This window comes from Methanosarcina sp. UBA411 (assembly GCF_002495725.1).
Lineage (GTDB): Archaea > Halobacteriota > Methanosarcinia > Methanosarcinales > Methanosarcinaceae > Methanosarcina.
The window spans coordinates 113,633-159,660 of the sequence record NZ_DAGK01000002.1 but is presented as its reverse complement, the minus strand read 5'-3'; the positions used below and the strand labels follow the sequence as shown (position 1 = coordinate 159,660).

The window sequence follows — 46,028 nt, the reverse complement described above, 5'->3', positions numbered from 1 at the left end:
TTCTGGCCAGAATTCCGAAAAATTGACCTTCTTCGTTCTATAAGGGTATATCAAGCTAGGAAAGCCGAGAAAAAGCAGGAGCAGTCATATAGGGCTTTAAAGGTTGTAAATTTCTTAGGAGTAAGAAATTATGAAGAAAAAACCGAAGAAATCGGACAGCTCCAGTCAATAAAGAAGCAAGGAATCTCCTGATATATTCTGCAAATCAATAGTTATATGGAATATCGAATGAAAGTGCCGTGTCAGTAAAATTATTTTCTTCTGAACTAAAGTATTGAAACCCAAAATGAAACAAATATTTATATTTAATAAGTTCTCTGACTACATTTTTCTAAAACAGCCTGTCTAACTTGTTAATATATTAGAAAAATAATCTCCTAGAATACCGATAATCTCTTAGAATACCGATATATTGATATTCAGGGGATGAATATTTAAAGTGGGGAAATTTGGCTATACCTAATTTTTCAATTTGCAAGCTTTACAGAAAGCTTGAGTAGGTTATCATTATATTGGGGATAAACTAGTTCACTCCAGAATTGGTCATTGATTTATAATGAAATCTATAGATATCGGTTTAAATCAGGGGAGTTAGAATGGATACTATTAACAAGTTAAATCTGCGTTCCTGCAGAACTTATTTTCGGAGAGCCGGGGAATCAAAATATTTCATACTTGCAAATTTGGTGCAAGGTTATTTCCAGTATTGTTTAAAATCACTGGAAATTGTGAGTGTAAGAGATAGAATAATTGTTGTTGCATTTTCCTCAGGCGCGGAGGCAATAGTGACTGTCACTTCCTTACCAAGGGAATGTATAGGAAAAGCCAAAGTGCTTAAAAACGGAATGCTTTCTTGGCAAGAAATATATATCTGAAGAAAAGCCGGAGGGATTTTACTGGGAGAAGAATACAGAAAGCCTAACCGTCTAATAAATGAAAAGAGCCCGTATCTCCTCCAGCATGCCTATAATCCTGTTGACTGGTATCCCTGGGAAGAAGAAGCTTTTGAGAAATCCAGGAGAGAAAATAAACCTATTTTTCTGTCAATTGGATATTCCACCTGTCATTGGTGCCATGTAATGGCTCATGAGTCTTTTGAAGATGAAGAGGTGGCAAGACTCATGAACAGGGCTTTTGTTTGCATAAAAGTAGACAGAGAAGAACGGCCGGACATTGACAATATTTATATGACAGTTTGCCAGATAATTCTTGGAAGAGGTGGATGGCCTCTTAATATTATTATGACTCCTAATATGAAGCCCTTTTTTGCAGGAACATATATCCCCAGAAATTCCCGTTTTAGCCAGACAGGAATGCTCGAACTCGTGCCCAGAATAGAAGAGATCTGGAACAGACAGCACGAAGAGGTCCTCGAGTCAGCTGAAAAAATCACATCCACTATCCAGAATATGATCTCCGAGTCTGCAGGAGAGTGCATAGGAGAATCAATAATTGAGGAAGCTTACGAAGAACTGCTGACTTCTTTTGACAATGAATACGGTGGTTTTGAAAGAGCTCCCAAATTCCCTACTCCACACAAAATTTTCTTTTTGCTCCGCTACTGGAGACGCAGCGGGAATCCCGAAGCTCTTTACATGGTTGAATATACACTGGAAAATATGTATAGGGGAGGAATCCATGATCATTTGGGTTCGGGTTTCCACCGTTACTCTACAGATAATAAGTGGATTGTCCCACATTTTGAAAAAATGCTATACGACCAGGCTCTTATCGCAACTGCATATACAGAAGTATATCAGGTTACCGGAAAGAAACTGTATAGGGAAGCAGCAGAGGGAATTTTCGATTATGTATTAAGAGATCTTACATCTCCGGAAGGTGGATTTTATTGCGGGGAAGATGCTGATGTTGAGGGAGAGGAAGGAAAGTATTATCTCTGGACTTTAGAAGAAGTCCGAAGTGTTCTTAGCCCTGAGGATTCTGAACTGATTACAAAAGTATTTAATCTCAGTGAAGTAGGTAACTTCGAAGAAGAAATAAGAGGTAAAAAGACCGGAACTAACATTTTTTATATGTCCCATTTTCTCGAAGCCCTGGCTTCCGAATTAAAAATTCCAGTTGATGAAGTCGAGAGCCGGGTAAAGCTGGCTAAAGAAAAGCTCCTATCAGTCCGGAATAAACGTAAAAGACCTGCAAAAGACGACAAAGTTCTGACTGATTGGAATGGACTTATGATTGCAGCTCTTGCAAAAGGTTTTCAGGTCTTTGGAGATGAGAAGTATCTGAAAGCTGCCGAAAGAGCTGCAGATTTTATTCTCAAGAGTCTTTACAGTCCTGATATACGATTGCTTCACCGATATAGAGAAGGAAAATCCGGCATTTCCGGAACTGCCGATGACTATTCATTCCTCATACATGGACTCATTGAACTTTACGAGGCAGGATTTAAACTGAATTATCTTAAAGCAGCCCTTTGCCTCAACAGAGAATTTCTCGAACATTTCTGGGATCCAATTCAGGGGGGTTTCTTCTTTACGGCTGATGACAGCGAATCACTTATTTTCAGGAAAAAGGAGTTTGCGGACGCAGCCATACCTTCAGGAAATTCTATTGAGATGCTGAATCTTCTTAGACTTTCTAGAATAACTGCAGATCCTAAACTGGAAGATAGATCTCAAGGGCTGGAACGAGCTTTTTCAAATCTCGTTGGAAAAATACCCTCTGGGTATACTCAGTTCTTATCAGCACTTGACTTTGGCTTAGGTCCAACTTATCAAGTGGTAATTACTGGAAAGCATGAATCTCATGACACTGAACACATGCTCGAAGAGCTCTGGGCTTACTTCATTCCTAATAAAGTGCTGGTTTTCAGACCTGAAGGAAAGGACCCTGAAATTACAACTCTGGCAAAATATGCGAAAGAACAGGTCCCTATAGAGGGAAAAGCTACCGCATACGTCTGCCAGAATTATCAATGTCAGCTTCCTACTACTGAGATCAATGAGATGTTAAGAATGTTAAATGTATGACTATAGCTAAAACTGAAGGTTTTGGTCATGAATTATTAATATTAAAATGGAGGTATGGAAAATGAAAGAGTACACACTTGAAGAACTTGCAGAACATAATGGTAAAAATGGTAAGATGTACATTGCCTATCAGGGTCAGGTCTATGATGTCTCAGACAGTTATTTATGGGAGGGTGGTACCCACCAGGGACTTCATGATGCAGGAAAAGACCTTACTGAAGAAATGGACGAGGCCCCTCACGGACCTGAAATATTTAAGGATTATCCTGTTATCGGAACTTTGAAAGAATAAAATAGTTTGGACTGCGAAATACAGCTTGATAGGAAATATTTATTGAGGTCGTTTTCTCAAGTTTTATCTTTAAAATACTTTTTTATTCTTCATCAAGTTGTAGAAAAACCATTACAGAATAAACGGTTAGAGCTCCAATTTGAAAAAGCAAAAGATAACGGACGTCATTATGATCTAACCATATGAAATAATTTGTATGAAGATACTCAATAATAGTTTTCTCAAATAATCTTTCATGGCTGCATTAAGTATAATTGATATAAATTCGTTCTTTCTCCCATGTTAATAGGACTCACCGGTACTCCGGGGACTGGAAAAACCTCAGTAAGTAAGTTTCTTGAAAGAAAAAGGCACTGGAAAATAATCCACCTTAACGAAATGATCAAAGAAGAGCATCTTTACACCGAGATCGATGTGGAGAGAGATGCGGTTATTGCGGATATGGAACTTGTCAGGAAGCGCCTTGAAGATATTATTGGTGGAAAGGAAAATGAGGTAATAGTTCTTGAGAGTCATCTTGCCCATTACATCGCGGACATTGTGATTGTACTCAGAGTATGCCCTCCTGAATTGGAAAGAAGGCTGAAAGCACGCGGCTATTCGGAAGAGAAAATAAGAGAAAATATTGAGGCTGAAGCTCTCGATGTTATCTTGGTTGAAGCTTTTGAATGGTGTGAGAAAGTCTTTGAAATAAATACGACAGGGAAAAGCATTGAAGAAACAGGACAGGATATAGAAAAAATAGTAGATCATATTTTAAACGGCGATGAAGAAGAACTGTCCGAGTATAAACCGGGATCAATTGATTGGATTGATTTGGTTCCTTAATTATTCTTAACTTAATTGTTTTTGAATTAAGAACAGAAGGAAATTGGTAAGGGATGTGGGGATTAGATCCCCGGAAGATTAACACTTCCTTTTCCCTTAAACTACTTAGTTACAACAGTCAGGACAATCGCCTGAAGGATATTTTTAGCATCTGACTTTTATCGTAACGGTTGCACAATCGGTTTTTCCATCCTTACCTTTTGTACAATATCTAAAACTGTCAGTGCAAAATTTACTGCATTTTGCTGGCTTTGTGTAGCAGAATTTACCGTTACTCTGCATACAGACCTTGCCGCCCAGTTTGGTAGTAAAACATCCTGTAGATGTAACTTTAAGGTTGCATCCTTTGTCATTACTCAGCACATTATAGCAACAGGATTTAGATTTACAATTACATGTAAATACATCGTTCCTTGCATCTGTTCTACACTTGTTCTTGCTGCATGCGGTGTCAAATGCAGCAGCAGCTCCTGTCATTGACATGACAAAGAAGACTAGTGTAAAAATACATATTGTCTTGAACATTCTTCTTTGCATTATATATCCTCCATAGTATTCACTCAATCACAAAATTTTCAAAGCTATTGGTTTAAAATCCAATTCTTACAGGTGATGAAAATATGATCTTCCGGACTAAACCCCCCGATTTATCAGGAAGATATATTTTCATATGATTGAGTGATCCTTCTACGATATTTCTTAACAAACAGTTTAATATTCAACTTTTTATTCTGATATTTCATGTACTTTTAACTTTTCTAAAAACAGGTACTTATCAATGTGTTTAGTTATAATACTGATTGCAGTAATTAACCTAGTATGTCTAATAAAGGTTAAATGTTAAAGTGTATTTTCACAAAACACAGAGAATTAAGGTCCCAAATTTCATGAAAAAGTTTTAAGAGTACACAAATAGGAATAGGATCTTCTTTTATTAAAAACTTTCTCTATTATGTGAGCAAGTTTAAACATTTCTCAAACTATTTGAACATTTTTAGCCCTTTCTTATGCTATAACTGTACTTGACTCTAAATATCTTCAAATACCGCAAATAAACACAAACGATTCAGTTTGTTGTAACACTGTCAATAAGGGATGAAAAAGAAACAGAATGAGACTTCTTTCTTATCAAATTAAAAAATATCATAATGAAGAATTGCTATCGCTGGCGGATACATTCCTGAGGCGAGTTACTCCATCTATTTCCTTGATAACTTCAACAACTGACTTTGGAACAAGGTGTTCCCATTTTTCCCCTGCAATCATCCGTCTCCGAATTTCAGTCCCTGAGTATCTCTCCCGGATATAAAGAGGAGATTCTTTTACACAAAATCCGGCTTCTCTAAAGAGCTGAATAACCAGTGGATTATTTGAGTACACTACTTCAAAATTAGGTGTCCGAGAAGCGACATGGTGAACCCAGATTGAGTTGTACCTGACGTCTTCAATGGGAAGAACATAGTGTCGAATAGGGAGATTTTCAAGTGCGTTGTATAGCATCAGCACTCTTTCCCCTGCCGTAAACGGATCAGTGGGTTCGTGACTTTTCTGGGCACTTCCTACTCCTACAACCAGTTCGTCGACTTCTTCCGCAATCTGCTTAATTATGGCATGATGCCCGAAATGATACGGTTGAAAACGTCCAATATAAAAAGCTCGCACCATCCCGGGTCCCATCCTCTGATTGTACCTTATATTCTCAATATTATGAATTCAGACCGTTTCGTTACGGATTCCGGTCTCAAAGCTAAACTCTTTACAGACTTCCTTAAAGTGTTCAGCATTATTTTTACGCTTCATATCAATAAGCTTTCCGACAAGTTCAAGGCCAGGTTTGGGATCTTCCATGATCTCCATTTCTTCGCGAACCATCTCAAAATATTCCTCTCCGATCTCGGTCCTTATAAAGACTGAGTTCCATCCTTCTGGAGCACCAACAGAGCCTACAGAAATATCGGCAAAGACCGAAGTGTAGTCACAGCAGTGATGGCAGGGGTTGCGAGCGTATTTGGCTACATCTTTAATAGGTACGGAGTGAACCTCACCGTCATTAGTGTAGACCCAGAATTTACCTTTGGTGAATTCCATCTTCCTGACATCTTCTATCTTGACTTTCATAATCTCCGGGATTATTTTCTCAAGCATTACGTCATGATGGAAACTTTCCATACAGAGTAATCCGATAATTAGAACGATTTTTTCGCTTACATTTTCTCGAATCAGCCGTGCAGAATGAGCTTGGCAGGGGACCCCAACAACTGCAATTCGATCGTATTTTTGGAAGGCTTCTCTTAGGGCTGCTACAACCGGGTCAGAAGTGTACTTGGTTCCTTTTGTTCTCTCTACATCCTCAGCGCTTGTCAATAGAACTACTTCAGATTCCCATTTTTCGTTTCGAGTAACTCCTATGGCACAGTCGATTTTTCCCTGTTTAAAAAGAGATTTAAGGATTCCACTGGTAACTCCTCCATCCTGGCTGCCGATATTATCTTTGGACCTGGCAGCAAAAAACTTGCGCACATTTGCAAGTTCATTCTCGATGAAGCCGTCTACCACTGGGCAGATTCTGCTGCAGGTTAAACAACCTTCACAGACTAAATATCCAGCTCCTTTCTCATACAGGCTCAGATCGTTTGGGTCACGAATTTCTGCCGCCTTCTTTACAGTTACAGCCCCTATCGGACATACGGCCTCGCATGCTCCGCAAGCTGCGCATATGTCATGTTCAATGACTTCTGCAATTTTTGGTGGCAATCAGTTCCCTCCAATACCTCAATTTACTTGCCTTACGGCAAGATATTTAATATAAAATATTTAAAAATATAAGAAGATGTAATAAAATTACATCTTTGCAATGATTTCTTTACCTATAAGTTTTATTGCTTTTTCTTTGTCAGGACCGATCGGAGATCCGGCAACAATTTGGGTAACTCCGATTGCCTCGAGGTCTTTGATCCTCTTTATACAGTCTTCGGGAGTTCCGCAGATAGAAAATGCTTCGATCATCTGAGGTGTAACAAGTCCGCCCATTAAAGCCCCGAAGTCTCCCTTGGCAATGGCTGCACCTATCTGGCTCTTTGCTTCCACCGGAATCCCATGGCGTTCGAGAACAAGGTCAGGGGAGCCTGCTACAATGAAAGCAACCACTACTTTTGCGGCATTGACTGCCTTTACGGGGTCCTTATCAATTGAGAAACAAGCGTATGCTGCAACATCAACTTCGCTCGGATCACGGCCGGCTTTTTCGGCTCCTTTCTTAATCTGTTCGACAGCAACTTCGAAGTCCTTTGGATGGGAAGCATTAATAAGGACACCATCTGCGATCTCACCGGCAAGTTCGAGCATCTTGGGACCTTGTGCACCCATGTAAATTGGGACATTTCCAGCTTTGAAGGCAAGCTTGGCACCAGCGAACTTAATCATTTCTCCGTCCATGGAAACCTTCTTACCTGAGATAAAATCTCTAATTGCATGGATTGCTTCTTTGGTGGTTGCAAGAGGCTTTTCCCATGCGATGCCCATAGCATCGAAGGTTGCTTTGTCTCCGGGTCCAAGACCGAGAACTGCCCTGCCGCCTGAGATTTCGGCAATTGAGGCAATACTGGATGCAGTAATTGCGGGGTTTCTGGTGTAGGAGTTTGTAACACCGGAACCGATCTTGATACTGTTAGTGTTCAGGGCGAGAACGGTAAGAGTAGAATACACATCACGGTTGTTGTAGTGGTCAGTGATCCAGACATAGTCGAATCCCTGTTGTTCTGAGAGCTTTGCGTAATATGCGATCTTTAATGCAGGATCGCTCGGCACAAATTCGATTCCGAATTTCATCTCAAATTACTCCTAATTACTGTCTATTGGTAAATGGGTCCGTTTTTGTCCCCAAAGTACTTCATTTAAATAATAATTAATATCCATTATAATGGATATTAATTATGATCCTTTACTGAATTCACATAACAGTATTTAAGAGTCTATATATATTTAACTGTATTAAACTAATTGTATATAATTCTCTTGATAACATTTTCCTGTCCATTTTTCCTTGTATTTTTCATTATTTTCAAGCCTGAACCACTTAACAAAGATCAACTCCTAAATATTTTCTCCAAAAACTGGCATTGACAACCTTAATTTCAAGTTATACCGGTTTTAACCATTTGAAAGAGAAGAAGTTTTTTAAGAAAATGATTCTTTTGAATCTGGCAAAAGGTTTATATTGGAAAAAAGCATGCCGTGATGACTTGTTGAACGGTCTAGTTTTATTATAAGAAAATTGAAAGAAAGCGTTAAAAAGAAGCTGTTTCTTCCTTTGCGCATAATTCAAAATACAAGCAGTCAAGTCGATACTTTATTTGATTATTTGATTATTTTCTCCTCGCTTCAGTGCTGACTCCTGTCAGTAGTTTAACATATATATACTGCCAGAATCGGACCATACTATAACGTTTCCGGCTATAACCGGGGTTTGTGCGGTATTTCCAGAGGTCAACTGTTTGCTCTCTCCGGTATCTATATCATATACGTATAGATCACCTAAATCCATATTTGCAAGGTCGTTGTGTTTCAAATACACAACTTTGTTGCCACTTATGTCTGCCGGACCACCAGTATCATAACCAGTCCTATCATCGCCTGATGTAATTTCGGTCTGTTTCCCGGTAGTAATGTCGTACATACGGATATTACCCAGCCTAGTGTAGAAATCCGACCATATCACTTTGTCGCGATAAATATGTGAAAACATGTTGTCGCCATACTGGCTAACATCGATTGCTTCCTTAGTGGTAATATCATATACGTAAATCTGCGGGGTATCTTCAGCAGAATAAGAATCATAAGAGACCCTGTTAGCATAAATGTCTGGATTGTTTCCAGCTGCTATTTTCGTCTGCGTGGATGTAAATATGTCGCGTACGTAAATGTAGGAATCTGCACTCCAGACTATCCTACTTCCGTAAATAGCAGGAACGCTGTTGTTGTCTATGTCTTTTGTAATGTGAGACCTAGTTCCGGTTTTTATATCATACACAGTAAGCCTGGGGGCTTCACTGCTATCGTCATGCCAAACTAACTTGTTGTCTGAAATCGCTGGATGAGATGCTGAGGAAGAGTTAACTGTAGTTTCTTTTTTGGTTGTAAGGTCATAAACGTGAATAATACCATTATTTGTCCACGCTACTTTACCATCATCGATAGCAGGCTCAGACCCATTTCCAATTTTTGTATATTTTTCGGCTGAAGCCACTGTTGATATCAGAATCAAAAACATGAGAACTAATGATATCGAAAATAATCTGCTTTTCATTTTACCCCACCATATGCAATTAATAAAGCCTGAGTCTTTTCTGATTTTATTATAGCAACACAAATTCATATGACTTTGATTTATATGTAACAATCTAGTTTACTTATTGATTTATAGCGTTATTTTTTATATAATTAAAAGTGCTCCCCAATATATAGTTATAGAAGTAAAATGTATTCTAATTTTAATTGCATATCAATGTTCATTGGGAATTTGGCAAACTAAACTTTTTGTATCTATTTTCATGAGAATTTCCTTCATAGCGCTCGCGATAAATAATTTAAAGTCTTGCTGTTTCTGGGTTTCTGGTAAGGAAGATCTAAAAATAAAATTATGTTAATATTATTGGATAAAGTTAGTAACAAGAGAGAAAAATGGCTAAAAGAGAGAAAAGTTAATAACTGAGAATTAATTGTCCAGACTCAGCTCTCCCACACATGCTGAGAAATCTCCTTATGATTTAACAATATCTTTCTAAATCTTTAGAGGTTCTCTAATGAATTGGTCATAAAATATTTATTAAATGTTTTGTATTATAATATCCTTAAAACCAAGGCATCTCAATAATTAACTATTTTTTGCTTTGCTTCCCACCTGTATTCATTCAAATTTTGCCAAATTATTTTGACTAATTAACTCTGGATAATTCTCCATAATTTATTCATAAGTTACACAACTTGATATAAAGAATTAATTTGTAATATCTTTATTTTATCTTATTTATATATATTTTAATGTTTGAAGTTCGGTTAAGTAGCAAGGCAAAAATCCCAATATGGTTTCCAAGGTTTTTGAGATCCTATGCGCTATGTCTTCCAAACTCGTTTTTATTAAAGCATTAATATTATGACCATATTCCTATTTTTATTCCAGTGCATTTTTAAAATAGATACGTATATATTTAAATTATTACCCTCATTTAAATTATACAACGATTATTTAATCAAAATTATGACAATATATACAAAAATTATAAGCAAAATTTAACTTCTTTATCACTTTAAGCTCTTAAATAATAACACACTACGTAAATTTATTTAATAAAGTACCCAAAATATTTTATAATAGGACCACTTAACCAGAAGTGTCAACTCAAGAATTCAACAATGATGAATGAAATCTTTTAAAAAAAGAGAGTTGATCTGGCTAAGGGCCGTAATTAATGGAAAGTATTGACCAGAAGGCTGCTGTCCTGTGGTCAATAGCAAGTTTTGATTTATAGAAGCCAAAACTTCTAGTTTCCGGCTACCTCCAGTGACTAATCCCTATAGTGATTGGAGAGTGGAGACTCTGTGTGCAACGTGTCCGCCCCACTAAATCGCAGAGAACCGAATTGGATAGGTTCGAAAAATATTACGCAGACGTAATGGAATCTTAAATACCCGTATAGAGCCGACCTGATCAGGGAATTCTATTGAAGAATTCTAAAATCCCTACCTGATTAGATTAGTTCGGAAAAGTAAGTATTACGAGTACGTAATATGGAATTTTGAGAATTATTTGGGAAAGAGTACTACTGTATACGTTTTGATTTCACTTATATCCCTATAAAAATCCAACCCAAAGGTGATACGATGCTAAAAAGACAACTAGGAACCCTATTCCTGGTAACATGCCTTATTTTAACAACTGTACCGGCTGCCTTAGGCGCTTCGAGTACACAGGTGGTAACTGTTGCCGGAGACGGAAGTGGAGACTTCAATTGTGATGGAAAAGCTGATGACGTCCAGATCAACCAGGCGCTTGAATTTGCTGCACGGAACCCTGGCACAACTGTTCACCTTAAAGGCCCATTCACATATGATATAACCGATTCTCTTCGGATTGGTAGCAACACCATCCTTGAAGGAGATTCAGGTACAAAGATTAAGCTCGCTAAAGGACTACCAGTCTGGGGTGGGCGTGAAAGCAGTATTGCAGAAAAGAAAGCTATGCTCATGGTTCGAGGCAGTTCTGCAAACGATGTTACAATCAGAGATATAACTGTTGATGGCAGTCAGTCCGACTATTATTCTGGCGTCAGGCTCGGAACTTCCTGCTATAACATGGCAACTATAATAAACTGCAACGGATTAACAATTGAGAATGTTACATTCCAGAATGGATGTAATGATGCCATGCTTATCTCAAAATCCAGCAACGTATTGATAGATTCAGTAACTGTAAACAAATGCGGGCATGATGGTATATATGCCTATCATGTAAATGGTATTACAGTTAAAAATTGTAAATTTATTAACCGAACTAATTCGTCTGTCCGGTTCGATTCCGTTACCGACGGAGTAATGAAGAACAATGAATGTACAACGTCTGGTGGCGGATACGCAGGTTTGGAATTGCAGGGATCTCTTAAAAATATAGAAGCTTCCGGCAACTATTTCCATGACCTGCCTGCCCCTGCAGTAGTACGCTTAAACACAAAAGAAACCAACGTAAATATCCACAATAACAGAATTGAAAATTGTGGATAAGAAGTTTTATTCATTGGAAAACTCTCAGTTCGTTAACTGGGATTTAACCAATTTATTTTCTATATCTTCGGATCAGAAGTTAAAAATTAGCTATTTTACGTGAATTTCTAGGTTTACATAATTATAAAGACTTCTGGCTTTTTACATTACCATTAACAGTATTTCTTGTAATGCTCCTTTTTCGAACCATGCATTGTGTCTAAACAACGTATTTTATGAAACTGCATAATACTTATTTTCATTTTCTGATGTGTATCGCGTTTTATAGCCAATATTTCAGGAAATACCAAGTCGGCCAGTTTTTGGAATTTATAACACGTCAGCTTTATGAATATATAGATTAACTTTTCGGTGAAAGAGCCTTCAACATACCTTGATTGACATGGCAATTTACGCAAAGAATAGATCTATTCTTGAGACTTAGATTATCTACTTCTTTTCCCTAGCGTTCACATAAGCTTAAAGTATAAATAGCAAAAATTAAAAGATTAAAGTATAAAATTATTCAGGGATAAAATTATTTGCCCGAAAAACGTACCAGTATAAAGACATATTTGCATATAATTAATTTTTACTTATAATTCGGAGGGGGACATGCAAGAAACCGAAGCCAAACCGATACGGATTCTCGGAATATCCGGAAGTCCCAGGAATATGGCAACTGATTTTCTGGTCCGGGAAGCGTTGAAGATTGCAGAGGAGAAATATGGCGCAGAAACCGATTACTTTTCGTCCAAAGGGAAAAAGCTGAACTTTTGCATCCACTGTGACTTCTGTATAAGGACAAAGGAAGGCTGCATTCACAAAGATGATATTTCAGCCGAGCTCTACGACAAAATGATCTGGGCAGATGCCTGGATTATTGGAACTCCGGTTTATCAGGGAACATTGAGTGCTCAAACCAAAACAATAATGGACAGATGCAGAGCCGTAGTTGCCAAAGACCCAAAGGTTTTTTTGAATAAAGTCGGAATGGGCATTGCGGATGGAGGAGACAGGATTGGAGGACAGGAACTAGCAATTCAGGCTATCCTCAACTTTTATGTAATCAACGAAATGATACCTGTGGGAGGAGGCTCTTTCGGAGCCAACCTGGGAGGGACATTCTGGTCGAAAGACAAAGGGGCAGAAGGAGTTTCAGAAGATTCCGAAGGCATGAGAAGCCTTAGAAGGACACTAAAGAAGCTTGTCCAAACAACTCAAATTATAAAAAAAGCTACTTCAAAAATAAAATCCGAACTCCAACCCTCTGAAACGCCAAAAGAGGAAGGCAAATAACATAAACTTTGGAAGGACGAATTTTCAGTACTCAGTTTAATCAGAAGAGAAATAAATCCATGATTTGACAGAACTTTTAAGGGGGAATAATTTTGGTAGAACCATTAAATAAGAATATAAAGCGAATAGCATGGGGAATAACAGGTTCTGGAGACCAGATGATTGAGACCTATAGCATTCTGGTAGACATTAAGAGCCGAACAAATGTTGAAGCAATGGTTTTTCTCTCCAAAGAGGGCGAGACTGTAATGAAGTGGTATCACCTCTGGGATAAAATCCAGAAAGATTTTCCTAATTTCAAGGTGGATGCAGGCCCTAACTCTCCATTTATTGCAGGCCCGCTACAGATGGGATACTACGATTTCCTATTGATAGCCCCGGCAACTGCCAATACCGTAGCAAAAATCGTATACGGGATTGCAGATACCCTTGTTACAAACGCAGTCTCTCAGACTGCAAAAGGAGAAACACCTATTTTTATCCTGCCTGTAGACCAGAAAAGAGGGAGCGTAAAAACCTCTGCACCTAGCGGTAGAGCTTTTGAACTTAGTATGCGCGAAGTAGATGTTACAAACTCAGAAAAACTTGCACAGATGGAAAATATCACTGTGCTTGCAAGTCCCTACGAGATTTATGATATATTCGGGCTTGAGCGACCTTCTGAAGATATAATCCTTAAGGTGAAAGAACGAAAGAAAAAGAAAATTAAAGAAGAAATCGGGAAACTCTAAAGATGGTGTATTTGAAGATATAAGAAATCAGAGGGGGTAAAGTTGTGAAAAGTGCATATCAAAATGTAATAGAGGAAGTAGAAAATCTTAAAGGAATTGAAGAAGCCGTAGCTTTAGCAATCGAGAGAGAGAAAGAAGCGAGGGACTTCTACCTGAGTAAAGCCGCTTTAATGGACCGGCCGAAATTTAAGGAACTCTATGAGTACTTGGCAAATGAAGAAGTAAAGCATCTTAGCTACCTTGAAGAATACCGGAATAAGAAACATTTACCCGTAATAAGTACGGAAATTCCAAGTGGTCAGTCCTTCACCCCTGAGTTTGATATAGGTCGCATAAAAGGTGGAGAGATCACACTTGGGGATGCTGGCATCCTTGTTGCAGCCCTGAGACACGAGAGAAAAAGCGAGGATTTCTATTCTGAGGTCGCAAAAAGGGTTGAAGACGATAGCCTGAGAAATTTCTTCGAAATGCTGGCTGGCTATGAAAGGGGCCATTATGAGTTAATTGATGGCTTCCTGGAGGATATTACCAGGTTCCGGATGCAGACCTAAAATCTAGAAGAATTACGGGTAATATGGAAGCATAATCTGCCGAAGAGCTTTGAGGCTTATAGATCGTGACCTTTGAGGGGTAGAGGAAAAAGTGCTTGTGACAATGATACCATGTAGGGAGCACAGAAATAAATGTAAAAGAGATTGCTGAAGCCTGTCTGGGCTGTCTGCATGGAGATAGAACTGCTGAATCTTCGGGAAAGCCTTAGGAAGTCATATCATAAAAGAGATGCTTTATGTAACAGGTTCATCCACTTTTAATAATACGCTCTTTCCAACAAACGGCTACTTCCTGGAATACGGACTGCAGGTAAAAAACACAGACCATATGAAAAGAACTGATGATATACAGAAAGCTAGGAGAGCAGCTTGCAGCCGCCACAAAAAGCATTAATAATTATTTTATCCAAGCTCTCCTTTTAATATTTTCTTCTTTTTAATATTCTCTATTTTTTTGAAAATCTCGGTAAAGGTTTTCAGCCTTGATAGTCATATAAACTGGAATTTTTACTGGATTTCCTGCAAAAAATACTTTCACCCTGCTAGGCTGAGATTAATAAGTACTGAAGTAGTTTTTGGGAATAGAGGTGAATACAATGGAGGAAATATTCAAAGGATTGATTGAGCGTGCCCAGTATTATGAGCAGTTTGAAAGTTACAGAAACATAAATTACTCAGAGTACTTTGGAGATGTGCCTGTACTTAAATTAAAGACTCCTGCAATGGGTCTATAAGATAGGATTTGTTGACTGACATCTGACTGACATCTGAAAGTAGATCGATTCACATTAGAAAAAGCTGCGAATTAAAAAGCTGCAAAATCTCTAAAGAACTGGAGCGTTGAGAAGTAAGTTTCAAGAACAGGTAACTGAGATGTAAATCTCAAGAACAAAGGTTTTATGAAAAACCAAAAAAATAGTTATGTTGAAAAAATAATTACAGAAATCCACAGAAATTAAAGGCGGAGAGAAACTTACTTTTCAACCAGTTCCATTTCAGCCTGTAAGTTCTATTCCAACTCCATTAGATAAACTTTAAGGTTGATATTTAAAACTATTTTTTGAAATATCTGCTTCTTCAGTGACAAATATTTATAACTATGAGGGATAAATATCATGTGGATTTGGGGGAATCAACATGGACAAGTTTTTTGAAGATATTATCGAAAGAGCCCATTACTATGAGCATTTTGAACTTTTTAGAGAATATAAGCAAACATTCCAGAGAAATCAGGTAGGGAAAAGAAAGTCTGGAAGAAAGGAATAATTTTTAGGTAAGTACGAAAAACAACTTAAAAGCTAAAAATAAAAAATAGGAACTGAAAGGCAAAAATAAACCGGAAGGGCTTATTGAAACCGGAAGGTTGCCCTTCTAACTCTTTTTGATATCCGCTCTAATTATTATTTACTGCCTTTCTTGGCCTTTATTCTGAAGTATATTATTCTCTAACAAGTATCACTCTTGCCGGAGCTCCATCCGTATCTATACGAAGAGGCAGACCTATGAATGTATATTCTCCTTCGTGGATACCGGTAAGATTGAGTCCTAGAAACAAAGTTGTATTATTTATAAGTAGTTCACGGACCTCATCGTCCCCTTCAGGTTCTTTAACGCTCAAGTAGTCAAATCCCAGGGTTTTAATTCCGGCATTGACGAGGTATTCAGCTGCATCCATTTTAAGGTGCACGTAATTCTCAAGGAACTTCACGTAACCAAGTGCCGAGTTCCTAGTCTTGAGAAGTACTATCTCTTCAGGCCCTATTTCAAACTCTTCAAGGTCCTGCCTGTGAATTTCACTTTCTACCAGCGTGAGATCAAAAACCCTGCACTTTCCATAAAAGTGATCAAGAGGCAGGTCAGCAACTCCTTCTTTTCCATCCCGAAGGTGCAACCTGGATTCTACATGAGTGCCTGTATGACTTCCCAAAGTCAGAATAGACTCGTTTACCTTATCCTTCGGGACAGAGGCATACCTCTGAATAGAAGGCTCCGGCTTTCCCGGAGATACAACCATTTCTTCTGTAATAGGTAATGAGACATCAAAAAATTGGCGCAGAATGAAACCCCCCATTCATTAGCGATAAATTAGAGTTTAAGTGCAGTCATTTTTGATAAAAATGTAACTGCGCTTATTATAGAAAGGGGATTAAAACGTTAAAAACTCTCCTCTGGCAGGAAGCCGATCAAATTTTTTCGGTTGAGCTTCTTTACTAGATTGAACTGCATTAGTTCTTTTATATACTATTTCTCACATATTCTGCAACCGCGTTTCCGACTTCCATTGTGCTGGCCGTTCCTCCCAAGTCAGGAGTGATAATTCTCTTTTGAATTATGTGGGCTATTGCCTCATCGATAATTTGAGCTCGAGTTTCTCCCATCCATTCCAGCAGCATCTTTACACAGAGGATTGCAGCAAGCGGATTTGCAATGCCCTTTCCGGCAATATCGGGCGCGCTACCATGTACAGGCTCGAAGAAGGCATATTTATTTCCTATATTTGCACTCGGGACAAGACCGAGACTTCCTACAAGCGCTGCACACATATCACTCAAAATGTCTCCAAAGAGGTTCGTCGTAACTACGATATCATACCTTTCAGGGTGCATCATAAGGTTGTAAGCCATCGAATCAACTAACATATCCCCATATTCTACACCGTTAGTGCTAGCGGTTTGACTGCAAACATCGAGGAAAAGCTTGTCTGATTTCAGGACATTGGATTTATGGACAATGGTCAGCTTATTTTTCCTTTTCTTTGCGAGCTTACAGGCATATTCTGCAATTCGCTCTGAGCCTTTTCGGGTGACGACTCTCTTCGTCCAGGAGAGGTCGGGCCCTATTTCCTCAATCCCAGAATACAACCCTTCGGTGTTTTCCCTGACAATGATAAAATCAAAGTCATTTTTCCCGGTGATTCCGGTTATGCCGGGAAGGGGCCTAACAGGCCTGATATTGGCATACAGATCCAGTTCCTTTCGGATAGTCAGGAGCACGCTTTTGTAATTAGGGTCAGGCACTGTGGTGATTGCCCCAAAAAGAACTGCATCACACTCTTTTATGATTTCCAAATCGTCATTTGATATTGAAGTCCCTGTTCTTTCCCACCGTCTATAGCCAAGCTCCAGGGGCACTTTCTCAAACTCAAGCCCAAAAGCATCAAGAACATTGACAGCTGCAGGGATTACCTCCCTGCCTATCCCATCACCTTCGATTACAGCCAGTTTCATATTAACTGCATCTATAGTTTAGGTATATGAATCTGGCGTAACTTTTGAGGTTTTTTAGGGGCCTCTCAGATCCAGAGCAGGTGTTCGGCGAGAATTTTCCCGCCTATCCCTATAAGTATCAGCCCTCCGATAATCTCGACTTCGTGCTCAAAGAAGTGGCCTATTCTGTACCCCAGGATTGCTCCGCAGAATGACATGAAAAAGGTCACACAGCCTATTATAATCGCAGGTTCAATGATAGGCGTGTTGAGAAAGGCAAAGCTAATTCCCACGGCAAGGGCGTCTATACTTGTAGCGATTGCGAGCACCAGAAGCACCGAATAATTGAGGGAATTTACCTTTCCATCAGGATCTCCGTAAAGAGCCTCATAAATCATTTTTCCTCCGATAAAGGCCAGAAGCCCAAAAGCAATCCAGGGAGCATAGTTTGATACAAAGCCGCTTACTGCGCTCCCCCCAAACCAGCCCAGCACAGGCATTAAAGCTTGAAATCCTCCAAAAAAGGAAGCTAGTTTTAGGGCATCCTTGAGCCTGAAAGGCCTTATTGTGGTACTGCTGGACATGGAAACTGCAAATGCATCCATTGAAAGCCCGATTCCTAAAAGGAAACTAGTCAGGAAGGACATTAAGTGATTACTCCAATTTCGTTTTATAATGAAATTTTTCGGGATGATTAGAAATCTTTAGCACATGAGGACATTTGAAAATAGAATCCCTCAAAATGTCTATATACCGTGGTTATTCCCTTTTGATGACCCAATAAATCTGCAATCAGATTTAAAACTATGTCTTCGTTATGGTTACTGATGAAAAATAATATGGAGGTGGTCAGGGGCAGCCAGACCTCGCCAAACTGCAGGCAGACTAAGTTCAAAAAGTCTGCATAAAAAGACTAGAACGGACAGTGTTCAAATTTAATCGTGGCGTGGATAATTTCACTCTGCTTATATCTTGATTCTGCTCATACCTTAATTTCAGATTTTTCTTCAACTATTGTTTTTGTTTTATTACCCGATCTCCCTGCTATCTCTTTCCTATATACAGTGTACTTACCGGTGCCATCATAAGAAATAGCGTATTTATACTGACTTCCATTAAAAAACTTAAAGCCTTTTTTGTAAAATGCCGGATATTCTACAACACGCAGTGGATCAAGCGAATAGCGCTGGTATATATTGTCATCTGCGAAAGTTTTAACCCAATCAGGTACCAGGTTCACCTGTTGATATTTCTCCTGAATATTACGTCCGATAACTGTATTATAAGCAAGCGAAGCCCGCACTGCAACCATTATAAACACGAACTTCAGCAAGATAACCCCCGCAAAGAATCCAACAAGCCATGCAAGCATGAGCAAAAGCATAACATTAACCCCCCAGACTTAATTTTATTTTGTACTCCGCTACCTGCCTCCGATTTCATGAAGTCACTTAAATCTTTGACGTTCCCCTCAATCCCCTTAATTCACGAGTGTCGCTTGCAGGTCAATCATTTAAGACTATGTCTTTACGAGATAATAAGATTTTCTAATTTTAGAAGAAATCAACTTTTAATACAAAAAAGTATGTATATATAGAAAAATCTTTTACAATTTAGTCATAGAGATCTAATACTCAAAGTTACTCAGATTCTCTCACAGAAGATGGTTCCTGACAAATATTCAGTGAATATCCACAGTTCGTATTAAAGCGAACGTTTTGCGGCAAAAAACTTAAAAGCTTACCATTATTACCCGACCTCTATGAGTGACTCTATCCTAGATATTTATCATCAACAGTTGATGGAAATAGGAAGATAGAAACAGGCAGCATCACTGCTCAAAAAGGTACTATATGAGCAGGACATTTTGCACAGGACAATTTTAAATTATCAGTTTACCTGTGCAAATTTCCCTTAAGTAAATTTAATAGTTTTGTAATTGGATTTTTATTAATACTCTTATACCTTCGTTTGGCTGTTTAGTTCCTCTGAACTCTGCCTAAGCTTGCTTACGAGTTTTCGGATAGCTTCAGCAACCTGGTACTCCGATGCTCCCCAGTGGACTACAGCTCCATCAAAACCCGAGATTTTTACAAGCCCAGAATTCTCAGACCTACAGCAGCGGGTAATAAACGATTTCGAGGGCACAACTATTTCGGACTTGAAAGGACAGATATTTACAAAGGAATACTCAAGTTCAGGAAAACGCATTTCAAAAAGAGTCTTTGAAATCTCGCATCCTACCAATAAGTGTCCATTTTCTGTGAGTACATCTGAATCCAGGCATTTGCCTTCCAGTCCCGATGCACTGCATGGGAAAACAGTATTTTTTCCTTCGAAACGCCTGAGGTCAATTACCTTTTCAGTAAACTTGATTTGTAGATCCCCGAAAATTCCACTGGCTTCAAGCCTTCTCACAACGAGGGAAAGCCAGGAAGGATAAGGAGGAGCAACGTCAAGGATTTCGAGCTCAAGAATGCTTGAAAGGTCAGGATCATGAACAAAAGTAACGTGCTTATCCATACCCGTAAAAATTACTGTGTTCACTTTGCCGGTACAGAGTTTTTCTGAAGTCTCGATCAGGAGTGTGCGGTCTTTTATATTCAGTTCCCTGTCATATTTTACAACCTCTTCTCCTGAGGCTATCATTTCTAGAGCTTCAACTTTCCTGAGCAGTCCCTCTCCGCTTTTCTTCACGTGATATACTGCATATTCGCAGCTGCCTGTCTGAGGATTTTCCCTTTCTGTAATCAGGTAGTCAGTCAGGAAATAGATCGGCTCCTCAGTTTTCGGGCAGAAGGATTTTGTTACGCCCACATTCTTATATTCATTAGGAAATATCATCGGTATCGGTTTCTTTGGATCAAATTATTTACTTTGCTCGCTCTGAATTTTCTTCCTGTGAGCTACAAGCCCACCGTCAGCAAGTATCTGGAGCAGGAAATCCGGCAGTTTATTTCCTCGGAAAGTGCCTTTCCCTGAAACTGTAACCTCGCCTTTTAGCAGGTCAACCCTGATCTCGTCGCCTTCTTGGCACTCGATATCAGCTTCTATAAGAGGCAACCCCACATTGATCGCATTTCTAAAAAAGATCCTTGCAAAAGATTTTGCGACAACGCAGTCTACACCTGCATGTTTTAAAGCGAGGGGAGCCTGTTCTCTTGAGGAGCCACAGCCAAAATTGCTACCTGCTACAATAATATCTCCTGGTTTTACCTTTTTTGCAAACTCGGGGTCAATGCCTTCCATTGCATGAGCTGCAAAAACCTGCATATCCTTTGTCCGCAGGTATTTTCCGGGAATGATTACATCTGTATCGACATCGTCTCCGAATTTCCAGACTCTACCTATGATAGGTTTTTCCATTGCACTTCACCTGCGAAATAGGTTTTTTTAATAGTATTTCTAGATAGCGGGAAAATGAAGTAAAAATTTTTCCAGATCCGGCTTAAAAACAACGTTGAAAATGTAGAATCAATAAAATAAAGGCAAAAAAGAATTAGAAATAGAGGTGCAGGAGAGTGGTAATAGCACACTCCGTACTGTTTTATACCTTTATTTCTTCTCCTTTTAACACTGCTTCTTCATTTACTCTCACTTCTTTTGTCGTATCGCCATAACTCAGCACATAGGGGCCTGAGGGTGCAGTATCGAACTGTGTCTCGCCTTTAATTGGTCCCTCAGTCGAATAAGGCAATGTAAATTCGTACCTTCCCTGAGAATCTGCAGTCGTTGACTGCGAGTACTCAAAGGTTCTTCCCTGATTCGTAAGAATTGTCGTGCTTATTTTAACAGTCTCATTTGGGGAAGCCGTTCCTGTTATTCTTGCACCTTTGACGTACTCGAAGATCTTGACATAACCCGTATCCACTTCAGGGAGCTTGCCTCCATAGAAGTAATTGTAGACCTGTTTATATCCGACTTCGTCAGTTTGGCTGGCTCCTGTTTCGTGAACCATCCTGTACTGCTTCAAGCCGTTTGCATCAAAAATATGGAGTTTTGCTTCCATGGAATCAAAATATCGGGTTGAAGGTATGGTCTGATATTGGTTACCTACCCTGTAAGCCTGATAGTACCCTTCAGTATCAAGAGTCCAGGCAGGCATTGCCCCAAATATCTCTGTAGCCATTCTAGCATCAGACATTATGTAACGTGCACCCATCTTGTCAGGCCTTGGATCTATAGCTTTGAGTACGGCAGTTGCTTCTTTTTCGGATGAGGCTGTGAAGAAGGTTGCAGCACCTGGCCGGTTTTCTTCATCAATGCTTACGCTGCGACCTCCTACTCCTGCCTGGAACGGGTTCGCATTTGGCATCCTGTGCCCTATTGTCTCTATGTAGTGTCCATAGTCCCACCAGGACATAACCCCATATGCCGTATCAGGATACTGGAACATCTCTCCGTTTTTCGGGGCTTCATAAATGGCATTGTAGTTCATTCCGGGATCAGGGGTGTTTGAGTGAAGCCACTCTGTGCCTTCCATCCACCATTCATTAGGATCATTTGAGCCAGTTGTATATAGCATTGCAGATCCATACGCTGGATAAATGAGAAATACGACTATAACCAGGACTGCAAGAACCTGCTCTACTTTGATGAATTTAAAAGCCTTCGGGATATCTGCAGGCGATTTTACATTACTTTTGAACTTCTGGTCAAGTTCATTCCATTTTGCTTTTTCAAGTAAAAGTCCTCCGAGATATGCACTCAGGATTGAAACGTTTACTGAATAGTAGTATGCAAATCTGTTCTGGCCGTAAATTGCAAGGAGAATAAAGAAACTCCATACAAGAACTAGTAATTCCTGGGGTTTTTGTCTTCTGAATATATTTACAGCAAGGATAATCATCCCTAGCAGAGAAGCAAGAAACCCTGTCATTGTGAAATTTCCAAAAGCTCTTGTCAGGGTAAAGACGCCACCCTGGTAGAATATGGAAGTAACTTCGCCAATTGTGGAAGGCCCTCCCCGTTGAGTCCCAAAAACCGTGCTTGGTGCATGTATAATCAAGGAATAAAGGGATGGAGATACAATTTTAGCAATTATAAGTCCTAGAATTCCAGCTCCAAAGATTATTAGAGGGTAATAATAGGTTTTTATTTGTTTTCTTTTGAATTCTCTTTCAATTAAACTTAAAGCCACAAAGCCTGCCATTGCTCCAATAGCGGTGACTACATGGAACCAGGAATAATAATACAGAGAAAATCCCATATCCGGGTGGACAAAGGGAAGGATAAGTATAGTACTTACTAAACAGGTGACTATGCCTGTAAACCCCAGATAATCGCTGGACTCGTTCTGGAAGGTGTCTAATATATACTGGAATACTGCGTACACAAGAGCTATTAATAAGAAAAGTGATCCTCCTGGCCATGACAGCTGGTAAGCTGAATACATTACTCCAGCCAAAACCGAGTATACAAGAGGTTCTTTGAAGACAGTGAATTTCTTATTAAGCACATCTTCAAAACTCAGCTTTTTCTTCTTTGCCGAAATTAAAGCCAGCATGAAAAACATCATGAAGAAAGTACTGAATAACGATTCAGCAACATGATGGTCTGTCCAGCCAATCACTGATCTGGCTAAAAACTGCCCTGGAGCAAATGCTATCAGGATCGCAGCCAGAATTCCTGTTTTATGCCCTCCAAGGTATTTTCCTATGTAGTAAACTGGAATGACTGTAAGAGCTCCTAAAATTGCAGGGAAATATGCTCCTATAGTATTAACCAGTTGAGGGCTTGGATTTCCCATTCCCAGAATCAGGGAGGTAATTGCCATCATTTGATCGAACAATGGGCCAAAGTGTATGTAACTCCCGTTAGGATAATTGGTCATGGGATTGAAAAACATCCTGTGGGGGTAATTTTCAAGCAGGACGTTTAAAGTACGCATGTGGTACCAGGCGTCGTTTGTAGCGAACTTTACAAACCCATTGGGTAAGAATACTGTGTTTGAAGGAAGTGTTCTAACCCATAGAGATACAAAACCGATTATCGCAACCGCCAGAGTATAAGGCAAGCTGGATTTCATTTTCTTTTTGAATGATGATACAGGATGATCCTGAGAACTCATAATAATCCCCTTTAAGAGGTAAATTTTTGCGATTAAATATATAATTTATGGAAGAAGAAAATCATGTAGATACTATTATTGTCTGATGTAGGCAATTCAGTATGATTATTTATAATCTTATCTCATTCCTGTTCAGAAACTTCATACAGCTTTCATAATGACCGATCAGGACAGTCTTCAAGGAATTCCCATCGAAATTTTGCTTCTCCTTCCAGGAGACAGGCTTTCTCAATCTATCTACTTTGGAAACAGTAATAACTAGTAGGCTTTTTAACGGATGTGAAATATTTTTGCTTCTTTTAAGAAACCCTTAGAAATATAAAATAACTTTATTAATAGTATATATAAATAAGTATATGTAACTGGCGAATATATTAAAAACAAATATTCTTGAAATGCGGCAGGCTCTTTCAAAAATCTCAAAAAATAAATCTTCCAAGGATATTTAAAAAATAAAAACATAAATGGAAAGAATAAAGGCGTGAATTTAACTTAACACGAATTTCAAGATTTTTCAGACCTTTATTTCTTCTCCTTTTAATACTGCTTCTTCATTTACTCTCACTTCTCTTGTCGTATCGCCATAACTCAACACATAGGGTCCTGAAGGTACAGTATCAAACTGTGTTTCGCCTGCAATCGGACCCTCGGTCGAATAAGGCACTGTGAACTCGTATCTTCCCTGAGAGTCTGCAGTTGTTGACTGCGAGTATTCAAAGGTCCTTCCCTGATTTGTAATAATTGTCGTGTCTATTTTTACAGTCTCATTGGGGGAAGCCGTGCCTGTTATATCTGCACCATTGACGTACTCGAAGGTCTTGACATAACCTGTATCTGTCTCAGGGAGCTTACCTCCGTAGAAGTAATTGTAGACCTGTTTGTACAATAGCTCATTAGTTTGATAAGCTTCGGTCTCGTGAATCATACGGTACTGCTTCAAGCCGTTTCCGTCAAAAATATGCAACCTTGCTTCCATGGTATTAAAATATCGAGTGGTAGGCAGGGATCTATATTCTTTACCTATCAAGTGTACCTGGGAGTACCCTTGAGTATCAAGAGTCCAGGTCGCAATTGACCCAAATATATCTGTAGCCATTCTGGCATCAGACATTATGTATCTTGCACCTGCTTTGTCTGGCCTCGGGTCTATGGCTTCAAGTACTGTACTTGCTTCTTCTTCAGATGGAGCTGTAAGAAAGGTTGTAGCACCTGGTCGGTTTGTCTCGTTAATGCTTGTCGAGCGGCCTCCTATTCCTGCCTGGAAAGGATTCGCATTTGGCATTCTATGACCGATTGTCTCTATGTAGTGTCCATAGTCCCACCAGGACATAACCCCGTATGCAGTGTCTGGATACTGGAACATCTCTCCGTTTTTCGGGGCTTCATAAATGGCATTATAATCCATTCCGGGATCTGGGGTGTTTGAGCTAAGCCAAACACAAGCTTCTTCCCAGGGTGGGATGGGTTGGCCGTATACCATTTTTGTATACGGCATTGCAGATCCATATACTGGATAAATCAGAAATACCACTATAAGCAGGACTGCAAAAACCTGCTCTATTTTGACGAATTTCAATGCTTTCGGGATATCCGTGGGCGACTTTAGATTGCTTTTGAACTTCTGGTCAAGTTCACTCCATTTTACTTTTTCAAGTAACAGGCCTCCCAGATAAGCACTCAGGACTGAAACGTTTATTGAATAGTAATATGCAAAACGGTTCTGGCCGTAAATTGCAAGGAGAATTAAAAGACTCCAGATAAAAAGCAGCGCTTCCTGAGGCTTTGGTTTTCTGAACAGGTTTGCAGCCAGAATAAGTATCCCGAGCAGAGACGCTAGAAATCCCGTAGCAGTGAAGTTTGAAAAAACTTTAGATAGGGTAAAGACACCAACGTCGTAGAATATAGAAGTAGCTTCATCGATTGTGGAAGGTCCTCCTTGCAGTCTTCCAAAAACAGTGTTTGGTGCGTTTATAATCAGGGAATAAAGGGATGGAGATAAAACTTTGATAAATATAAGCCCGAGAATACCAGCTCCAAGAATTATCAGTGGGTAATAATAAGTCTTCATTTTCTTTCTTTTGAATTCTCTTTGAATAAGACTCAAAGCCGCAAAGCCTGCCATTGCTCCAAGGGATGTGATAACATGGAACCATGAATAATAATAAAGTGAAAAGCCCATATCCGGGTGGACAAATGGAAGGATAAGTATTGTACTCACTAAAAATGTGACTATGCCTGTAAACCCAAGGTAGTCGCTGGACTCATTCTGAAAATTGTCAAATATGTACTGAAATATTGCATAAACAAGAATGATAAATAAGAAAAGCGAGCCTCCTGGCCAGGAAAGCTGGTAGGCTGAATACATGACACCAGCCAGAACAGAATATATAAATGGCTCTTTTATGACTTTAAAGTTTTTATTGAACACATCTGCAAAACGCAGCTTATTTTCCTTTGCTGAAATTAAGGCCAGCATGAAAAACATCATGAAAAAAGTACTGAATAGTGACTCGGCAACATGATGGTCTGTAAAGCCAATCATTGAACGGGATAGAAACTGCCCTGGAGCAAATGCTATCAGGATCGCAGCCAGAATTCCTGTTTTATGCCCTCCAAGGTATTTTCCCATGTAGTAAACTGGAATGACTGTAAGAGCTCCTAAAATTGCAGGGAAATATGCTCCTATAGTATTAACCAGTTGAGGGCTTGGATTTCCCATTCCCAGAATCAGGGAGGTAATTGCCATCATTTGATCAAACAATGGGCCGAAGTGTATGTAACTCCCGTTAGGATAGTTGGTCATGGGATTGAAAAACATCCTGTTGGGGTAGTTTTCAAGCAGGACAAATAAGGTACGCATATGGTACCACGCATCATTGGTCGTGAACTTCACAATCCCGCCAGGTAAAAGTACTTTATCTGAAGGAAGAATTCTAACCCATAAAGACACAAAACCAATTATCGCAACCGTCAGAGTATAAGGCCAGCTGGATTTCATTTTCTTTTTAAATGACGATACAGGACGATCCTGAGGACTCATAGTAACCCCTTTATAAAACGAACTTTATAAATTTAAATGAAATTACTAAAAAGAAAATTACATAGTTTGTATTAATTCAATGTAACAGTTTATAATTCTATCCCATTTCTGGTCCGGAACTTCGTAATGCTTTCTTTCTCCAAACCGGTTGAGAATAGCTTTTCTGATAGAATCGACATCTCCTGGCGGAACAAAAAAAGTTCCTTCATATTTAGCCATCGATTCTTTCAAGCCGCCTACTTCAGAAACAATAACAGGTTTTCCAAAGGACATGGCGATATGGGCAATTCCGCTCTGAGAAGCCCTCAAGTAAGGCAGAACTACCACATCTGCAGCACTGAAATATACATTTACTTTGTCATCAGGAACGTATTCGTCTACTAGCGTAATGTGTTTATAAAAGGGAGAAGCCTTTATCTGGCCAAGCAATTCCTTTCGATCTTCCCAGATTTCCCCGACAATTAACAACCGGCTTTTTTCGATAATCTCGGTAGGTAGCTGTTCAAAGGCTCTAATTAGATAGGAAGTTCCCTTATATTTTCGAATTAAACCGAAAGAAAGAATAACAAAATCGTCCTTTATTGAGAGGTTTTTTCTTGCTTCTTTTATATCAAGCAATTCTCCGTACTGGTCGTAAAGCCCGTGCGGGATCACATGGATTTTTTCAGGGGCAATAGAATATCTTTTTGCAACAAGCTCTTTATCGGATTCTGAATGAGTAATATATGCATCAAGGTTTTTACGAAGCAGTTTTCCTGTTATTTTCGAGTATAAACGGATCGGAAGTATTGATTCTTCAAACGGATCCACCACTTCGTGAAATTCTATTATGATTTTCGGTTTATTCAGCAAACCGGCAAAGAGCTTCAGCAGAAGTTGCATATGTGCAACCGAAGAAGTCCACCACTGCAAAACTATGATGTCCGGTTTTTGTGCTTTAAGAAAACTGTACGCTTGAATCCAGGTCAGAGGGTTGTTATAGTCCATGCCGTCAAAAACAGGAATGTCGGGTGAAAAATTTAGATCGGAAATATTTTTTCCAACATGGGATTTTCCAGGAAACAGAAAAGTTGGAAGCAGCTGCCGGAAGCAGACAACTGAAACGTCTTTTTCCATAGACATGGCATTTGCCAGACGGATAGTGTAATAACTGATACCGCTTAAAAAACGTTTCGAAGGTCCGACTATGCAAATGCGTTTGTTGGATGTCATTTGTCTAAACTATCACATTATCTTTATATTAAGCTAATGCATTACTGCGTATAGGTTCCAGTTAAAAGAGGTTCAGCCTTGAAAATAGCCCAGATCTGTCCCCGTTACTACCCTGATATAGGGGGAGTGGAAACTCATGTCAGAGAAATTAGTGAAAGGCTGGTTAAAGCAGGACATGATGTTGAGGTCATAACAACTGATCCCACGGGAAAATTGAGTAAGCGAGAGATGGTAAACGGAGTAAAAGTTCTCAGGTTCAGATCTTTTGCTCCTGGAAATGCGTATTATTTAGCTCCCCAAATCTACACCTATCTTAAAAAGCACGATTATGATGTAATTCATGCACACAGCTATCATGCGTTTCCTGCATTCTTCGCATCCTTGGGCAGGCATGGTGGAAAACTGGTATTTACGCCGCATTATCACCGGCACGGCCATACTGCGTTTCGGGACTTACTGCACAAACCTTATAGGCTTCTTGGGAAGATGATCTTCTCCAGAGCTGACTCGGTGATATGTGTATCAGAGTATGAAAAGAAACTTGTAGAATCGGATTTTAAGGTCGCTTCAAAGACAATAAAAATCCCTAATGGTATAAATCTTAAAGAATTCGAAAATCTAAAGCAGCCGGGAAAAGAGTCAAAAAAGAAAGCCGGAAGAGAAAAGCTTCTTCTCTATGTGGGTCGCCTGGAAGAATATAAAGGGATACAGTATATTATCCAGAGTTTACCTGAACTTCAGGATTTCCGGTTGAGGATCGTCGGAAAGGGTCCGTACGAATCTGAACTTCGTAGTATGGCGAAAAGTTTAGGGGTGGAAGCAAGGGTTGAATGGTTAAAAGATCTTTCCAGGAAAGAACTGCTTGAATGCTATGCAGGTGCGGATATCTTTTTGATGCTTTCCTCTCACGAAGCATATGGAATAACGGTTGCTGAGGCTCTTGCTGCGGGAGTTCCGTGTATTGTGGCAAAAGGCAGTGCACTTGAGGAATTTGTGGATGGAAAGAATTGTATTGGGATTGAAAACCCCGTTTCAAAGGAGAAAGTAGCCAGAGCACTGAAGGAGATCATGAGAGAGGAAAAAAATGGAAACTTCAGGATAGACAAAAATATAATGGATTGGAATGAAGTTTCAGCCAGAATTGAAAGAGAGTACCTGCAGAATAAAGACTAAATTATTCAAGGTAATAACAGATTGTTCTTTTAAATCAAGAAACTTTATAAAGAATTCCGGGTTTTTGGGGAACTGAACTATGGAAATTGATTATATAAATGGCCTGAAAACAGTTGAAATATTCGGGATGTCAAAATATCAAAGTGAAATCCATAACAGGCTAGATAATGTTAAATTAAATCGGATAGAATATCCTAATATATCTAAAATTCCCGGAATTAACAAGATTTTTGAATATTCTGCATATCCGTTCATTGTAAAGAAAAAAATAATTGAGAATAACGCTAAGCACATAACTCGGCAAGATATGGCATTTCTTCTTGAATTAATTGATATGAAAAAAACCATTGTTACCTGTCATGATATCATACCTATAGCATATTACAAGACTCTAAACCCTCTCTGGAAACTTAATGCAAAAGGATTGAGAAAAGCAGAAAAAATAATTACGGTCTCCGAATTCTCTAAACAGGATATTAGTAAATACATAGGATATCCAGAAGAAAAGATAGAAGTTATACCCCCTGCGGTAGACCACAGTTTATACTATCAAAATAGAAATAAAACAGCTTTGAATAAATACAGGATAGGAGAAGCTGAGAAAGTAATTCTATATGTTGGAGCTGAAGAGCCTCGAAAAAATCTTCAATTTTTACTAAAGTCATTCAGCAAATTAAAAGCAAAAATTCCCAATATAAAACTGTTGAAAGTAGGGACCCCAAATTACCTGTTCGTAAGGAAAAAACTCCTTAAACAGATAGAGGCTCTGAACTTACAGAATAATATTATCTTTACGGGATATGTATCAGAAACCGAACTGGCAGATATCTATAACGCTGTGGATTTGTTCGTATTCCCTTCTTTATATGAAGGCTTTGGGATACCTCCACTGGAAGCAATGGCATGTGGAACCCCGGTAATAACATCAAATACCTCCTCACTACCGGAAGTTGTCGGAGATGCTGCAATTCAGGCAGATCCTTATAATGTTGAAGACTTTGCTGAAAAAATGTACGAAGTACTACAGAATGATGATCTCAAAGAAGAATTGGTCCGAAAAGGACTGAAAAGATCAAAAATGTTTAGTTGGGATAGTTCAGCAAAAAAAACATTAAAGGTATATAAAGAATTGTAACCTTAAGTCAGAACCCCGTCTCTTATTCCTTTCAAGAAAGAAATAAAAGATGGCAAAATTTCCTTACTTTTTTGACGGTACAAGATGCCACCAATGACCATCCAGGCACGAAAACCAAAAAAGTAAGTTAAGAACGAAAAATATTGTTGTTTTGATGAATGTTTTTTCATAAACCAGAACTTATTCCTCGTATAATGGAATAGAGTAAAACCGGTTATTTTATTACTTGTAGCGCCACCCTTATGCCATATTTTTCCTTTTGGTACGTAGACAATTCTATATGATGCTTTATGAGCGCGTACACACCACTCAGTCTCTTCGAGGTACGCAAAATAATCTTTATTCAGATACCCAATCTTATTGAACAGTTCGCTTTTTGCAAGTAGTGCGCAACCCATTACACAGTCAACATTTTTGGGTTCATCCAAATATTTACTTTCCTGCTGTGTCAGGTTAATTACTTCACCCTTATTCCAATGAATTTTTACACCAGCAGATTGAATTTCCTGAGGATTTTTGTATTCGTATATCGTTGACCCCAGTACTCCTATCTGCAAGTCACTTTCTGCCACATTTATTAACTCATTTAAAAAATAAGGATCAACAACTGTATCGTTATTAAGTAATAGAATATAATCCGAATTAAGGTTATTTAAAGCGAATTTAATGCCAATATTGTTTCCTTCAGCAAAGCCATAATTGTCATCGTTTTTTATAAGAATCAGGTTTTTTCTTGAAACCGGATTTTTAATGTTTTCTTTTATTGAAATTGAGGTATCTAGCTCATCTTTAGAATATTCTCTAACATAAATCGGCTTATTTTCGGGTAAATAATGGAAGAATCTAGACTTAATTTTAATTTTCCCTTCTGCATAGTTTTTTATTTTCTGTATAGAATCATCTTTTGAGCCATTATCTACTATAATAACTTCGTATAAGGGATATGTGATCTGAAAAACAGATTCCAAACATTCTATAGTGTCCTCCCAACCATTCCAATTAAGAATTATAATGGCAACTTTTGGATTCATGATCTATGCCCTATTTTTCGATGTAAATCTCTAAACTTAAAATAGATACTTTGACCAAATAATAATATAAAAAGAACTGTAATTGTTTTGAAATTAAAATAGTACGCTTTCATAGATTTTATTAGATAATTCCGCCCATTATTGAAATCACCAATAGAGCATAATCCAGTACCAATATCGTAATAGTGTTCAGACAAATTTTTTTTGTTTTTACTAAAATCATCTAAATGTGTGAGTAAAATAATTTCATGAGCCTTAAGCATATTATTTTCATTTAAATTTATACTGTTGGGCGTAGAATATGAGCATAAAAGAGGCTTATTAATGTATTTAAATAGATAATATTTAGAGAGCTCGATCCATAACTCCCAGTCTTCTAAGGCAGGAAGATTTTCATCGAAATATTTTTTATTTTCGAAACATTCTTTTTTCATAAGGACTGTTGGTGTCCCAACAAAATTTCCTTTAAGAAGTTCATTATGTATGTTTCCTTCTTTTTGAGGTAGATGATCATTTGGCAGATATATTTTTCTATCAGCTTCAATTCTGTAAAAGCCAGAATAAACAATTCCAATTTCTGGAGAAGCATCAGCAAAAGCTTCTATTTGTTGCTTAAGTTTATCTAAAAACCACTCATCATCACTATCCTGAAATGAAATGTATTTTCCTCTTGATTCTCTAATTCCAGTATTTCTTGCTGCTGAAGCCCCCTTGTTTTGATTATGTCTTATATACCGTATCCTCTCATCTTTAAAATCCTTTATGACTTCTTCAGTATTATCTGTCGAGCCATCATCAACAAGAACAATCTCCAAATCCTGGTAAGTTTGATCCAAAACACTCTGAATAGCTCTGGGTAATAGATGAGCTCTGTTATATGTTGGGATAACTACACTTACTTTTGGATTTTGATCACACATATTATTTCCTCCCCCAGTTCCCAAAATTTAAACATATAAGTTTGATTCCACTAGCTGCCAAATCAGGCGGTTTTAATTATAATGTTAGAGTTTATGGTTAATTATCCAAGTTTACACAATATTTAGCAGGATATTTTCATGTGCATAGAAATGGAACTAGGTTCACGGCTTTATTATAGGAATATCTAATATGACTAAAGCTCTAATACGATTGAAGCTGATACTTTTATTAGCAAATATTTAACTTATTTATTTATATAATTTAAGTTTTAACGGTAGTTGTGATATATTCATCCTTCATTTTTTTGTATAAATTTATTCATTTATACATTTTGCCGAATCAAGCACTCACTTTTAAGTCCCGTTTCCAAAGGTTAAAACGATTACTTACCCCAAACTAGGTTTTTATATTCAGAACAAAATTTATTACAGTTAAAATTTGTTTTTGCATATTCGTAAGCTTCGTGAGATATTTTATCCATCAAAATTTTATCTGAAGTAAGTTTACTTAAAACTTCGAATACATTTTTAACTATAAGATCATTGCTTTCATTCTTTATAAGAAAACCATTGTGTTCATTACAAATATGCTCTGAAATGCCTCCTACATCAGTGCTTATAGTTACAATACCATGAGCCATTGCTTCCATTATAACCAAAGGAAAACCTTCTCTACTCGAGACAAGTAGCAATATGTCTGAATTACTATATATTTCAGAAATTTGATTTTCATCCGTCAGTTCGCCTAGGAAATTACAATACCTTCTGTATTGTTCGTCCACTGAATCCTTGACATCGCCGACTAAAGTGAATTCAACTGGCAAATTACTTAGATAACAAAGATGAGAAATTTTTCCTATTAAATTAACTCGCTTTTCTTCAGAACCGCGACCTACATAAAGAACTTTTAAAGTAGATTTATCATTTTTCCTTCTAACTAGTTTCGGAATTTTTACACAATTTTCGATTAAAAATACTCTTTCATTCCTTTTTTCAGTTATACCGTTTAAGCGGTACTGATTCTTTAAATCATTCATCGTACGTTTGTTAATTACAACTCTTTTGTTTAATCTATTTACGTAAGGAAGGCTAACATCTTCTATTCCACCCCCAAAAGCGTGTATGAGATCAATACAGCAAATTTGAGGCTTCAAATACAGAATTAACTTATAAAAAAGCACATTATTGCATCCAAATACCACACAAGTTTTATTGCTATTTATAATTGTGCATAACACACCAACCCAAAAATTAATGTATACACGATTATCAAAATAGTTAAAATGACCTAAGTCAAATATTTTAGCACTTTGAATAAATTGCTTTTTCAATGCTGAATTTGTTGATCTATTTGTGAAAAATACTATAGGATTGCATGCTTCCAAACAATGAATAATTTTAATATGTACCTTTTCGGCTCCTCCTATATGATAAAATGGAAATAGGAAAAAAAATCGCGATCTGAAAAAAGGGATAAAAAATAGTCCCACTAATCTGCCAATTAATATACTAACAGCTAATATAGGAGGCTTCTCCATACGTTGAATTACTTCTAGTAAAATATATTTAATATGTTTATGTAAAAAATTCCCTGCCAAATTATAGGCCACCTTTTATCATTAAACTTATGCAACTTTTATTTACTAAAAAATATTTCAGTTTTATTCCTATTTCTTCCATCTAAATACTATTATTAAATTACCTACATACAGTTAAATATATTTTTAAATATATTTCATTCGCTTAAATAATCTGCATCCGTCATCAGATGATTTGAGACAAATAAATCACAATTTGAGATCGCTTTTGATCTGGATCATAACCATATTTCATGACATTTGCACATAAAAAAATAAGCAGTTAAGGCAAAGACTAGAGTTTATCCAATATCTTTTTTATATAAGCATGTACAAGCAACATTTTTGCCAGACCCAAATATTTCCTGCTAACTATATCGATGCCTTTATTTCCAGCCCATGATGTGAAAGATTTCAAAACGTTAACTCTTATATCCCAATGGGAAGGACAAAAAGCTCTTATACTATTCTCAGGTTCATCTCTGTATATTAACAAAGGTTCATTCACGAAAGCAAAATTTGTCAATGTAGCTATCCGAAGCCATAAAGCATAATCCTCTCCCACTTTTAATGCCCGATCTTCTGGAAAGCAATTACATTTCATCACAATCTCTTTCTTAACTAAAATCGAACTGCAAATTATACAGTTATCCTTAACAAGTAAAGGAAAAGATATTGGATCTTCAGGAATACTACTATTAATAAATTTTCCGACGTGTCCTTGAGATGGTATATACCGTATCGCATCAGAGCATGCAGCATTGCACCCAATTTTGGTAGCATGCTTTAACTGTTTTTCAAGTTTATCTGGAAACCATTCATCATCACTGTCTAAGAAAGCCAACCACTCTCCTCTACTTGCTTGAATTCCTCTATTCCTAGGGATTGATGCAAGTCCATCTTTTCCACCCTCTATCCATCGCACGCGAGGATCATTAATTGAGTTAACAACTTTTTGATCCGGGGAACCATTAACTCCACATACTAAAATCTCGAAAGGAGGAAGAGTCTGGTTTAGTGCGCTTAAAATAGCCTTACCCAATGTTTCTTCTCTATTCCACGTTGGAATAATAACACTAATTTGAGTCATCTTTCCCACGTTTTTCATAACTAGTTTATTTATAAAAATATCAATCTATATAAATATCGATTTACAACCATTCTGGCCAAATAAAACCTATGCCTACTTTTTCCACAATATGTCTCATCTCATTGCAGACTTTTTTATCTAGTTTTAACATCAAAAAACCATATACTGCTGCTCCAAATATAACTGGAAACATTGTAAGCCATATATTAGAGAGTGGTACAAGTAAATGATATACACCAATAAGCACTCCCATTACAACAGAAGATGTCACGATATTTAAGAGGCAATTAAGCTCTAATCGGATTGTCATATATTTAGATAAAGCTTGCCAAGCAAGTAAGGCGTTTAGTGTCATTGTTGCCAAAGTTGCAATAGCTGCACCATCTATACCCATAAAAGGAATTAGTATTATATTCAGGAGAATATTTGCTCCAACCCCAACTGCCGTGACTTTAAACGATTCTTTTGGATAATTTAGGGCATCCAGATACATCGTGAAAAAATACTGGAATACATTAACCATCTGTACGGCAAGAAGTATTACAAGTGTTTGATAACCTTGGGCAAAATCTGGACCATAGAAAGAGCTTAGCAAATGATCTCCAAGCAAGATACCACCCACAAATACTGGAATTGCCAGTATTAATGAGTAACTTATTGCACGAGCCAAAGACTCTTCTATAAGATATATCTCATTAGCTTTACCCCATTGGCTAATTCTGGGCCAAAGAGTACTTCTTATCGCGTACGAACTAAACGTAGCAACCGCTGTAAATTGGAGTACTACTCTGTAGATACCTACGTCTTCATTATTCATAAAATATCCAATAAGCACGGTATCTGCTTGTGAAAATACAAGCATCCCACCAGTTGTTAAAAATAACCAGAAGGAAAACACAGATAGACTTTTTATATGATCCCATTTGAAGTTCACGAAATGCAAATCAAAAAAACGGAATTCAATTATTGCTGCTCCAATCATTCCAGCCACCATGCCACCAGCAAGACCTGCAGTCTCATACCCAAGATATATTGCTGGAACCTGGAACAAGATTCGTAAGATATTGCTTATACCTTCACAGGTATTGCGTATCCCCATTTTACCTTTGCCGGTAACTCCGGTGGAGATTGGGCCCACAATCATTGAGACTAATAATGCCACCAGCAACCAGGCAAACATTCCTGATTTACTAAGGTTAGCAAAGTAGTCTTTAAATACGAGTAAAATTAGCACTCCAGCTATCGTAGATACTAATCTTAATACAAAATACGCGCTAAAATATGCATCAGATTCTTCCCCTTCACTGATACGCTTAACTGCAGCTCCGCCAAATCCTCCGTCAGTTACCATACCGATAATACCATAGTATGCTAAAAACAAGTAATATGAGCCGAGAATTGCTGCACCTACCGTCTGTGCAAAGTACATAGTGCTCAGGAAGCCTATAGCTGTGAATGCGATCTGCCAGAACAATGATACTATGCTCTGGCGCTGAATAGTGTCTATCTTTAGGATATTCGAGAAAATAGCAGCTATATTAAACATGGTCTAACGATCAATTGCGTATATAGTTATGTTCCATTAATCACATTGGACAAAAATTATCTTGAGTTCGGACTTTAAACACACGAGAGATACTAATTCTAATACTGCAAGTTAGGATAAATAAAAATAATTATCTGCTAAATAATTCATAACTTAATTCTTTTAGTTAATAACTATTCTTTAAAAGAATCTAAGACTCAGGTTATTATTTATCCCTTTTACTTTTTTCACCTGCAATTAACAAACTAGCCCTCAATAGACTTTCAAAGGTGCCTGCGTCACTCCAGAAACCATCTAGGATACGATATTCCATAGTTCCATTATTAACAAAATAATTGTTGACATCAGTTATCTCAAGCTCTCCCCGCGCAGAGGGCTTGAGGGTTTTAACGATTTTGAATACATGATTACTATATATATAAAGACCGGTAACTGCAAAATTGCTTTTGGGCTCCCGAGGTTTTTCCTCGATCCCTATTACCTTGTCACCATTAAGCTCAGCTACTCCAAACCTGTGGGCATCCGGTACTTCCTTTAAGAAAATTCTGGCGCCACCTCTAAAGTTTGAGACGTCCTCTTTAATGTTGTCCTGGAAAATATTATCGCCAAGGATCACTGCTACATCGTCTTCATCCGCAAAACGCTCTGCAAGGCCTAAGGCCTGTGCGATCCCTCCGGCTTCTTCCTGAATTTCATAAGTAAATTTAACCCCAAGATCTGCGCCTGATCCAAGAAGCTCAAGAAAATGTCCGGCATGGCCTCGACCGGATACGATCATTATCTCTTTGATACCTGCATTAATGAGAGTTTGTATTGGATAAAATATCATTGGCTTATCATAAACAGGTAACAGGTGCTTATTTGTAACTTTAGTCAGGGGGTAGAGTCTGCTGCCGGTACCGCCTGCGAGTATTATGCCTTTCATGCATTTCTCTCCTTCAGATAATCCTTAATTGCTTCTTTCCAATGTCTCATAGGGCTGGTTTTAGTATTCACAAGAACCGAATACTTTGGACGCCTGGCTTTTCTTGGAAATTCCTCACTTGTACAGGGAACAGTATTACTTATGGCGGCAGATGCAAACTCATACCAAGAACATATACCCTCATTTGTCACATGGTATATCCCGGCTTCAAGTTCAGCAATCTCCATGATCTTATTCGCGAGATCTACGGTATAGGTGGGTTTCCCAAATTGATCATTAACAACTTTGACCTGAGCCATCTCACCGGATAATCTCAGCATTGTTTCTACAAAGTTTTTTCCATGCGTGCCAAAAAGCCAGGAAATCCGGATAATTCTATAATCTTCCAGATTTTCTGCAATTTTCTGTTCACCAAGAAGTTTTGAACGACCATACACATTAATAGGATCAGGAGTGTCGGATTCTATATACTCTTTTTTTGACCCGTCGAATACGTAGTCCGTGCTGAAGTGTACGAGGGTTGCACCTATCTCATTGCAGGCTTCAGAGATATATCCAGGCCCATACCCATTAACCTTAAGTGCCAATTCCTGATGGTCTTCACAGCCGTCAACATCAGTATAGGCTGCTGCATTTATCGCCAGATTCGGGTTTAGTTTTCGTATGGATTTAAGCACCTGTTCTCGATCTGTAATATCGATATCTTTATGTGTCAGTTTCACAGCGTCTGGAAACGCTTTGCAAAGGTCGAATCCAAGCATCCCGTCGGCACCGATAATTAGCGTTTTAATGGTTCCCACCACCATTTGTTTTCCACATACCATCTGACTGTTTGCTCAAGGGCAGTATCAAAATCATATTTTGGTTTCCAGCCTATTTTCTCAAGTTTGCTGCCATCGAGCGAATAACGGAAATCATGTCCCTTTCGGTCTTCAACGTATTCGATTGAAGCTTCATCTTTACCAAGCATTTTAAGAATACGGTGAGTGATTTCAAGGTTTGTAAGCTCGTTTCCACCATCTATATTGTAGATTTCTCCACTGCTCCCATTGTGAAGGACAAAATCGACTGCAGAGCAGTGATCTTCAACATAAATCCAGTCCCGGATATTCAGGCCAGTGCCATAGACAGGAACCTTTTTGCCTTCCATCAATCTGCTGATGAAAAATGGAATTAGTTTTTCAGGGTACTGATAAGGCCCGAAGTTGTTTGTGCACCGAGTTATGCAAACTGGCAGATCGTAAGTTGTATAGTAGGACATTGCAAGAAGATCAGAACCTGCTTTGCTTGAAGAATAAGGGCTTGAAGGGTTCAGATTGTCCTTTTCAGTAAAAGAACCTTCTTTTATACTGCCATATACTTCGTCAGTTGAGATATGGACAAATTTCTTTATATTATTTGCAAGCGCACTTTGTAGAAGAGTATTTGTTCCAAGCACATTTGTCCTGACAAAAACCGAACCGTCCTCAATTGAGCGGTCAACATGACTTTCGGCTGCAAAATGCAAAACATAATCGACTTTTTTCATTACTTCATTGACAACTCGGGAATCGCAGATATTCCCCTGCACAAAAGAGTAATTGGGGTTATTTTCAATATCCTTGAGGTTAGCTGGATTTCCAGCATAGGTTAGTTTGTCAAGGTTTACAATTTGGTAGCTGGGATACTTCTCGAGCATGTAACGAATAAAGTTGCTGCCTATGAATCCGCAGCCCCCTGTAACCAGAAGTCTCATTTAGGTCACCCCTTGGTACGGTAATAAATATTTGGTACGTTAATAAAAAATACGTACCAATAAATTAAGACTGATGGATTAAAATTTGCCCAAGTTTAAAAATTCATTTTAGCTTCTTCTAACTTTGGGAGTAGCAGATCCTTCGGGGAACTCTTTATATCCTCAGCTTTTATCTTCCAGTCAATATTCAACGACGAATCGTTATAGATAATTCCTGCTTCAGCCTCAGGATGGTAGTATTCATCACATTTGTATTGAAAGATGGCAGTTTCGCTCAGTACGGAAAATCCATGGGCAAAGCCTTTAGGAATTAGAAACTGCCTTTTGTTTTCAGCAGAAAGTTCAACCCCAATCCAATCCCGAAAAGTAGGAGAATTTTTCCTTAGATCTACTGCAACATCATATACTTTCCCTTGCAAAACTCTTACAAGTTTCGCCTGACTGAAAGGAGCCAGCTGGTAGTGTAGACCACGAATTACCCCATAAGAAGATTTTGACTCATTATCCTGAACAAAAGGGTATTCTTTTCCTAAAAGGTTATCCAGCGTTAATTTATTATAACTTTCAAAAAAATAACCCCGGTCGTCTTCAAAGACTTTAGGCTCGAGTACAAAAAGATCGCTTATTTTAGTATCTATTATTTTCACACTTCTCAGCTCCTCCCATAGACATCGTCAAACCTGACAATGTCTGCTTCGTCTACAAGCTCCCCTAACTGCACTTCAATAATCTCAAGCGGGATTTTTCCGGGATTGGACAATCTGTGTTTTTCTCCTGCACTGATAAAAGTACTCTCTCCCGGTCTCAGGAAGAACTGCTGTCCGCTTACTTCCACGCAGGCCATACCTTTAACAACCACCCAGTGCTCACTGCGATGGTAATGCAATTGGAGGCTCAATTTATGGGCGGGATGTACTGTGATATTTTTGATCTTATGCTTTGGAGATACTTCAAGTAAGGTATACGAACCCCAGGGCCTATAGACGGTTTGTCCTATGTATGCTCTTTCATCGTTTCTGTCTTTAAGAGCTGAGACAATCTCCTTTACCTTCTGACTGCTGGATTTAGGGCAGACTAACAGAGCATCACTGGTATCGACAATAACCATGTCCTTTATATCAATGAGTGAAACAAGCTTACCACAACTCGAATATACGAGATTTCCATCGGAGTTGAGCAGCAAAGGATCACATTCATGGATTACGTTTCCTACAGGATCCTTTTCAAACTCGTCATAAATTGCCGCAAAGTTCCCCAGGTCGCTCCATTTCTGCTCAAGTTTTACAACTGCGACCTTATCGGATTTTTCCATTATTCCATAATCAATGGAAACCTTGTCCACAGATGCATAAACCTCATTGATATCCTTCCCGTTTTCAAAACAGGTGAAAACAGAAGGTGCGTGTTTTTTAACTTCTTCAAAGAAAAGTGCTGTGTCGAAAAGGAACATCCCGCTGTTCCAGAGGCAGCCTTCCTGAATATATTTCTCTGCGTTTTCCAAGTCTGGCTTTTCTCTGAATTCCGAAACCTTGTAACCTGGTCCACAGGCTTCTGAGGTTTTAATATAACCATACCCTGTATGAGGAAAATTAGGAACAACTCCGAAAGTAACCAGATAATCCGAAGCAAGCTCTTCAGCCGAAGCAATTGTCTGCATTGCACCTTTATCAAGGACATGGTCCGAAGAAAAGATTCCTACTACAGAGTGCCCATATTTTTTTTCAATTTCTTTCATTCCGAAGAAGATTGCAGGGAGAGTATTCTTGCCTTCGGGCTCAATTAATACATTCTCTCGAGGGATTGAGTATCCTATTTCCTCAATCTGCCCGATTACGAAAAATTTCTGAGCTTCATTCGTTACAACGAAAACTTCGGAAATATCAGATACTTCAAGGCACCGGAGGACGGTTTCCTGAAAAAGAGACGTACTTCCAAACTTTAAAAACTGCTTGGGATACATTTCCCGGCTGAGAGGCCAGAGTCGTGTTCCTGAGCCGCCTGCAAGAATTATTGATTTTATACCTGTCATCTCCTTTAGATATTGGTTAAAATGGATGCCATCTTAATAATCAAATTGAAGGTATACAGATTTGATTAGATTCTATATTGATTAAATTCATAGCAGATTATTAGTTCTATAATAACTTGGATCCTATAGTCAACTAAATTCATCCTATAACAGATTAAGTTCTAGATAAAGAGGGGTGCAGATACGCTGAAAGCACAGGATTAGAGCAATATATAATGAAAGTCATTAAATAATCTTTGCACAGGAAAACATTGAATCTACTCATCCCCTGCATGGCAGGCATAGTATTCTTTTAAAAGAGATTATTACTGATTGCTGGTATATCTTTTAGAAGATACCAGTTACACCTGCGTTTTCATTTACATTATGTTTCAGTTATTTTACATTATGTTTCAGTTATCCATGTTTTCATTTATATTGTGCTTTTAGTTACATTGATATTTTCAGTTGAGTCCAGGCTTTCAGTTGGCTCTCTCAGACGCTTTGAGACTATTCTCTGATCCTTATCTGTAAAAGAAGTAACATCACAGGTGCAACAGCTGTTTTCCAGCAAACGAGAACTAAAATTAAGGAACCTGGAAAAAAGTAGGACAATGGAATCTGGTATATAAATCAGGGTAAAGGATCAAGAAAACAAAGAGGAGAACAGTGAGCTAAAAGAAATAAATGCTTAAAGTGGAAGGAAAAGGGTGCAAAGGTTCAATAAAGAACCTTTATCTGGAATTTTTCCTTTGTTCTTCCTTTCCTGACTTAAAAAGTGTTCAAGACTCTTTTTCTTCTCCATAAAGGGCCTTTCGTTCTTCTTCATCGTATTTATCACAGCTTATGAGAGGTTTCTTCATTGCCTTGAATTCTTTTCCCATCGGGCCCGGAGACTCAGTCTCAGTTTTCTGTACCATAAGCAATCCCTTCTATAGTTCCTTTGATCGTTCCATTTTTTAATTTATCCCGGAAAAAAAGTAAAGAATAAGTGAAATTATTTGCAGGTGTCAAGGAGCGATCTCTTCTTGCCACCCCGTGCTTCGGTAGGATGAATAGGATCGACGTCGGCTACTTCTTCTCCTTTCTTTTCCTCTAACTTTTCTCCCTTTGTACCTTCTCTTCTTTCTTCAGGCATTTGATTAACCCCCATATATGTATAAATTTCTCGCTTGTATTTCCTCTTCCGCCTGTCAGAACGAAATCATCCCGATTTTCATAGCCATTCAGCTTTTTATAGCAATACAGCGGACAAATTTCTCTTTCAGGCAAAGCTTTTAAATTTTCAAGTTCAAATACGGCCATAAAATTCGGTTGTCTATCTGGACATAGTTTGCACTGAGTTTGCTTTATCCCTCCTCTCACCAATCAACTTCCTGATATAATCTGTTCAGGGATTACCCCTTAATTTATTATACCCACTAGATTTATTAAATTATTGCAACAATGGTCAAAAAGTTGAAGAATACTCAGACTCTTTTAAAAGGAAGTATTGACAAAAAGGGCACTTACAATTCAATAAAAAATGATCCAGACAGACAAAATAATTAAAATTATTTGGGAGATTATATATCCCATTAATCAGTATAAGGAGAGCGTCCAGGCGGAAAAGCTCGGGTCTAAGAAAAAATCCGCGAGGAGATCCGCGATATCAAAATTTACCTATTCATTTACTCTAAAAAAATCGCTTTTACCCAGGAAAATGTGATCTCATGGCATATAAAATACTGAAAAAGGAAGAAATCGCTCCGTCAGTGCACAGGATGGTAATAGACGCCCCTGACGTGGCAAAGGCTGCAAAAGCCGGACAGTTCATAATCCTCAGAATTGATGAAAAGGGGGAAAGGATCCCCCTTACTATTGCTGATTTTGACAAAGGCGAGGGCACAGTAACTATAATATTTCAGGAGATGGGCAAGACTACAAAACAGCTTGCAAAGTTTTCTGCAGGTGAGTTTCTGGAAGACTTCGTCGGGCCTCTTGGTACCCCTGCCGATGTAAGGAAACTCGGTACTGTTATCCTTGTAGGAGGAGGGGTAGGAGTTGCCCCGGCTTATCCCCAGGCAAAGGCGTATAGCAAAGCTGGCAACAAGGTAATTTCCATTATAGGTGCCCGAAACAAGGATCTTCTTATCCTCGAAGATGAAATGAAAGATGCTAGCTCCGAACTGTATATTGCAACCGATGACGGATCAAAAGGGCACCACGGGTTTGTGACCGACATAATGAAACAGATTTTGGACAGTGGTGAAGAGGTTGCAAGAGTCGTGATCATTGGGCCTCCGATAATGATGAAAGTAGGAGCAGGAGTAGCTTCTCCTTATGATGTTGAAATTCTTGTCAGCCTCAACTCTATTATGGTAGACGGGACAGGTATGTGCGGCGGCTGCAGGGTTACAGTTGACGGAAAAACCAGATTTACCTGCGTTGACGGGCCTGAATTTGATGCACGGAAAGTCGATTTTGTTGAACTTATGAACAGGCTTGCAATGTACCGCGGCGAAGAGGCAAAAGCTGTGGAAAAATACGAAGAGAAATGCAGGTGCGGACTACACTGATAAGGAGGGGATGAAAAATGCAAGAATTAAATGGAGAAAAAACCGCAAAAGCAAAGAAAGAAAGGACCCCGATGCCAGAACAGCCTGCGGAAGAGCGCAGAAAGAACTTTAATGAGGTAGCTCTTGGTTACACGAAAGAAGATGCTCTTGTCGAAGCTTCCCGCTGTCTCTCCTGCAAGGAACCAAAATGTGTTGAAGGCTGCCCTGTGAACGTGGATATTCCAGGTTTTATCAAGCTTGTATGCGAGGAAGACTTTGCAGGAGCAATAGAGAAAATTAAAGGCACAAACGCCCTTCCTGCCATCTGCGGCCGTGTATGTCCCCAGGAGACTCAGTGCGAATCTCTCTGCGTACTCGGAAAGAAGGGACAGCCAGTTGCTATCGGAAGACTCGAACGTTTCTGCGCTGATTATGAGCGCCAGCAGGGAGTAAAGGTTCCTGAAATTCCGGAGCCTTCAGGAAAGAAAGTAGCCGTTGTAGGTTCTGGGCCTGCGGGTCTCACTGCCGCAGCAGATCTTGCAAAGCTGGGTCACAAAGTAACAGTTTTCGAATCCCTCCACAAGGCCGGGGGAGTGCTGAGTTACGGCATTCCTGAGTTCAGGCTGCCAAAAGAAATTGTGCGGCAGGAAGTCGAGTACATTAAGCAGCTCGGAGTAGAGTTCAAACCCAACTACATAATCGGCAGGATCAAGACCTTGGACGATCTCTGTGACGAATTCGATGCTGTCTTCCTGGGCACGGGCGCAGGTCTCCCGAGTTTTATGGGAATTCCCGGAGAAAATTTCAATGGCGTATACTCCGCAAACGAGTTCCTGACCCGTGTAAACCTCATGAAAGCCTATGACCCTGAATATGATACCAGAGTCAGGCTTGGAAAGCATGTTGTGGTGGTAGGAGGCGGAAACGTGGCAATGGATGCCGCCCGCTCAGCCCTCCGCTTGGGCGCTGAAGAGGTCAGTATAGTCTACCGCCGTGGGGAAGACGAGATGCCAGCCCGCAGGGAAGAAATCGAGCACGCTAAAGAAGAAGGAATAACCTTCAGGCTCCTTACAAACCCTGTCCGCATCCTCGGCGACGAGAAATTCAATGCTACTGCAGTCGAATGCATTAAAATGGAACTCGGCAAGCCTGACAAATCCGGCAGAAGAAGCCCTGTCCCTGTAGAAGGTTCGGAATTCACAATTCCTGCCGATGTCGTGGTTATTGCCATAGGAACATCCCCGAACCCCATGATCTTCAAAGGCTCGGAAGGCCTTGATCAGAACAAAAGGGGCACCGTCGTCGCAGACGAAGAAACCGGCGCAACCTCCAAGTGCGGAGTCTTTGCAGGCGGAGATGTTGTTACAGGTGCAGCAACCGTAATCAGTGCAATGGGTGCTGGCAAGAAAGCCGCAAAGGCAATTGATGAATATTTGAAAGAGCAGTGAAACCAGAATTTTCTGGTTTCTTTTTTAACTTTAAAAGTTGCTAAGTTCTGCGAGATTCTACTTTTTGAATCAGGTCGAGTACAATAATCTCAATCGTATATACTCATGCATTACTCATTCGTTTTAAATCATCTTCCTTTTAACTCGTAAAATCTATCTAGTATTTCTTTTGTTGTTTTGGAAACTTTAATTTCTGAATTTGGAGAATAATAGTTTACATATTTTACTTCATTTAGTGGTCGTGCAATACCGCTAACGTTTACTAAACATACGGTGTGGTAGTCTTTAAAGTACACACCTGAGTATGCCCTTTGCACATGCCCTACATGCTGGAAAAGAAATCTGACATTAGTTGCAATTAATCCAGTTTCCTCTTTCAATTCTCTTACAGCTGCTTGCGTTCTTGATTCTCTTTTATTTGTCCCTCCCCCTGGGAGAACATACAGTCCTCTTCTACCAGCAACTACCAATATGCCTCTGGGAGTTTCAACAATAGCGGTGCCTCGTCTTCGTTTCTTTGTCTTTAGCATTGTAGTACACTTTTCCACAGTCTGTCATACTAAAAAGTTAAGTGTGTAGAGATTCAGTGGTTTGGTAATTTAGATTAATAAAAATTGTAATAAATCATAGAAATACTTGTTGTTATTTAGACAAAGTTGATGAAAGGACTGCAAATCATAAGTGGTAAAATGCATAAAAGTTAATTAGAGATTTTCCAGCACTACTTTCAGAAGTATAATTAATCGATAAAATTGAAAAAAGGAGAGTTTTTGAGTAACTTACATGAGGTAAACTTTTCCCTCCATGAGCCGGCGCAACCTTCAAATGCGGAGTCTTTGCCGGCGGAGATGTGGTCACAGGCACAGCAACCGTAATCAGTGCAATGGGTGCAGGTAAGAAAGCTGCAAAGGCAATTGACGAGTATTTGA

The 46,028-nt window shown here is 38.8% G+C and carries 42 protein-coding genes and 1 pseudogene; 15 read left to right on the top strand and 28 right to left on the bottom strand.

Translation table 11 applies throughout. The features are described 5' to 3' along the window. From BP861_RS01105 to BP861_RS01085, 5 genes and pseudogenes are all read left to right on the top strand, one after another. Positions 1–192, top strand: a pseudogene (locus tag BP861_RS01105) (UDP pyrophosphate synthase); the annotation flags it as partial. A 404-nt stretch (positions 193–596) separates the two neighbouring features. After that, the gene (locus tag BP861_RS01100) at positions 597–875 is read left to right on the top strand and encodes a hypothetical protein (RefSeq protein WP_292371716.1); all 279 of its coding nucleotides are present in this window, start codon (positions 597–599) and stop codon (positions 873–875) included. Between the two features lie 15 nt (positions 876–890). Next, positions 891–2,990, top strand: coding sequence for a thioredoxin domain-containing protein (locus BP861_RS01095; RefSeq protein WP_349680982.1), 2,100 nt, complete (start codon positions 891–893; stop codon positions 2,988–2,990). Positions 2,991–3,051: 61 nt separating this feature from the next. Next, positions 3,052–3,282, top strand: coding sequence for a cytochrome b5 domain-containing protein (locus tag BP861_RS01090; RefSeq protein WP_292371714.1), 231 nt, complete (start codon positions 3,052–3,054; stop codon positions 3,280–3,282). A gap of 279 nt (positions 3,283–3,561) precedes the next feature. Further along, positions 3,562–4,110, top strand: coding sequence for an adenylate kinase family protein (locus tag BP861_RS01085; protein WP_292371712.1), 549 nt, complete (start codon positions 3,562–3,564; stop codon positions 4,108–4,110). 144 nt (positions 4,111–4,254) lie between these two features. Here the strand turns inward: BP861_RS01085 and BP861_RS01080 are convergent, their stop codons facing one another. The 5 genes from BP861_RS01080 to BP861_RS01060 all read right to left on the bottom strand — a co-directional run bounded on the left by BP861_RS01080 (position 4,255) and on the right by BP861_RS01060 (position 9,415). Then, the gene (locus BP861_RS01080) at positions 4,255–4,647 is read right to left on the bottom strand and encodes a hypothetical protein (RefSeq protein WP_292371710.1); all 393 of its coding nucleotides are present in this window, start codon (positions 4,645–4,647) and stop codon (positions 4,255–4,257) included. 606 nt (positions 4,648–5,253) lie between these two features. After that, the gene (locus BP861_RS01075; protein ID WP_292371707.1) at positions 5,254–5,775 is read right to left on the bottom strand and encodes a nicotinamide-nucleotide adenylyltransferase; all 522 of its coding nucleotides are present in this window, start codon (positions 5,773–5,775) and stop codon (positions 5,254–5,256) included. A gap of 48 nt (positions 5,776–5,823) precedes the next feature. Further along, a complete protein-coding gene (gene fpoF, locus BP861_RS01070; RefSeq protein WP_292371705.1) occupies positions 5,824–6,864 on the bottom strand; it encodes a F420H2 dehydrogenase subunit FpoF in 1,041 nt (346 codons plus the stop codon). Positions 6,865–6,951: 87 nt separating this feature from the next. Further along, the gene (mer, locus tag BP861_RS01065) at positions 6,952–7,938 is read right to left on the bottom strand and encodes a 5,10-methylenetetrahydromethanopterin reductase (RefSeq protein ID WP_292371703.1); all 987 of its coding nucleotides are present in this window, start codon (positions 7,936–7,938) and stop codon (positions 6,952–6,954) included. 568 nt (positions 7,939–8,506) lie between these two features. Continuing rightward, positions 8,507–9,415, bottom strand: coding sequence for a TolB family protein (locus BP861_RS01060; protein WP_292371701.1), 909 nt, complete (start codon positions 9,413–9,415; stop codon positions 8,507–8,509). Between the two features lie 1,574 nt (positions 9,416–10,989). Between BP861_RS01060 and BP861_RS01055 the strand changes: the two genes are divergently transcribed. The 6 genes from BP861_RS01055 (at position 10,990) to BP861_RS01030 (ending at position 15,712) form a co-directional block, all read left to right on the top strand. Then, positions 10,990–11,886, top strand: a complete 897-nt coding sequence (locus BP861_RS01055; protein WP_292371699.1) for a right-handed parallel beta-helix repeat-containing protein — start codon at positions 10,990–10,992, stop codon at positions 11,884–11,886. Between the two features lie 594 nt (positions 11,887–12,480). Continuing rightward, entirely contained in the window at positions 12,481–13,164 is a 684-nt protein-coding gene (locus BP861_RS01050; RefSeq protein ID WP_292371697.1) for a flavodoxin family protein, read from the top strand. A gap of 92 nt (positions 13,165–13,256) precedes the next feature. Further along, entirely contained in the window at positions 13,257–13,895 is a 639-nt protein-coding gene (gene afpA, locus BP861_RS01045) for an archaeoflavoprotein AfpA (RefSeq protein ID WP_292371695.1), read from the top strand. A 44-nt stretch (positions 13,896–13,939) separates the two neighbouring features. Further along, a complete protein-coding gene (locus tag BP861_RS01040) occupies positions 13,940–14,446 on the top strand; it encodes a ferritin-like domain-containing protein (protein WP_292371693.1) in 507 nt (168 codons plus the stop codon). Positions 14,447–15,042: 596 nt separating this feature from the next. Further along, the gene (locus tag BP861_RS01035; RefSeq protein WP_292371691.1) at positions 15,043–15,180 is read left to right on the top strand and encodes a hypothetical protein; all 138 of its coding nucleotides are present in this window, start codon (positions 15,043–15,045) and stop codon (positions 15,178–15,180) included. Positions 15,181–15,583: 403 nt separating this feature from the next. After that, positions 15,584–15,712, top strand: a complete 129-nt coding sequence (locus tag BP861_RS01030) for a hypothetical protein (RefSeq protein ID WP_292371689.1) — start codon at positions 15,584–15,586, stop codon at positions 15,710–15,712. A 172-nt stretch (positions 15,713–15,884) separates the two neighbouring features. On the opposite strand, the gene BP861_RS01025 is transcribed toward BP861_RS01030, so the two are convergent. From BP861_RS01025 to BP861_RS00985, 9 genes are all read right to left on the bottom strand, one after another. Continuing rightward, positions 15,885–16,517, bottom strand: coding sequence for a cyclase family protein (locus BP861_RS01025; RefSeq protein ID WP_292371687.1), 633 nt, complete (start codon positions 16,515–16,517; stop codon positions 15,885–15,887). A 163-nt stretch (positions 16,518–16,680) separates the two neighbouring features. Next, positions 16,681–17,673 (bottom strand): isocitrate/isopropylmalate dehydrogenase family protein, encoded by a 993-nt coding sequence (locus BP861_RS01020; protein ID WP_292371685.1) that lies wholly within the window; start codon positions 17,671–17,673, stop codon positions 16,681–16,683. Positions 17,674–17,738: 65 nt separating this feature from the next. Continuing rightward, positions 17,739–18,299 (bottom strand): manganese efflux pump MntP family protein, encoded by a 561-nt coding sequence (locus tag BP861_RS01015; protein WP_292371682.1) that lies wholly within the window; start codon positions 18,297–18,299, stop codon positions 17,739–17,741. A gap of 335 nt (positions 18,300–18,634) precedes the next feature. Then, the gene (locus BP861_RS01010) at positions 18,635–19,036 is read right to left on the bottom strand and encodes a hypothetical protein (RefSeq protein ID WP_292371680.1); all 402 of its coding nucleotides are present in this window, start codon (positions 19,034–19,036) and stop codon (positions 18,635–18,637) included. 575 nt (positions 19,037–19,611) lie between these two features. Then, a complete protein-coding gene (locus BP861_RS01005) occupies positions 19,612–20,496 on the bottom strand; it encodes a DUF7714 family protein (protein ID WP_292371677.1) in 885 nt (294 codons plus the stop codon). Positions 20,497–20,520: 24 nt separating this feature from the next. Next, positions 20,521–21,018, bottom strand: a complete 498-nt coding sequence (hacB, locus tag BP861_RS01000) for a homoaconitase small subunit (protein ID WP_292371675.1) — start codon at positions 21,016–21,018, stop codon at positions 20,521–20,523. Positions 21,019–21,199: 181 nt separating this feature from the next. Continuing rightward, on the bottom strand, positions 21,200–23,722 hold the full coding sequence (locus BP861_RS00995; protein ID WP_292371673.1) for an oligosaccharyl transferase, archaeosortase A system-associated: 2,523 nt from the start codon (positions 23,720–23,722) through the stop codon (positions 21,200–21,202). A 514-nt stretch (positions 23,723–24,236) separates the two neighbouring features. After that, positions 24,237–26,762, bottom strand: a complete 2,526-nt coding sequence (locus BP861_RS00990; RefSeq protein WP_292371671.1) for an oligosaccharyl transferase, archaeosortase A system-associated — start codon at positions 26,760–26,762, stop codon at positions 24,237–24,239. 57 nt (positions 26,763–26,819) lie between these two features. Further along, positions 26,820–27,974 carry a glycosyltransferase family 4 protein gene (locus tag BP861_RS00985; protein ID WP_292371669.1) on the bottom strand — a complete coding sequence of 385 codons (1,155 nt, stop codon included), beginning with the start codon at positions 27,972–27,974 and terminating at the stop codon, positions 26,820–26,822. Positions 27,975–28,052: 78 nt separating this feature from the next. Between BP861_RS00985 and BP861_RS00980 the strand changes: the two genes are divergently transcribed. Both BP861_RS00980 and BP861_RS00975 read left to right on the top strand, forming a co-directional pair. Continuing rightward, positions 28,053–29,147, top strand: a complete 1,095-nt coding sequence (locus BP861_RS00980) for a glycosyltransferase family 4 protein (RefSeq protein ID WP_292371667.1) — start codon at positions 28,053–28,055, stop codon at positions 29,145–29,147. A 79-nt stretch (positions 29,148–29,226) separates the two neighbouring features. Continuing rightward, positions 29,227–30,282, top strand: coding sequence for a glycosyltransferase family 4 protein (locus tag BP861_RS00975; protein ID WP_292371665.1), 1,056 nt, complete (start codon positions 29,227–29,229; stop codon positions 30,280–30,282). Between the two features lie 2 nt (positions 30,283–30,284). Here BP861_RS00975 and BP861_RS00970 read toward each other — a convergent pair whose 3' ends face one another. The 12 genes from BP861_RS00970 to BP861_RS00915 all read right to left on the bottom strand — a co-directional run bounded on the left by BP861_RS00970 (position 30,285) and on the right by BP861_RS00915 (position 42,252). Then, positions 30,285–31,313, bottom strand: a complete 1,029-nt coding sequence (locus BP861_RS00970) for a glycosyltransferase family 2 protein (RefSeq protein ID WP_292371663.1) — start codon at positions 31,311–31,313, stop codon at positions 30,285–30,287. Continuing rightward, a complete protein-coding gene (locus BP861_RS00965) occupies positions 31,310–32,233 on the bottom strand; it encodes a glycosyltransferase family 2 protein (RefSeq protein ID WP_292371661.1) in 924 nt (307 codons plus the stop codon). The genes BP861_RS00970 and BP861_RS00965 overlap by 4 nt, the downstream gene beginning before the upstream one ends. 383 nt (positions 32,234–32,616) lie before the next feature. After that, positions 32,617–33,831: a glycosyltransferase family 4 protein gene (locus BP861_RS00960; protein WP_292371659.1), complete on the bottom strand. Its 1,215-nt coding sequence runs from the start codon at positions 33,829–33,831 to the stop codon at positions 32,617–32,619. A gap of 274 nt (positions 33,832–34,105) precedes the next feature. Beyond that, on the bottom strand, positions 34,106–34,918 hold the full coding sequence (locus tag BP861_RS00955; protein ID WP_292371657.1) for a glycosyltransferase family 2 protein: 813 nt from the start codon (positions 34,916–34,918) through the stop codon (positions 34,106–34,108). Between the two features lie 43 nt (positions 34,919–34,961). Further along, positions 34,962–36,446 (bottom strand): flippase, encoded by a 1,485-nt coding sequence (locus BP861_RS00950; RefSeq protein WP_292371655.1) that lies wholly within the window; start codon positions 36,444–36,446, stop codon positions 34,962–34,964. Positions 36,447–36,651: 205 nt separating this feature from the next. Further along, positions 36,652–37,371 (bottom strand): sugar phosphate nucleotidyltransferase, encoded by a 720-nt coding sequence (locus BP861_RS00945; protein WP_292371653.1) that lies wholly within the window; start codon positions 37,369–37,371, stop codon positions 36,652–36,654. Beyond that, complete coding sequence (gene rfbD, locus BP861_RS00940) at positions 37,368–38,177, bottom strand: dTDP-4-dehydrorhamnose reductase (protein WP_292371651.1); 810 nt, start codon at positions 38,175–38,177, stop codon at positions 37,368–37,370. The genes BP861_RS00945 and rfbD overlap by 4 nt, the downstream gene beginning before the upstream one ends. Further along, a complete protein-coding gene (gene rfbB / locus BP861_RS00935) occupies positions 38,150–39,106 on the bottom strand; it encodes a dTDP-glucose 4,6-dehydratase (protein WP_292371649.1) in 957 nt (318 codons plus the stop codon). Before rfbB ends, rfbD begins: the two co-directional genes overlap by 28 nt. 95 nt (positions 39,107–39,201) lie before the next feature. Continuing rightward, complete coding sequence (rfbC, locus tag BP861_RS00930; RefSeq protein ID WP_292371647.1) at positions 39,202–39,753, bottom strand: dTDP-4-dehydrorhamnose 3,5-epimerase; 552 nt, start codon at positions 39,751–39,753, stop codon at positions 39,202–39,204. Between the two features lie 5 nt (positions 39,754–39,758). Next, entirely contained in the window at positions 39,759–41,135 is a 1,377-nt protein-coding gene (locus BP861_RS00925) for a mannose-1-phosphate guanylyltransferase/mannose-6-phosphate isomerase (RefSeq protein ID WP_292371646.1), read from the bottom strand. 761 nt (positions 41,136–41,896) lie between these two features. Further along, positions 41,897–42,034: a hypothetical protein gene (locus BP861_RS00920; protein WP_292371644.1), complete on the bottom strand. Its 138-nt coding sequence runs from the start codon at positions 42,032–42,034 to the stop codon at positions 41,897–41,899. Positions 42,035–42,111: 77 nt separating this feature from the next. After that, positions 42,112–42,252: a hypothetical protein gene (locus BP861_RS00915; RefSeq protein ID WP_292371642.1), complete on the bottom strand. Its 141-nt coding sequence runs from the start codon at positions 42,250–42,252 to the stop codon at positions 42,112–42,114. 574 nt (positions 42,253–42,826) lie between these two features. On the opposite strand from BP861_RS00915, the gene BP861_RS00910 reads away from it, so the two are divergent. Continuing rightward, positions 42,827–43,672, top strand: coding sequence for a sulfide/dihydroorotate dehydrogenase-like FAD/NAD-binding protein (locus BP861_RS00910; RefSeq protein WP_292371641.1), 846 nt, complete (start codon positions 42,827–42,829; stop codon positions 43,670–43,672). Between the two features lie 17 nt (positions 43,673–43,689). Next, positions 43,690–45,099, top strand: coding sequence for an NADPH-dependent glutamate synthase (gene gltA, locus BP861_RS00905; protein WP_292371639.1), 1,410 nt, complete (start codon positions 43,690–43,692; stop codon positions 45,097–45,099). Between the two features lie 128 nt (positions 45,100–45,227). On the opposite strand, the gene BP861_RS00900 is transcribed toward gltA, so the two are convergent. Continuing rightward, positions 45,228–45,629, bottom strand: coding sequence for an NUDIX domain-containing protein (locus BP861_RS00900; RefSeq protein WP_292371637.1), 402 nt, complete (start codon positions 45,627–45,629; stop codon positions 45,228–45,230). A gap of 145 nt (positions 45,630–45,774) precedes the next feature. Then, positions 45,775–46,028: hypothetical protein (locus BP861_RS00895; protein ID WP_292371635.1), on the bottom strand; the 254-nt coding region annotated here is incomplete at its 5' end.

Excerpts from the sequence above, each read along its gene's own strand:
- BP861_RS01100 (WP_292371716.1), top strand. The coding sequence starts at position 597 with ATGGATACTATTAACAAGTTAAATCTGCGTTCCTGCAGAACTTATTTT.
- BP861_RS01090 (WP_292371714.1), top strand. The coding sequence starts at position 3,052 with ATGAAAGAGTACACACTTGAAGAACTTGCAGAACATAATGGTAAAAAT.
- BP861_RS01085 (WP_292371712.1), top strand. The coding sequence starts at position 3,562 with ATGTTAATAGGACTCACCGGTACTCCGGGGACTGGAAAAACCTCAGTA.
- BP861_RS01080 (WP_292371710.1), bottom strand. The coding sequence starts at position 4,647 with ATGCAAAGAAGAATGTTCAAGACAATATGTATTTTTACACTAGTCTTC.
- BP861_RS01075 (WP_292371707.1), bottom strand. The coding sequence starts at position 5,775 with ATGGTGCGAGCTTTTTATATTGGACGTTTTCAACCGTATCATTTCGGG.
- mer (WP_292371703.1), bottom strand. The coding sequence starts at position 7,938 with ATGAAATTCGGAATCGAATTTGTGCCGAGCGATCCTGCATTAAAGATC.
- BP861_RS01060 (WP_292371701.1), bottom strand. The coding sequence starts at position 9,415 with ATGAAAAGCAGATTATTTTCGATATCATTAGTTCTCATGTTTTTGATT.
- BP861_RS01055 (WP_292371699.1), top strand. The coding sequence starts at position 10,990 with ATGCTAAAAAGACAACTAGGAACCCTATTCCTGGTAACATGCCTTATT.
- BP861_RS01050 (WP_292371697.1), top strand. The coding sequence starts at position 12,481 with ATGCAAGAAACCGAAGCCAAACCGATACGGATTCTCGGAATATCCGGA.
- BP861_RS01035 (WP_292371691.1), top strand. The coding sequence starts at position 15,043 with ATGGAGGAAATATTCAAAGGATTGATTGAGCGTGCCCAGTATTATGAG.
- BP861_RS01030 (WP_292371689.1), top strand. The coding sequence starts at position 15,584 with ATGGACAAGTTTTTTGAAGATATTATCGAAAGAGCCCATTACTATGAG.
- BP861_RS01025 (WP_292371687.1), bottom strand. The coding sequence starts at position 16,517 with ATGGGGGGTTTCATTCTGCGCCAATTTTTTGATGTCTCATTACCTATT.
- BP861_RS01020 (WP_292371685.1), bottom strand. The coding sequence starts at position 17,673 with ATGAAACTGGCTGTAATCGAAGGTGATGGGATAGGCAGGGAGGTAATC.
- BP861_RS01015 (WP_292371682.1), bottom strand. The coding sequence starts at position 18,299 with ATGTCCTTCCTGACTAGTTTCCTTTTAGGAATCGGGCTTTCAATGGAT.
- BP861_RS01010 (WP_292371680.1), bottom strand. The coding sequence starts at position 19,036 with ATGCTTTTGCTCATGCTTGCATGGCTTGTTGGATTCTTTGCGGGGGTT.
- BP861_RS01005 (WP_292371677.1), bottom strand. The coding sequence starts at position 20,496 with ATGATATTTCCTAATGAATATAAGAATGTGGGCGTAACAAAATCCTTC.
- hacB (WP_292371675.1), bottom strand. The coding sequence starts at position 21,018 with ATGGAAAAACCTATCATAGGTAGAGTCTGGAAATTCGGAGACGATGTC.
- BP861_RS00995 (WP_292371673.1), bottom strand. The coding sequence starts at position 23,722 with ATGAGTTCTCAGGATCATCCTGTATCATCATTCAAAAAGAAAATGAAA.
- BP861_RS00990 (WP_292371671.1), bottom strand. The coding sequence starts at position 26,762 with ATGAGTCCTCAGGATCGTCCTGTATCGTCATTTAAAAAGAAAATGAAA.
- BP861_RS00985 (WP_292371669.1), bottom strand. The coding sequence starts at position 27,974 with ATGACATCCAACAAACGCATTTGCATAGTCGGACCTTCGAAACGTTTT.
- BP861_RS00975 (WP_292371665.1), top strand. The coding sequence starts at position 29,227 with ATGGAAATTGATTATATAAATGGCCTGAAAACAGTTGAAATATTCGGG.
- BP861_RS00970 (WP_292371663.1), bottom strand. The coding sequence starts at position 31,313 with ATGAATCCAAAAGTTGCCATTATAATTCTTAATTGGAATGGTTGGGAG.
- BP861_RS00965 (WP_292371661.1), bottom strand. The coding sequence starts at position 32,233 with ATGTGTGATCAAAATCCAAAAGTAAGTGTAGTTATCCCAACATATAAC.
- BP861_RS00955 (WP_292371657.1), bottom strand. The coding sequence starts at position 34,918 with ATGAAAAACGTGGGAAAGATGACTCAAATTAGTGTTATTATTCCAACG.
- BP861_RS00950 (WP_292371655.1), bottom strand. The coding sequence starts at position 36,446 with ATGTTTAATATAGCTGCTATTTTCTCGAATATCCTAAAGATAGACACT.
- BP861_RS00945 (WP_292371653.1), bottom strand. The coding sequence starts at position 37,371 with ATGAAAGGCATAATACTCGCAGGCGGTACCGGCAGCAGACTCTACCCC.
- rfbD (WP_292371651.1), bottom strand. The coding sequence starts at position 38,177 with ATGGTGGTGGGAACCATTAAAACGCTAATTATCGGTGCCGACGGGATG.
- rfbB (WP_292371649.1), bottom strand. The coding sequence starts at position 39,106 with ATGAGACTTCTGGTTACAGGGGGCTGCGGATTCATAGGCAGCAACTTT.
- BP861_RS00925 (WP_292371646.1), bottom strand. The coding sequence starts at position 41,135 with ATGACAGGTATAAAATCAATAATTCTTGCAGGCGGCTCAGGAACACGA.
- BP861_RS00920 (WP_292371644.1), bottom strand. The coding sequence starts at position 42,034 with ATGGTACAGAAAACTGAGACTGAGTCTCCGGGCCCGATGGGAAAAGAA.
- BP861_RS00915 (WP_292371642.1), bottom strand. The coding sequence starts at position 42,252 with ATGCCTGAAGAAAGAAGAGAAGGTACAAAGGGAGAAAAGTTAGAGGAA.
- BP861_RS00910 (WP_292371641.1), top strand. The coding sequence starts at position 42,827 with ATGGCATATAAAATACTGAAAAAGGAAGAAATCGCTCCGTCAGTGCAC.
- gltA (WP_292371639.1), top strand. The coding sequence starts at position 43,690 with ATGCAAGAATTAAATGGAGAAAAAACCGCAAAAGCAAAGAAAGAAAGG.
- BP861_RS00900 (WP_292371637.1), bottom strand. The coding sequence starts at position 45,629 with ATGCTAAAGACAAAGAAACGAAGACGAGGCACCGCTATTGTTGAAACT.